The organism is uncultured Bacteroides sp., from assembly GCF_949298305.1.
GTDB lineage: Bacteria > Bacteroidota > Bacteroidia > Bacteroidales > Bacteroidaceae > Bacteroides.
This window is the reverse complement of sequence record NZ_CASFWU010000006.1, coordinates 832-58,502: the sequence shown is the minus strand read 5'-3', so window position 1 is coordinate 58,502 and position 57,671 is coordinate 832. Positions and strand designations below refer to the sequence as shown.

Here is a 57,671-nt window from a genome sequence, read left to right as displayed (position 1 = left end):
CGCTGGACTATGTGAACCCCTTCATCGGGACAACCAATTACGGCACTACCAATCCCGGTGCCGTCTGCCCCAACGGGCTGATGTCTGTGGTGCCTTTCAACGTGATGGGCTCGCCGGACAACAAGTACGACAAGGACAACCGCTGGTGGTCCACTCCTTACGACAACAAGAACTGCTACTTCACCGGATATTCCCACGTCAACCTCAGTGGCGTAGGCTGTCCCGAACTGGGCTCGCTGCTGCTGATGCCGACGGCGGGCAAGCTGTCCGTGGACTTCAAGGAATACGGAAGTCCTTACCGCGACGAGCAGGCCTCGCCGGGCTATTACAGCAACTTCCTGACCCGCTACGGGATAAAGACCGAGGTCACCGCAACCCCGCGGACAGGCCTCTCGCGCTTCACCTTCCCCGAGGGCGAGAGCCACATCCTGCTGAACCTGGGCGAAGGACTGACCAACGAGACGGGAGCCTTCGTGCGGCGGGTGAATGACCGGGAGTTTGAGGGGATGAAGCTGCTGGGTACTTTCTGCTACAACCCGCAGGCTGTCTTTCCCATCTATTTCGTGATGCGCGTCAACAAGCAGCCTGCCGACTGGGGCTACTGGAAGAAGCAGCGCGCCATGTCCGAAGTGAAGGCCCAATGGGATGCGGACAGCGGGAAGTACAAGCTCTATACCCGCTACGGCAAGGAACTGGCGGGTGACGACATCGGTGTCTTTCTTTCTTTCGATACCGCCGAGGGCGAACGGGTGGAAGTGCAGATGGGTGTTTCCTTTGTCAGCATGGAAAACGCGCGCCTGAACCTGGAAGCCGAGCAGAAAGGCAAGACCTTTGCGCAGGTGCTGGACGAAGCCCGCGGACGCTGGAAGGACGACCTGTCGCGCATCCTGGTGGAAGGGGGAACCGAGGAACAGAAGACCATTTTCTATACCGCGCTCTACCACCTGCTGATACATCCCAACCTGTTGCAGGACGTCAACGGCGAATACCCCGCCATGGAGAGCGACCGGATTATGACCACTAAAGGAGACCGCTACACGGTGTTCTCGCTCTGGGATACCTACCGCAACGTACACCAGCTCCTGACACTGGTCTATCCCGAGCGCCAGTTGCAGATGGTGAACTCCATGCTCGGCATGTACAAGGAGTACGGATGGCTGCCCAAGTGGGAACTTTACGGACGCGAGACGCTGACGATGGAGGGCGACCCGGCCGTGCCCGTCATTGTGGACACGTGGCTCAAGGGACTGCGCGACTTTGACGTGGAACTGGCCTACGAAGCCATGTACAAGTCTGCCACCCTGCCGGGTGCGGAGAACGTGCTCCGTCCGGACAACGACGACTACCTGAAGCTGGGTTACGTGCCCTTGCGCGAGAAGTATGACAATTCCGTCTCCCACGCGCTGGAGTATTACGTGGCCGACAACTCCATCTCCCTGCTGGCCGCGGCCCTGGCCAAGGAAGCCTCCGCGCGGGGCGACAAGGACAAGGCGGCCCGGTATCGTGCCGACGCCCGCCTCTTCCGCGACCGCTCGCTGGGCTATAAACACTACTATTGCAAGGAGTTCGGCACGCTGCGTCCCATCCTGCCCGACGGCAGCTTCTATTCGCCTTTCGACCCACGCCAGGGCGAGAACTTCGAGCCGTGTCCCGGCTTCCATGAAGGCAGTTCGTGGAACTACACGTTCTATGTGCCTCACGACGTGAAGGGACTGGCCCGTCTGATGGGCGGCCGGAAGGCTTTTGTCAACAAGTTGCAGTATGTCTTCGACGAGGGCCTTTACGACCCCGCCAACGAACCCGACATCGCCTACGCCCATCTGTTCTCCTACTTCAAGGGTGAGGAGTGGCGTACGCAGAAAGAGGTGAGCCGCCTGCTGGCCAAGCACTTCAAGAACGCCCCTAACGGCATACCGGGCAATGACGACACGGGCACCATGTCCACCTGGGCCATCTTCAACATGCTGGGCTTCTATCCCGACTGTCCGGGCGAGCCGTCCTATACGCTTACCGCTCCGGTGTTTGACCGTGCGGTCATCAAGCTCGACCCCGCGGTGTGGGGGACAGACCAGTTGGTGATTGAGGCGGAGCGTCCGTCGGCCGAAGCCATCTACATCGACCGGATGGAGCTGGGCGGAAAGAAGCTCAACCGCTACCGCATCGGTCACGACGAGCTGGTGAAGGGAGGTACCTTGCGCTTTGTGCTGACGGAGAGATAAGCCATTGCCGGGCCTGGGCAGAGGAGGCGCGTGTGCCGTCCAGCTTTTTTAGCATTCCTCTGTGCGGACTTCAGCCATGCTTTATAACGATTAAAGTGCCACTTTATAGCGACTAAAGCAATACTTTATAACGACTAAAGTAACGCTTTATAGCGACTAAAGTGGCACTTTATAATTGGTAAAGTCCGAATAAAGTGCTTTCTTGTTGTAAACCAAGTGATTGTGCGTCGGCCTCCGTTCCCTTCCCTACGGGTGGCCGATGCGCTTCCTGTTCCCGCAGGGCTTGCGGATGGGGCTGTCTGGAGGGAGGGCTTGTGCCCCGTTGGGTGGATGCTTGCACGGCCCGCGCTCGGTGCTTGCATGGCTTGCGCACGATGCTTGCATGGAGCACGCAGGATGCTTGCATGGCTTAGTCGCTGATTGTCAATGGGGAATAAATGGAGCTGGTTTGTTGTGGGCTTGATGAAGCTGCCCCGTCTGCCTGTTTCTTGCTCCGTTGTTCTTTTCCGCTCAGTTTCCTGCCTTTTTGTCCGTTGCTCAGTATCTTCCTCCCTTTATCCATCGCTCTTCGTAATAGGGTTCGTCCAGGCTGCTGACGATGACTCCCCGGCTGGTGCTGGCGTGGACGAACTTCCCTTCCTTCAGGTAAATGCCAACGTGGCTCACCCGCCGCTTGCGCCGGGTGGTTCCGAAGAAAACCAGGTCGCCTTCACGCAGCTTGCGGCGCGACACCTTGCGGCTTTCTTTCATCTGCTGTTCCGAGCTTCGGGACAGTTCTTTGCCGTACACTTTCCGGTACATCTGCCAGACGAAGCCCGAACAGTCTGTGCCCCGCCGGCTGCTCCCTCCGGCACGGTAGGGCGTGCCTATCCATTGTGCGGCTTCCAGGTAGAGGGCGTGGTTGTCCTTCAGGCCGATGTCTACCCCCAGCCGCACCGAGGCTTGGGCCAGTGCCTGGTAGTCGTATGACGGGGCACTGGTGCGGCAGGAGGACAGGCCGGCCAGCAGGCTTGTGGCCAGCAGAATGAGGAACAGACGGTGTCTCATGGCTTCGGTGTGGCTGGTTCGTTTTCTTCTGCAGTTTCAGAACGGTCGTCGTCGTGCTGTTCTTCGCTGATTTCCTCTTCCACACGGATGTTGAAGTAGGCTTCCAGCTCCTGTTCGGCAGAGTTGTTCTCGTTTTGCAGGTCGCGGATGATGACGCCGTGTTCCAGCAGGGCGATGCGGGGACAGATGTCTACGGTGTGGTTCAGGTTGTGGCTGGAGATGATGACGGTGGCCGCGTGTTCCTCGTTGTAGCGTTTGAGCAGGTGTTTGATGATGGCCTGCGACGAGGGGTCCAGGAAGTTGAACGGCTCGTCCAGTATGAGCAGCTGCGGGTGGTGAAGCATGGCGGAGATGATGCCTATCTTCTGCTTGTTGCCCATGGAGTAGTTGCGGATGAACTTTTTCTGTCCCAGCACCTCGCCGTTCATGAACCGCTCGAAGGGCTTCAGGCGCTCGTCCACCTCTTCCTTTTTCAGTCCGTACATCTTGCCGATGAAGTAGAAGTATTCTTCGGGCGTCAGGTAGTCAATGAGGAACCCGTCGTCGATGAAGGCGCCGGTAAAGTTCTTCCAGTCCTCGCTCTTGGAGACGTCGGTGCCGTTGATGCTGACGGTGCCGCGGTCGGCTTGCAGCAGGTCCAGTATCAGGCGGAAGAGGGTGGTCTTGCCCGCTCCGTTGTTGCCCACCAGTCCCAGCATTTCGCCCGGGGCGATGGTATAGTTCTCTATGTCTACGGCTTTCTTGGTGCCGAAGTTCTTTTGCAGTTGGGTTATCTCTATCATAAGTGGATAAGGGTTAGTGGTAAATGGTTGGTGGTGAATAGATATGTTGAATGACAGCCTTAGTGTTGCCGGCTGTCGCGGAATCCCTCCATGTTTTTGTACCTGCGTCGCATGAAGCGGTGGTAGATGTTCTTCAGCCAGAAGCGGGAGGTGAGGATGAAGCCCGCTCCGATGACTGTCAGCACGATGTTTGTACCCGTTTCGCCCATCAGGACTGTGAGGAGGAGGTTCAGCATCAGGGGCAGACCGAAGGCGGCGAAGGTAATGAGGTTCTGCAGGCCCGTTCCCATGTTCTGGCGGTTGGTCAGCTTGGTGTTCAGGTCGATGGTGCGGTTGTTGTAGACAGCCAGCTGGAACAGGCAGAAGTAGACGGCTCCGGCGGTGAAGATGCCCCAGGCCAGACAACTCAGGACGGTCAGCTTGCCCATCACCATGGCGGGTATCATCAATAGGAATGGGAGCAGTATAGCCAGGCTATAAAGGATGTACTTGGCACGGAGCAGGGCATAGATGGACTCCTTGCGGCTCATCAGGCCGTCGATGTAGTTGCCCTCGTAGCCCATGATGTTGCTGATGAACAGGGTGCCGAAGATGACGTAGTTGTACACCATGATGAAGTTTTTCATGCCCGTGGAGTCGTAGATGTCGGTGAAACCGAGCAGACCGCTGAACGCAAGGACGACGATGATGATGGAACGCAGCGAGGCCTTGCATATCTTGTTGCGGAGCAGCAGCTTCAGTTCCAGACGCATGTATTCGCCAATCTCGCCGTAGCGGTCCAGGAAACGGTATTCGGAAACGTTGCGCACCTTTACGGTGGTGTCTTCCACCTTGTTCAGTTCGCTGTAGACAAGCCCCTGCATCACCTTGCGGTTGACGAGCCAAAGGAGGGCAATGGCCACAATCAGGCCAAGAAAGTAGAGCGGATTGCCTGTGACGAATCCTTCTCCAAATGTGACGGACCAGTCGAAGAGCGGGCTTTCATCGGGGATGAACAGGGCGCAGCCTATGCCGGCATAGAACACGATGGGCAGGAATACCCACCAGATGCGTTCGTTCATCAGCGTACGGCAGAGCAGGAACCAGTAGTTGTTCAGCACCATCAGCAGCCAGATGCCCGCGCAGTAGGTCAGCACGCCGGCTGCACCGTAGTAGCGCGATACGTTGATGACGGCCAAAGGCACGAAAAAAAACAACCAGATGAAGTTGAAGCCTGCCAGCCCCGAACGAAGCAGCAGGAAGTCTATCAGACGGCTGCGTCTGACCGGCAACAGCAGATAGGGCTTGATTTCCTGTGTGGGAGTCTTTTGGAAAGGGAATCTCATGAGGAAGTCGAGTGCCAGGATGATGATGAGTACACCGTTGATGATTTGGTAGGGTTCGCGTGACTCTTCGTCCAATGCAAAAGCAAAGGTGGTGCCGAAGAAAATGAGATAGCCGGCCCAGAATACGGCCATGAAGTACATCCAGAACTTTCCGAATTTGTTCTTTTCGTACATCGGGTGGCGCTTGGCGGCCAGTTTGCCGTGGCGGCGGAGTTCTAAGAATAAGTTCATAGGGAGAAGAAGTGTGGAAATAGGACGAGCTACAAGCCGCACTTGTAGCTTGTAGCCCGTAGCTCGTCACTAAATGTCATATTATTGTTCTTTTGCTTCCGAAATCATGGAGACTTCCACTTCGTTGTTCTGACCCAGGAGGTCGGCCGCAAACTTCTGGATGTCCTTGGGCGTGATGGCGTTCACAGTCTTTTCGTAGTCCTGAACGGGGTTCATGCCCGTATAGAGCAGTTCGTCGATGCTGTTCAGCCAGTAGCCGTTTTCCTTCAGGTCTTCAGCGTGCTTCTTCAGCATGAATTCCTTCACCTTGTTCACGTCTTCCTCTTTGGGACCGTTCTTTACGAGGTTGTCCAGTTCGTCGAAGATAATCTTCATCAGCTTCTCGCGTTTCTCGGGTGCAGTCTCAAAGAATATCTGGATGCCGGCCTTGGGCTGCGGATACTTGTTCAGGTTGCCGCTTGCCGATACGCCGTAGGTTCCGCCTTCGTCCTCACGTACCTTTTCGGTGTAGATAAGGTCGAGTACCTGGCCCAGCATGCTCATCAGAAGGGTGTTCTTCAGGTTGTATTCACAGGTGCCGGTGTAGCATACGAAGTTGGTTGCCTTGGGCGTTTCCTGCTGGCGTTTGAAGATGTTCTTGTATTCGCCTTGGCGGTATTCAATCTTGTTGTCCTTGAAGGTCTCCTTGCGGTTGATGGAAGGCAGGGCGCCCAGATAAGTTTCGATAAGCGGTTTCATGCTGTCCAGGTCCACGTTGCCCACGAGAATGAACGTAAAGTCGCTGGCATCCTTGAAACGGTCGTTGTACATGGACAGAATCTTGTCGTAGTCCATCTGGTCTACCATGTCGGCTTTCAGACGCTGCGTACGCGGGTGTCCCATGTTCAGGGCATAGGTCACACTGTCCATGAAGGCCACCATCGGTTCCATTTCCTGGTTCTTCAAAGCTGCCTTGTTGCGGTTCTTGTAGGAAGCAAAGGCATCGTTGTCGCGGCGCGGTGCGGTGAAGGTCAGGTAAGTGAGCTGCATCATGGTCTCAAAGTCCTTGGGCGAGCAACTGCCGTTCACGGCTTCGGTCTTGTCGCCGATGCCGTATCTGACGGAGGCTTTCTTGCCGGCCAGCACTTTCTCCAGGTCTGTTGCGCTGAAGTTGCCCAGACCGCCTACCGATACGGCGTCCAGTCCGTTGATGTTGATGATTTCCGAGTTGGGGAAGAGGGAGCTTCCGCCCAGGCTTACACCCTTCATCAAGATTTGGTCGGCCTTGAAGTCGGTCTTTTTGATGATGACCTTCACGCCGTTCGAGAGGGTCAGTTGCGTGGTGCCCATGACGGGATCAGTGCTCTCCGATACAATCTTGCCGCCCTTCGGCGCTTCTTTCATCAGAGGTTCGTCAGAAACCTTGTCCACGTAGGCTTCCAGCTTTTCGGCCTTTACGTCGGCCATCATTTTCTTTACGGCAGCTTCATCCGGCAATACCAGTTCTTTCTTTTCGGGTGCCATCATGACCACCATCTTGTTGTCTTCCTTCACCAGTTCCTTCATCAGCATGTTCAGAGCTTCTACGGGGATGGCGGGAGCCAGCTGGTTGTACAGTTGGTATTCGTTTTCAACGCCGGGAATGGGCTCGTTGTCCAGGAAATGGCGTACATATTCGTTGACGTACTGCTCGTTGCGGCGTTTGTCACGTTCCTGGTAGGCCGATTCAATCTGGCGGAGGAACTCGGCGCGGGCACGTACATATTCGCTCTCGGTGAAACCGAACTGGCGTGCACGCTCTATTTCGCGGAATACGGCTTTGAAACCTTCTTCAATGTTGTCTTCCTTGCAGACGGCTATGCCGGTAAAGGCTCCTTTGGTCTTGGTGATGCCCAGAATGCTGGCGTCATAGGCACCGCTGGCAATGAAAGGCGGGTTGGCTGTCTGCGTCAGTTCGTTCAGACGGGCGTTCAGCATGGTGCCGATGAGGCTCTTGGCGTAAACCTCTACCAAATAGGGAATGCTGCCTTTCTGGTCGTCGGGAGTCACGTCGTGCGTGCTCATGATGTAGGCTTGTACGTATGGCATTTCCTTGTCGCGTCCGATGTAGATGAGAGGTTCCTTATTGTCAGCTATGGGATAGTATTCGCGTTTGGCGGCATCGGGCTGTGCGGGTATGTCGGCAAACATGGTCTTGATTTTGGCTTCTACTGCATCCACGTCAATATCACCCACAATGACCAGTCCCTGCAAGTCGGGGCGGTACCACTTTTCGTAATAGTCGCGCAGCGTCTGGTAAGGGAAGTTCATCACTACGTCCATGGTTCCGATGGGGAAGCAGGTAGCGTATTTCGTACCTTTGAACAGAACGGGCAATGCCTTTTCCAGCATACGCTGGCCTGCGCTCATGCGGGTACGCCATTCTTCGTTGATGACACCGCGTTCCTTGTCAATCTCTTTGGGGTCGAGGGTCAGGTCGTTGCTCCAGTCGTGCAGGATGAGCAGGCAGGAGTCAATGGCACCCGGAGTGGTGACAGGTACGTTGGAGATGTTGTACACCGTTTCCTCGATGGAGGTGTAAGCATTCAGGTTTTCACCGAACTTCACGCCGATACGTTCCAGGTATTGTTTCAAGGCATCGCCGGGGAAGTGGGTGGTGCCGTTGAAGCACATGTGTTCCAGAAAGTGGGCCAATCCCAACTGGTTCTGTTCTTCTTGTATGGAGCCTACTTTCTGTGCAATGTAGAAATCTGCACGGTTTTCGGGCAGGTTGTTTTTACGGATGTAATAAGTTAAACCATTGTCCAGCTTGCCAATCCGAACATCCGGATCTACCGGAATCGGTGGCATTTGCTGGGCAAACATGCTTCCCATGCTTGCGCAGATGAATACTGCGGCAAAGAGAATTGTTTTGAAAAAGTGTTTCATAAAGTTTGTTTTTATTGGTTTTTGGTTAATCTGTCGTAGAATGGGGGTATAAATCACAGGGCGGCAGCATTTTTTTAGCGATATATCAGTGGATATTGTTCAATCGCTATTTACCATGTGCGTAGTCCTATTGAATGGCTGCCTGTCGGATACGTACCAGCCGGGTGAGCAGTCCTTCCAGCAGGTCCAGACGCAGCATGTTGGCGCCGTCACTCTTGGCTACGGCCGGGTTCTCGTGGGTTTCGATAAAAAGTCCGTCCACTCCTACGGCAACGCCTGCCCGTGCAATGGTTTCTATCAGTTGGGGCATGCCGCCCGTTACTCCATTGGTTTGGTTGGGCTGCTGCAGTGAATGTGTGGCATCCAGAATGACCGGATAGCCAAATTCCTGCATTTCGGGTATACCGCGGAAGTCTACTACCAGGTCCTGATAACCGAAGGTTGTACCCCGCTCGGTCAGCATCACGTGGGCGTTTCCTGCTTCCACCACCTTCTCGGCAGCAAAACGCATGGCAAGCGGTGAGAGAAACTGACCTTTCTTGATGTTGATGGTCTTGCCCGTTTTGGCGGCAGCTACCAGTAAATCTGTCTGCCGGCAGAGGAAGGCGGGAATCTGCAATATGTCAACAAATTCGGCTGCCATGGCTGCCTCTTCGGCGCTGTGAATGTCTGTTACGGTGGGTACGCCGAAGGTATCGCGAACCTTCTTCAGTATGCGGAGTGCCTTTTCGTCGCCTATTCCCATGAACGAGTCCAGTCGCGAGCGGTTGGCTTTGCGGTAAGACCCCTTAAATACATAAGGTATTTTCAGCTTGTCTGTAATGGCAACAATCTTTTCTGCTATGCGCATGGCCATCTCTTCTCCCTCGATGACGCAAGGGCCTGCCAGCAGGAAGAAATTGCCGGCGGGGTTGTTCTTCAATTCAATCATTTTAATAGCGGTTAGTGGTTAGCGGATAGTGGTTAGCGGATAGTGGTTAGCGGATAGTGGTTAGTGGTTAGCGGTCAGGGGTTAGTGGTTAATGAACCGCCAACTCTTAACTTTTATATCTCAACTCCATCAGTCTGGTATAATCAGCGTGATGGCTTCGTGCATGATGCCTATTTCCAGCGGAAAATGACGGTCCAAGATGCGGCCGTCCAGGTCGACGGAAGCATTTTGTGCCCTCAAAACCTTGACGTGTTGGGTACGGTAGGGTTTCACCACCTTGTGGTTCAGAATGCGTCCTTGTATCAGCATCCACAAGCCCGACCAAAGCTGCAATAGTTCAGGCCGGTAGATGACAGACACGTCCAGCCAGCCGTTGTAGGGTACGGCGCTGGGAGCCTGCCCGTAGCCCCATGCACTGCCAATGCAGACGGTCATGATGCGGCCGCGTATGTGCTCGTCGTTGATTCTGAGGTGCATACGGTAGAGCTTCCGCTCGAAGATGATGGAAATTAGTGCCATGAAGTAGGAGAGGAACTTCACTCCCCAGAAGCGTTTGCACTGGTCGGTGATTTTCACGATGCGCGCTCCCAGTCCGATGTTGATGGCGTTCAGAAAGTAGCGCGAGCGATGGGTCTTTCCGTCATAGTAGTAGCAGGTGCCCACGTCAATTTTGCGGCGGCGGTTGTTGATGATGCAGTCCACCGCTTCTTTATATTCCGAACTGATTTCCCAGTATTTTGCGAAGTCATTGCCGATGCCGTTGGGGATGATACCGATGGCAATGTTTTCTTTGTCTTCCGCATGGGAGAGCATGATGCCGTTGATGGCGTCGTTCAGTGCGCCGTCGCCGCCCACTACCACAATGGTGCGGTAGCCGTTGTTGGCCAGGATGCCAGCCAGACGTTCCACCGATCCGAATCCTTCGGACTGTACGTAGTCGTAGGACACGCCTTTGCTGTCCATATACTCCTTGATTTCTTTCCACCGTTTCTGCACTTTGCGGGTTCCGGCTTTGGGGTTGTATATCACTCCCCACTTTTCGGGTGCTACACTCATGGGTCTTATAGGCAAATTATGCTGTTGCTGTTCGTTAATTTAAAAGTTGTTGTTGGACAAATGCAATCTTTTCTTCCATTGGCAGACGGGCATCTATCCAGTGGATGGTGAATCCGCGCCGCTCCATGCCCCTGAACCACGTCATCTGCCGCTTGGCAAACTGGTGGATGGCCGTTTCCAGCCCTTTGAACATCTCGTCGTAGGTCAGTTCCCCCACGGCGTAGAGTGTCAGGTATTTGTACTCCAGCCCGTAGTAGATGAGGTCTTCGGGCGGAATGCCCCGCTCCAGCAGGCCGCGCACCTCGTCCACCATGCCTTCGTCCAGCCGTTGCTTCAGGCGGCGGGTTATCTTCTCGCGGCGCAGTCCGCGGTCAATGTCCACCCCGATGATGAGGCTGTTCAGTTGGGGGTCGTCTACAGGTGTATGGAGGTAATATTCTTCTATTTCAATGGCACGGATGGCACGTTTGGCTGTATCTACGTCAGTCGTATTGTGCAGTTCCTTGTACGTTTTCAGTATTTCAGTCAGCTCTTCCAATGGCTTGCTCGCCAGACGGTTTCGTAATTCGGCGTTTTCGGGAACGGGCAGCAGGCGATAGCCTTTCAGTACCGATTCCAGATACATGCCCGTACCTCCGCACACAATCGGACACATGCCACGTCGGCGGATGTCTTCGTAAGCCTCCAGAAAGTCGCGCTGATATTCAAAAACATTGTATTTGTAGCCAGGTTCGGCAATGTCAATCAGGTGGTAGGGAATGGCATGCCCCCTTACAGTATAGTCGGCCAAGTCTTTCCCCGTGCCTATATCCATCCCCTTGTAGACCTGCCGGGAGTCGGCACTGATGATTTCCGTGCCCAATTCAGCCGCCAGTGCTGCTGCGAAGGGGGTCTTGCCGGAGGCTGTCGGTCCTAAGATAGCGATTATATCATAGTGTGGCATACGCGTTACAATTTACGGTCGGACAAACTTACGGAATTTCTATGGAATATGCCAATGAATCCCCTCTATTTCCTCTGGTCTGGAAAATATATTTCTCGAACGGGAGAAGCATTGTCACATTAGGACAGGTTCCATGTCTTTTCCAAAAGAAAGATGCCGCTTGGAGTCTTGAATATGTTTTTCCGAATCCGTTTGACGGCTTCGGTCGAGAGGTTGTCTTCGTAGCTGTTTACCAGAAAGTCTGCTTCCACAAGAATCTGGTAATCCACGGCGTTGATGTCTTTGTAAGTATGGTGATGAGCCACCAGCCAGCATACGCGCTCAATTTGTTCCGAGGTGTAGCATCCCAGTTCTGACAACAACTTCCTGGCTTCGGGGCCGCCTTCCTTTTCCTGTAGCTTTCCGTCGCATGAACCGTATTTCTGTTCGCAGATACGGATTCCAATGTCATGTACAAGGGCGGCAGTCTCCAAAATGAATAAGGTCTCTTCATCCAGTTGCTCCAATACGCCTATGGCCGATGCCAGGCTGTGTACTTTAATCAGGTGCTGGATGCGTTTGGGGTCGCCTGCATTATAGGCAGTCATGGCTTGAATCAGTTGGGCATGCTGAGGGTTCATATTGAAAATGTTTGTTAGTTGACTTTTTTCTGTTTGCCGCTGAATTCTTTCAGGTCCAGACAGATGATTTCTGTCCGATGGAAGGACTTCTCGGCATATTTCAGGCCTATGACCAGGTCATTGGGCGAGTACTTTTCCAGCAAAAGTCTCAAAGCATTCATCCTTTCTTCGGCAGACAGCCCGGTTCGGGCTTGACATTTGATGACAACGCTTTCGTAACCGGTGGTAAACTTGTGTGGTACCACGTTGGTTCGTCCTACCACACAGAATGAAACTTCGGCCTGCTGCCCGATACATTGCAACTTCCTGCCTGTCGGAGCACAATGCAGGTAAATGTGGTCGTTCCCGTCCCATACATAATTAATAGGGATGCCGTAGGGGGCGCCTTCGGGGTCGGTCATGGACAGCACACCGTACTCTCCGTGCTTTAGCAAGATTCTTGCATCGCTTTCGTCGAGTAACCGGTCTTGTCTTCTTACTGCTGAGTTGTCGTAAATCATAGGTTCATGGATTGATTATTTTCCGTGACAAATTTAGCCAATATTTGGATTTTATTTGATACTTGGCAGGTAATAACTCTTGTTTGTTTGACGAACTTAAAATATTGCTATCTTTGCATGGCAAAAATGAAGACTACATACACTGATATAACCGATGGACATGGGGCATACAGACATTATAGAAAGGTATGAAAGCCGAATCTGTTATGCGGCACAGACATTCGTGTGCTTGCTGTGCCTGTTTGCGTCCGTTATGCCATCCTTTCCCGTAGAACATTACGTGTTCACTCCCGTTGATGCCACACAAGGGTTGTCCAGCAGCAAGGTGAGAAACATTGTCCAACTTCCTGACGGGCGGATGATGGTGATGACGGAAGGGCAACTGAACCTGTACGACGGAACCCGATTCAGCTATCTTCATTACGATGACCGCCATTTTTGCCCTCTTTCCGAATATTCGGGTTTCCACCATATATATATAGACGCAAAGGGGTATATGTGGATTAAAAATCAGTATTGGCTGATGGCGGTCGACATCGGGCGTGAGCGGTTTGTGGAGCATCCCGAAACGTTACTGGGGCAATGGGGCGTGCATATTCCTTTGAAAGACATGTTTGTAGACAAAAAACAGAACTTGTGGCTGGTGACCGAACAGGACGATTTGTTGCTCATCGGCAGTGATGCGGCTGAAGCAGTCACTTTTCTACACGGTGTCTCCCGCGGAAATGACCAACTTTACGATTTGGGCGTGCTGGACGGAAAGCTTTATTTGTTTTACCGTTCGGGGCTGTTGGTTTGTTACGATTTAGCTTCGGGGCATGAACTCTATCAGCAGAATTATCCGGATGGACTTTCTCCTGACCTGTATGGCATGACTTCGTTTGTTGTGCAGGGTGAACATACCTATTATCAATTGTGTAATGGAAGAAAAGGAGGGGTGATGCTGAATTACGACGTCGCTCAGAAACAGTGGAAGGTGGTGATGAGTACGACATCCCATTTCAATTATCTTTCCATGGACCGTGACGACAGCGTGTGGGTGAGCGGACCCGAAGGCTTGTATCACATGGATGCCAATTGGAAACAGAAACAGCACATTCCGACCTTGCAATTGCTGGACGGACAGAAGATAGATGTTGAAGTCAGTACGCTCTACAACGACTCCCAGGGGGGCATGTGGGTAGGAACGCTGAATCGGGGCATTCTTTATTATCATCCGGACCGGTTCCGGTTCAGGCATATCGGTAGAATCTTGTTTCCGCTGACTGAAAGCCAGAGCATACACATCACCGGCTTTGCCGAAGCCAATGACGGAAGCCTGATGGTGAATACAGACCATGGCTGTTTCCTGTACGATGAGGTTACGGGTGACTTGACTCCTACTCGTCAGGCATTTCCGTCAGTCCGGACCATGAAAGTGCCGGGATTGGAAGCCGTACCGTTGCAAGTGATTGAAATGGGGAAGGATACGCTGGCGGGCATTACGCGTCATGCCTGGTTTATCCACGACAAACGAAGTGGAAAAACAGACGTACATTCTACCTGCCATTCCTGCAACGCCATTGCTGCCAGCCGGGGGCAACTGTGGATTGGTCTGGAAGACGGCTTGTTACAGTGGAATGCCTCTACTGGCGAGGAGCAGATGTTCTATACCGCTGATGGGCTGATAAACAACTCGGTTCGCTCACTCATTTGCGCGTCCGATGGCAGTGTCTGGATTTCCACAGCCAGTGGAATCAGTCGTCTCATTGTGCATACGGAAGAGACTGGGCAGCGTTATTCGTTTGTAAATTACAATCGTTTTGACGGAGTGATAACGGACGAGTTCTGCGAACGCTCGGTCTGCATGACTTCCGACGGTACGTTATATTGGGGGGGGATCAATGGCTTCAATTGTCTGTCTCCTTTGTCGGATGCTGCTGAGCAAGTACGTTATACCCCTCTTTTTGTCGGATTCAGCCTTTTTGGAGAACAAGTGCAAAGCGGGCAGCCCTATCACGGGAATGTGATATTGGAACGTCCCATTACCATGACCCGTGAGATTGTATTGGAACACGATCAGAATTTCTTTACTATTGAATTCTCAGCTCTGAACTATGTCAATCCTACCCAGACATATTACCGCTATCGCATGGAGGGAATGGACAGAACGGAGCGGGAAATCCGTTCTGCTGATGGCAGAGGCAATGCAACCTATACCGACCTGCCGCCGGGCAACTATATTTTCAGAGTGCGTGCAGCGGACAATGGCCGTAGCTGGACAGACCGCTATGCTGAGCTTCACATACGGGTGAAAGCTCCATTCTGGCAGACCGGTTATGCCTATCTGCTCTATGCCTTGTTGGCAGCCGGCTGCGTAGGCCTTTCTTTGTTCTTGTATGTCAGGAGAAAAAAGCGCAATTTGGTTCGTGAACAGAAAGAGAAACTTGACGAGATGAAGGCCACCTTCTTGCAAAATATCAACCGCGAACTTGAGGAACCGGTGGAGCGTATTTTGACCCCGATAGACAATTTGTTGAAGCATACGGACGAAGGTCGTGTCAGGATTCAGCTTCAGGAGATACGTTCGCAGGCTGCTGAGTTGAAGGATTTGGTCGGACAATTTTCGGAGGGAGTATTGTTGCCCTTGTCTTCTGATGAGAATACGCTGGAATTGGATTCTCTGCTTGTCAGTATGCGGAATCTGTTGTCACAGCAGGAAAAACGCAGGAAGGAACAGTCGGACAAAATCCGTGTGAACAATGCTGAAGAGGGATGGCTGTCGGATGCCGACGAGGCTTTCATCCGCAAAGCGCTGGAATATGTGGAGCAGAATCTCGACAATCCGGAGTACTCGGTGGAAGTCTTGAGCAGAGATATGGGGATGGACCGCACCGGGCTTTATCGGAAGTTGGTGGCCGTGGTGGGCAAAACGCCTACCAACTTCATCCGTTCCATCCGTCTGAAGCGGGCGGCACAGTTGTTGGAAGAAGGATATACGGTAGCCGAGGTGGCGGACAGCGTCGGCTTCAGCACATCGAGCTACCTCAGCAAATGTTTTCAGGAAGAGTACGGAATGCGGCCTTCGCAATACGTCTCTCAGCGGAAAAAGCGATGAAAAGGGCACTTTTTCAACGAAAGTGCTGTTTCCTGCAACATTTTTAGCCTGTTCTCAGGTACCTCTGACCTATTTTTGCAACACCATTTAAAAGACGCGATATTATGAAAAATGTAAAATTAAGAATGGCCGGCATGTTGCTTCTGGTGTCCGGCGGGTTGTCTGCACAGAACACGGGCAGTGCACAACCGGAACTGAACATGCCCGTCATACAGACCAAGTACACGGCCGATCCGGCTCCTTTCGTGTTCAACGATACAGTTTACCTTTATACTACACACGACGAGGATAATGCCGAGGGCTTCTTGATGAAGGATTGGCTACTCTATACCTCTACAGATATGGTGAACTGGCAGGACAGGGGAGCCGTGGCTTCACTGAAAGATTTCAAATGGTATAAGGGCGACAACGGAGCGTGGGCCGAATGTGTGGTGGAACGTAACGGTAAATGGTACATGTACTGTCCCATTCACGGACACGGCATCGGCGTGCTGGTAGCAGACTCTCCTTACGGCCCCTTCAAAGATCCGATAGGCAAGCCGCTGGTGTGGCAGAAGGAACATTGGGACGACATAGACCCTTCGGTGTTCATTGACGACGATGGTCAGGCATATATGTATTGGGGTAATCCGAACCTTTACTACGTGAAGCTTAATGAAGACATGATTTCCTATTCGGGCGAGATTGTAAAGACTCCGCATATTGAAGACTACCAGGAAGGACCGTGGTTCTATAAACGCAACGGTCACTACTATCTGGCCTTTGCTTCAACCTGCTGTCCTGAAGGCATCGGTTATGCCATGAGCGACAGCCCCACCGGCCCCTGGGTACACAAGGGACACATCATGGACCATACACCCCGTACACGTGGCAATCATCCGGGTATCATCGACTACAAAGGCAAGTCCTATTGCTTTGGGTTGAACTATGACATTTTCCGTCTCGAAACCAGCCGTCATGCCGAACGCCGTTCGGTATCCATTGCCGAGATGGAATACAATGCCGACGGAACCATCAAGGAACTTCCTTATTTTCAGGATTGCAAGCTGGAGCAGATTGAAAATTTCAATCCTTACCGCAAGGTAGAAGCCGAAACCATGGCGTGGGGGTATGGCCTGAAGACCACTCCTAAAAACGAGTGGGCAAAGGACCGTTGGAACCAACTGGTTACGGACATTGACGACGGTGAATATCTAATGGTGAAAGGAGTGGATTTCGGCAAAGGCGCCTCTTCGTTCAAGGTTTCAGCTTCCTGCCATCTTTATGGCGGCACTATGGAAATCCGTCTGGATTCTGCCGAAGGAACCTGCATCGGCACCGTCGCTATTGGCAACACCAAAAGCGCTCTTCAGGAGTTTGAGACAGCCGTACAGAAGGTCGGTGGCGTTCACGACCTTTACTTTGTGTTCAAAGGCGGCAAGCGTCAGCAACGCAACCTGTTCATGCTGGATTGGTGGGAATTCAAAAAGTGACAGCAAATCCGTATATCCTATTAAATAACTTATGTTTTGGATTTAATATTTCTCTGGTAGTTAAGTGGTTAAGAAGTTAAGGAGTTAAGCCGATACATTGTGAGCTGTTTGTTTTTCTATTGGCCTTTAACTCCTAAGCCCGCCCAAGACGGGCGATAACTCCTTCTAACTCCTCTAACTCCTGCAAGTTTCGGTAAAAACGAAACTTAAATTAAATAATCGACAGTGAAGATGAAGAAAAGTATTGCATTTGTAGCGTGCTGTCTGCTTTCGGCTTTAGTCTGGGCGCAGGACTACCAGCAGACGGCAACGGGCATCAAGGCAACCATTGCCGGCAAAAAGACCGATGTGGAGGTGCAATGGTACGGCCCGAACAGCCTCCGAGTATTGAAAACACCGCAAGGCAAGGCTATAGAGAAAAAGAGCCTGTCTGTTGTGGCAGCTCCTCAGAATCCCGGCATCAAAGTGAGCGAACAGGGAGAGGGCGAAGTAGTGATGAAAAGCCGCTCGCTGACCGTAACGCTCAATACCCGTACGGGAGTCATCTCTTACGCCAAGGCCGACGGCACTCCGTTGCTGAAGGAACAGGAGAACAACAAGGCTTTTACGCCGTTCAATGATGCCGGAAGGGCTACTTACACCGTCTATCAGGGCTTTGATGTAGACAAGAACGAGGGACTTTACGGACTTGGACAGCTGCAGAACGGCCAGATGATGCAGCGCAACATGAGCAAGGTGCTGGTACAGGGCAACGTGGAAGACGTGTCGCCCATCTTCCAGTCGACCAAGGGCTATGGCGTATTCTGGGACAACTATTCTGCTACCACTTATACAGATAACGAGAAGGAGACTTCCTTCAGCTCTGAGGTGGGCGACTGCATCGACTACTACTTCATGTACGGCGGTTCGGCCGACGGTGTCATTGCCGAGGTTCGTGCGTTGACAGGCGAAGTGCCCATGATGCCGTTGTGGAGCTACGGATTCATGCAGAGCAAGGAACGTTACAAGAGCCAGGAAGAAACCGAAGGTGTCGTGAAGAAGTATCGCGAACTGGGCATTCCTTTGGACTGCATCATTCAGGACTGGCAGTATTGGGGGCACAACTACCTGTGGAACGCCATGGACTTCCAGAACCCCACTTTCAGCCGTCCGAAGGAGATGATTGACAACATTCATGCCATGAATGCCCACATGATGATTTCCATCTGGTCCTCGTTCGGTCCGGCCACGAAGCCCTACCGCGCTTTAGACAAGGAAGGTCTGCTTTTCGACATCGAAACCTGGCCGCAGTCGGGTGTGGAAGGCTGGCCGCCCAACATGGAATATCCTTCCGGTGTGCGTGTGTACGACTGCTACAGCCCCAAGGCACGCGACATCTATTGGGAATATTTGAACAAAGGAATCTTCCAACTGGGTATGGACGGCTGGTGGATGGATTCTACCGAACCCGACCACTTCAATCACAGACCGGAAGACTTTGACCGTCAGACGGCTTTGGGCTCCTATCGTAGCGTGCGCAATGCCTTTCCCCTCATGACGGTGGGCGGCGTCTATGACCACCAGCGTGCCGAAACCAGTGACAAGCGCGTCATCATTCTGACCCGTTCGGGCTTCCTGGGACAGCAGCGCTATGCTTCCAACGTATGGTCGGGCGATGTGCAGTCGTCTTGGGACTCGTTCCGCAAGCAGGTGACGGCCGGACTGAACTATTCTCTTACCGGCATGCCTCACTGGAACTCAGACCTGGGCGGTTTCTTTGCCGGTTCCTATAACAAGAGTTGGGCGGACAACAGCGCTACCAAGAACCCGATGTATCAGGAACTTTATGTACGCTGGCTTCAGTTCGGTACATTCTGCCCCATGATGCGCAGCCACGGAACCGATGTACCCCGCGAATTCTACTGGTATGGCAAGCCGGGTGAACCTGTCTACGACGCGCTTGTCGATGCCGTTAAGTTGCGTTACGCGCTGATTCCTTATATTTATTCCACTTCGTGGGATGTATCTCACAATCAGTCTACCTTCATGCGTGCACTGTTTATGGATTTTGTGGACGACAAGCAGGCTTGGGACGTGACGGATGAATACATGTTCGGTAAAGCCTTCCTGGTGGCTCCTGTCGTGCGTGCCCAATATACGCCCGAACTGGCGCAGAAGAACCTGAAGGAGAACGAAGGGTGGGGAAGCGACAGCAAGACCACTGCCGGCGGAGCCGTTTCTGCTGACTTTACTCAAGGTAAGACGATGGAAGTTTACCTGCCTGCCGGAACCAGCTGGTACAACTATTGGACCAACGAGGTGCTGGACGGCGGACAGAGAACGACCGTGGCCACAACCTTCAACCGCATTCCGCTCTTTGTGCGTGCCGGCAGCGTAGTGCCTGTGGGTCCCGATGTACAATATACTACCGAGAAAGCCTGGGATAACCTGACCGTATGCGTTTATCCCGGTGCGGACGGTAGCTTCACGCTCTATGAAGACGAGTTCGACAACTACAACTACGAGAAGGGTGCCTATACGGAAATTCCGATGACGTGGAACAACGCCAAGCGTACACTCACCATCGGTGCCCGCAAGGGAGCCTATGAAGGTATGTTGCAGACGCGTCAGTTCACGGTGAAGACTGTCGACGGAAAAGAAAAGGTAGTGACATATAAAGGTAAGAAGATTCAGGTAAAGCTCTAGGCGCGGAACAAAAAGATATGCCCGTCTTGCGCGGGCTGTCTGTCCGGTAGGGTTCTGCTTGGAGAAAATAATGTGGCTGGAAAGAGCTTTGAAAAAAGCTTTTTCCAGCACACCTTTTGTATGCCTAAGTTCATTTCTTAACTAACGCAGTGCAAGCATTCACCGCAGACGGTGCAAGCATTCACCGCGGACGATGCAGGCATTCACCGCGGACGATGCAAGCATTTAATATACGGGGTGACGGAAGCGTTCGCTGCCCTTGATTTGATTATTCTCTTTTATGTATGTTTGGCAGGTTGTTTAAAAAAATAACTGATGTGGCCAAGCCGATGCCTTTGTGAAAAGGACATCTGGCATCCATCGTTTTGTCGTCTTTTCTCATGTACCCGTCCCGATGGGCGATTTTTTTTTCGCAGTTTCCGTAAGTTCCGTCTCGTGTTTACATCTTCGGGCTGGGCTGAAGAATTGAAATTTATGTGAAAGATATCTGTTGATGCCGACTGCCAAACAAAGAAACAGTCCTATTCCGATGCCTTCACGCTTTCATTCTGTCGGAATCTGCTGATATATAGTGTGGTATGGTGAAACATGACACCTCCTGGTGAAATCGGGCTGCACATTTTTCGTGTGTCGACTCATTTTTTGCCTGTAAACGATGCTTTTTCCGGTGACAGAGCTTTGGATTGAGGCCGATTATGCCTGATTTTGTGTTTTAACTCTAGAGTTACATCTTTTTTTCGCTACGTTACAACACTTTTTTTAGAAGTGTTTTTGGAATTTTAATGTGGAAATTTTAGTGTGTTCCAGGGGCGATTTTATCCGCTGATGTAACTTTTGTATGTACTTTCTGTGCATTTTTAGCATATTGATTATCAGTTTATTATATGCTCCTGTGTAACATGGGCAGAGGTTTATGTAACATTCGAAAGAATGATGTAATGCCAACAAAAGAATATGTATCACATTCCTGTTAATAAGATGAAATATTTCAATACTTTTGCAATGAAAAGCGGCCTGGTCTAATGCTGGAGAAACAAGGCGGAAAAATGATGCTTCTTCCTTCCATCTGATTGTGGCGCAAGTGACATTATATTTTTTAAATCAAAATAACTGTATAATTATGAAACAAAAGTATGACGACGGTTAGGACTGTTCTTCGTTGTGACAGTTTGTAAAAAAGAGAAAATGTTTAATTAACATCTTAAACTAATGGTAATGAAAAATGTAAGAAAGAAAATTCAGAAAATTCCTTGCCTATTCCTTTTGATGCTATTCAGTTGCTTTTCGGCAATGGCACAAAAGAGTATAACAGTCAGGGGAACCGTTTTCGACAGCACAGGTGAAACGGTCATTGGGGCATCGGTCGTAGTGAAGGGCAATACATCAATAGGTACGATTTCAGATATAGACGGTAATTTTATGTTGACCGTGCCCAGTGAAAATACGATTCTTGTGATATCATTCGTTGGTATGAAGTCGCAGGAAGTGAAAGCAACTTCCAACAAATTGATTAAGGTTACTTTGGAAGATGATTCACAGCAGTTGCAGGAGGTCGTAGTAGTTGGTTATGGCCAGCAGAAGAAAGCATCGGTAGTTGGTGCTATCACGCAGACTACAGGTAAAGTTTTGGAGCGTGCGGCTGGTGTAAGTGATATCGGTGCAGCCTTGACCGGTAATCTTCCGGGTGTGGTAACTACTACGGGCACAGGTATGCCGGGCGAGGAAGACCCGAAAATTACTATCCGTGGTGCAAGTTCTTGGAACAATAATGAAGATCCGTTGGTGTTGGTTGATGGTATCGAACGTCCGATGAGTTCGGTTGACATTACTTCCGTTCAGTCCATTTCAGTATTGAAGGATGCATCGGCTACGGCTGTATACGGTGTGAAAGGTGCAAACGGTGTTATCTTGATTACCACCAAACGCGGTACCGAAGGTAGTGCCAAGATTGATGTAGGTTTTAATGCTACTTTGAAATCTCCTTCTAAATTGCCTAATAAATATGATTCTTACGATGCTTTGATGTTTCGTAATGTGGCTATTGAACATGAATTGGCATTGGCTCCTCAGTCGTGGGCTGATATTCGTCCTCAAGCTTTCATTGAGAATTATCGAAATCAGACAACTGTGGAACAGCGCGAACGCTATCCGAATGTAGACTGGCAGAAGGCTTTGTTCAAAGATAACACAATGTCTTACAACGCTAACATCAATATCAGTGGTGGAACCAAGTTTGTTAAATATTTCGCTTCGGCTGATTATGTGCATGAAGGTGACCTTTTCCGCGTTTATGATAACGGACGTGGTTACAATTCTGGATATGGTTACGATCGTATAAACGTACGAAGCAACCTTGACTTCAATATCACAAAGACTACTGTATTGAAGATTAATTTAGCTGGTTCAAATGGCATTCGTAAGGCTCCTTGGAGCAATTCGGTCAATAGTGAATGGCAGATAGGTCAGCAATGGTCGGGTGTTTATAATATTCCCCCCGATGTGTTTTTGCCACAGTATTCTGATGGTAGCTGGGGTATGTATCCGAAAGTGTCTAATACTACTAATTCTGTTCAGAATATTTCAATTGGTGGTACAATGCAGACTACGTCAACCCGTATTAATACAGACTTTACACTGGAGCAGGATTTATCATTTATTACGAAAGGTCTTATGGCGCGTGCCACTATTTCGTGGGATAACGAGTTTGTAGAAAACAATCGTGGTATTAACGACTTGTATAATGATTCTCAGTCTAAATGGATTGATCCTGAAACAGGTCAGGTCGTATGGAAGAACTCGTATGATACCAATCAGGGATTTGATTGGACTCAAGGTGTCAACTGGTCTACACAATCTGGTTCTGTAGACAATGGGCAGACAGTGCGCAATCTTTATTATCAGGCTCAGTTAAGTTGGGCACGCAGTTTCGGTAAGCATAATTTATCTGCTATGGGATTGTTCAGCCGGCAGGAGAATGCTCGAGGCAGTGTGATGCCTACTTATCGTGAAGACTGGGCTTTCCGTGTAACCTATAACTGGGCAGACCGTTATTTTATTGAGTATAACGGTGCTTACAATGGCTCTGAGAAGTTCAGTCCTGAAAACCGTTTTGCATTCTTTAATTCCGGTGCTGTGGGCTGGATGATTAGTGAAGAGCCGTTTATGCGTTTCTTACGTGAGAAACGGATTCTTGACATGATGAAGATACGTGCTTCATACGGTGAAATCGGTTCAGACCAATTGGGTGATCCGTTCGATGAATCTCGCCGTTGGTTGTATATGGATTCATGGAAATACGGTGGCCATACTCGTCTGGACTTGAATCATGCCGAGAGTATCTATACATGGTGGTATGAATCTGCTATCGGAAACGAAGATATCCAGTGGGAAGTGGTGAAGAAACTGAATCTTGGTATCGATTACTCGTTCCTTGATGGATTGTTGGCCGGTAGTTTGGAATTCTTCCGCGATACACGTTCTAATATTTTTGTTTTTGGACCTGATCGCTCAATGCCTTCCTATTTCGGTGGAACACCTCCTTCTATTAATAAAGGTAAAATCCGTACAACCGGTTATGAATTGGAATTGCGTGTGAACAAAATACTTGCTAATGGCTTGCGTCTTTGGGGTAACTTCAATATGACTCATGCGCGCAATAAGGTTCTCGTTAAGGATGATCAGGCTTTGCGTCCTGCCTATCAGAAAGCTGCAGGTCATAGCGTGAATCAGTATTATTCTTATATTGATGCAGGTTTTATTCAGAACTACGACCAGTTATATGGTAGTCCTGCTCACGATTCCAGCGATTCGCAGAAGCTGGTCGGTGATTACTATATTGTGGATTACAACGGCGATGGTGTGATTGACAGTAAAGACTCTGTTCCTTGGGGCTATACGAGTTCGCCTGAGAATACGTTCAATGCTACGGTGGGATTTGAATGGAAAGGCTTCAGCGCATTTGCACAGTTCTATGGTGTGACTAATGTAACCCGTGACGTGGGACTTACCAGCTTGGCAAGTAATTTGAATACGGTGTACGATACGGGTACATGGTGGTCGAAGAATACACCGAATGCGGATGTCGTGGTTCCTCGTTGGAACTCCAAACCTACTTACTATGACGGTACACAATATTTGTATGACGGATCCTATATTCGTTTGAAGAATGTGGAGGTGGCCTATACTTGGACAAAAGGCTGGGTAAAGAAGTTGGGCATTGATAATTTGAAGATTTACCTCAATGGTAACAATTTGTGGTTGTGGACTCGTATGCCTGACGACCGTGAAGCTAACCTTTCCGGTGCAGGTTATTTAGGTGCTTATCCTACCGTGAAACGTTATAACTTGGGTATCAAATTCACATTATAAGAAAGTATAAAATGAAAAGAAAATATACATATATATATACTGCGCTCCTTTCGCTTGCTTTGGGATGCGGCATGACTGCGTGTGAGGACTATTTGGACAAAAGCCCTGAAGCTACCGTCAATAAGGAGGACGCATTTAAGGATTTTCGTAATTTCCAGGGATTTGTAGAGGAAATCTATAATTGTATTCCCGATAAAGAAAAATGTAATTATTGTACTTCCTGGAATTGGGGAGATGATGAACTTTTCAATTCGTTGGGTAATGCTCACATGACTAATCAGGTTGATTTGGGTAATTTCCGTTCTTGGGAGACCAATGGGCAGTCTTGGCTAATGACCGGTACCAATAATCCGACTTCTAACGATAGTTTTCATCATTCTCTTTGGGGACATGCGTGGTATTGCATTCGTAAGTGTAATATCGGCCTTGCCAATTTGGATAAGATGGTTGGTACGGACGAAGAACGTGACCTGATTGCAGGTCAACTTTATTTCTTTCGTGCTTGGTGGCATTTTGAAATGATGGAATACTGGGGCGGTCTGCCTTACGTTGATCAGGTGCTTGATGCCACACAAGATTTGACTTTGCCGCGATTAAGCTATCAAGAGTGTGCGGACAAGGCGGCTGCCGATTTTCAACGTGCCGCTGAGCTGCTTCCTATAGATTGGGACAGTACTAATGCCGGTCAGGCAACGGTTGGTAAAAACCAGCTGCGTATCAACAAAATTATGGCTTTAGGTTATTTGGGCAAAAATTATCTGTGGGCTGGTAGTCCTTTGATGAAGAATGGTGCGCAGTTAGGTGGAACCCAAACTTATAATTACGATGAGGCTTATTGTCAGAAAGCTGCTGAAGCTTTCGGTGAATTGCTGAGCTTGGTGGAAAGCGGACAGACACAGTATGCGTTGGCCGAGTATAATTATTCCAATATTTACGACCATGAGAAAGCTAGTGGCGCTTCAACCTGTTTCTCGGACATATTCTATACTCGCCGCCAGAACTGGCAGATGCCAGGTTCGGTAGAGGCTATATTCCGCGGCCCGTCAGGAAGTTCCGGTTCATCTGATGGTAATAATACGAACTGGAACATGTCTAAGCTGTGGGGACCCAAAGTGGCAGGTTTGGTAGAGCATGATGTAATCATTCATCTCCCGACCGCAAATTTGGTAGCAATGTATGGTATGGCCAATGGTCTGCCTTTGGATGATCCTAATTCCGGTTTCGATCCTACCCATCCTTTTAAGGATCGTGATCCGCGTTTCTATCATGATATCGTGTTCGATGGTTTTCACTATGTGCTGGCTGAAGATAAACTGAATGATGCACAGAAGCCTTATGCTTATCTCAACCTTTCAAGTAGTGGCGGTGACATGCGTTCCGATGACATGGGTAGCCGTACCGGTTATTTTTTCCAAAAGCTGATTCCTCATACTTGTAATGTTGGCGATAAGGAATATGATTGGGGTAGTGCCTTGCATTCATATCTCCCTTATATGCGTTTGGCTGACATTTATTTGATGTATGCAGAATCTTGTGCTGCTTTCGGTGGTGCTTCGGGCAAGAGTTCTAACTTCTCCAAGACTGCCCTTGAAGCGGTAAATACCATTCGTGAGCGTTGCGGAGCCGGTTTGGTTGCTGATTCTTATGCGGCCGATAAAAATAAGTTTATGGACGAAATCCGTCGTGAACGTGCTGTCGAACTTTCGATGGAAGGCTTCCGTTTCAATGACTTGCAACGCTGGTTATTGCTCAGCGAGTCACCTTATACGGAAAAATATGCAGTGGAGTTTGATCGTGTGGAAAGTGAAGACTTCTACAAGAATAACGATCCTGCTGATGCCGAAGTGGCCAATTTCCGCCATGTATTACTGGTGAAGCGTGTATTCGGAACAAAACATTATTGGTTCCCATTCCCCGATGATGATGTTTATCTCTATCCTGAGTTTAACCAAAATCCGGGTTGGTAATGTGAAATGGATTTGAAAAACACTTATGTATAATCATAAACGAGTAAACAATGAAATATATACAGACAAGATTCATTCTCTGTGCCATGCTGGCCGCTTCTCCGCTTTTGGCCGGCGCGCAAGCAACAATGGGGAATGAAACCGACTCATTGGCAATCGAAGATGACCAAATGGTTCAGGTTGCTTTCCGAAAGGTGGCTCAGAAAGACCTGTTGGGTGGTGTTTCTGTGGTCAATATGGAGGATTTGACGGAGAAAAACTATAATACTTATAGCTTGGATAATATGCAAGGCTATGTAGGTGGTTGGAATGGCAATTCGCTTTGGGGCATGGATGGTGACAATGCCGGTTACTTGGTGCTTGTTGACGGCGTTCCCCGTGCTGCTGATAACGTGATGCCTTCTGAAATTGCTCAAATCACTTTCTTGAAAGGAGCACAAGCAGTAGTGCTCTATGGCAGTAAAGCTGCTAAGGGAGCTATTGTTATTACCACAAAACGTGGTAAGACAGAAGGACTCAACGTTTCTGTCCGTGCTAATACGGGTTTTAATGTGGCAAAAAGTTTTCCTGAATATTTGGGAGCAGCAGAGTATATGACGCTTTATAATGAGGCTCGTGTCAATGATGGTTTGGATCCGTTGTATTCAGAGACTGAAATTTATAATCACGCTTCTGGTTTGAATCCCTACCGTTATCCGGATATTAACTATTATTCGTCCGATTATGTAAAGAAAGTGTATAATCGTTCGGAGGTAACAGCTGAAATTTCGGGTGGTGGTTCACGTGCTCATTTTTATAGTAATGTCAGCTATTATCGCAATGGCGATTATTTGAATTTTGGTGAGGCCGAGAATAACATGACCGACCGTTTCAATGTTCGTGGTAACGTAGATGTTAACATTAATGATTTTATTAATGCTTATATCAATGCGAATGCTACCTTCTATAATTCCAAAAGCGCCAAAGGTGACTATTGGAATGTAGCTTCGACTGCACGTCCCAATTTCCCGCAACATGCTGCTCCGTTGATCCCGCTGGATATGATTGATCCCAATGCGACTGCTGCTTGGGAATTGTTGAGCACATCGGGTAATATCATTGATGGAAAGTATTTCCTCGCTGGTACGCAGGCAAATCCGACCAATGCTTTTGCCGATGTTTATGCAGCTGGAAGCAGTAAGTGGACAAGTCGTCAATTCCAGTTTGATACGGGTGTTGATATTGACCTTAACAAACTACTGAAAGGTCTTTCATTCAAGGCAATGTTTGCTGTAGACTATGCTACCTCATACACGACTTCGTTTGATAACAATTATGCTATCTTCGTTCCTACATGGTCTAACTACAATGGTAAAGATGTTATTGTGGCTTTGACAAAAGAAGGTCTGGATGAACGTCCTGCCACACAGAATATTAGTGGAAGTTCAGATAAGCAGACAATCGCTTTCACAGGGCAGTTCAACTATCAGAACACATTCCAGAAAGATCACAATGTGTCTGCAATGTTCATAGTTAACGGTTATCAACAAACTATTTCGGCGCAGTATCATCGCATTAGCAATGCTAACTTGGCTTTGCAGGCTGGTTATAATTACAAGCAGCGCTACTATGCAGACTTTGGTGCAGCATTGATTCATTCAGCCAAATTGGCTCCTGGACACCGTAATGCCTTTTCTCCTTCGTTGACTTTAGGATGGCGCCTGAGTGAAGAAAGTTTCCTGAAAGATTCACCAATCGTGGATGATATGATGCTGAGCGTATCAGGTAGTATTTTGAATCAGGATATTGATTTGGTGGTTGATGGAAATGAGTTCTATCTTTATGAAGGTGTTTGGACTCAGGCTGATGGTTATGGTTGGTATGACGGTTCTGCTGGGAAATATACTTTTTCTACCAAAGGTCAGAATGATGACTTGGGTTTCATCAAGCGTAAGGAATTGTCTGTAAATCTTCGTACTTCTTTGTGGAACAAGCTGGTTACAGCCGATGCTTCATTCTTTATTAATTCTACTGAGGGGTATCCGATTAAGAGTCCGACATTCTATCCGTCGTATTTGAGTACATATTATCCTGCTGCTTCATTCTTGCCGATATTAAACTATAACAATAATCGTCGTATCGGATTCGATTTTAGTGTAAATTTGAACCAACGTATCGGTGAAGTAGATTGGTCGCTGGGTGTATCTGGTACTTATTACGATACCAAAGCTACCAGACGTGATGAAATCTATGATGATGCTTACCGCTATCGTGAAGGAAAACCCATTGATGGTATATGGGGTTACCAAAGTGCCGGGCTCTTCCAAGATCAAAATGATATTGACAATTGGGCCGATCAATCCAAACTGGGACAAATCCGTCCGGGAGATATCAAGTACATTGACCAGAACGGTGATGGTATTATCGATGATAAGGACGAAGTTTATCTGGGTAAAGGTGGGTGGTATGGTTCCCCCTTTACATTGGGCATCAACCTTACTGCCAAGTGGAAAGACTTTACTTTCTTTGCATTGGCTACTGGTGGCTTCGGAAGTTATGGTGTAAAGAATAGTTCTTACTATTGGGTAGATGGGGAAGACAAATACTCGGCTGTAGTGCGTGACCGCTGGACAGAAGAAACGGCCGCTACTGCCACTTATCCCCGTTTGTCTACACTGAATGCTAGCAACAACTTCTGTACATCGGACTTTTGGATGTATAAAGCCAACCGATTTGACTTGGCTAAGATTCAGGTTACTTATGATTTGCCTAAACGTTTGTTACGCGGTTCCTTTGTTAAGGAGCTTTCGGCTTACGTTAGTGGAGCTAACCTGCTCACTATTTCTAAAGAACGTGAACACATGGAATTGAATGTGGGCAGCGCTCCTCAGAGCAGATATTATAATATTGGTGTGAAAGCAGTATTTTAACCTAAAAAAAGATTGAAATGAAATTAAAAAATATTTTGTTGTCTACGGCGCTTTTGGCTACCCTTTCGGCTTGTGAAGACATGTTCGAACCTGCCCAGGAGAATAACCGTGGTGTTGAAGAAATGTTTTCTGACCCTAACTATGCTTCGGGTTTGTTGGGGTATGGTTACGCAATGCTCCCTTACGATAACTCCAGCGTGAGTGATGTAGCAACGGATGATGCTGTAACGAATGACTTGACCAGCAACTATTCAAAAATGGCACTTGGTTCTTGGTCTTCAAGCAATAATCCGATGGAACAATGGCAGGCTCGCCGGGCAACCATTCAGTATATTAATACTTTCTTGGGCATTGTGGATCAAGTACATTGGTCGGCTACTGAATCTACCAACCAGATGTATATTGATAAACTCCGTGGAGAGGCTTATGCCTTGCGTGCTTTGAACTATTTTTATTTGATACAGGCACATGGTGGTTGGACTGCCGATGGTCAGTTGTTGGGTGTACCGATGGTATTTGAACCGGAAGATAAGGATTCTGAATTCAATTTGCCACGTAATACTTTCAGCGAGTGTGTGAACTACATCTTTGATGATTTGGATAAGGCTATCGAACTGTTGCCGCTTGACTATGAGAATATCAGCAGCAATGCCGAACTCCCTGTCAAGTACCAGCAGATTGGTGCTGAGATGGGTGGCTACAACTTGGTATTCGGAACCTATCAACGCGGTCGTATTACGAAGCGCATTGCTGAAGCCTTCAAAGCTCAGGTAGCTTTGCTGGCTGCCAGCCCTGCTTATCGTGACGGTTCCGGAGTTACTGCTGAAACGGCAGCCAATTATGCTGCTACTGTACTCAACCGTATTGGAGGTATAAGTGGCATTGATCCGAGAGGAAACACTTGGTATATGAATACAGACGAACTGGATAACATGGGTTCGGGCGAAGTAACTGCCGAAATTTTATGGCGTGGAAACCGTAACAATGGTACTGCAGATTATGATATGGGTATTACGCAGGAAAAGAACAACTTTCCGCCTACACTTTATGGAAGTGGGCGTATTAATCCTACACAAAATCTGGTAGATGCTTTCCCTATGGCTAATGGATATCCTATTACTGATGTCAACAGTGGCTATTCGGCTAGTAATCCTTATGCCAATCGTGACCCGCGTTTGACGGAGTACATTCTCTATAACGAGAGCGAGTATAAGGGAAAGAAGATTATTACCGGATTGTACGCCGACAGCGATAATAAAACCGACGATGGCCTGAACCGCATCGGTACATCTACCCGTACAGGTTACTATTTGCGTAAACTCTTGCGTGAAGACTGTAGTCCCAATCCGAGTTCAATTAATAACAAGTATCACTTCCCGGTACGTATCCGTTATACAGAAATATTCTTGGCTTATGCTGAGGCTGCCAACGATGCTTGGGGGCCTACTGGCAACGGTGGCAATACTTATAGTGCTTATGATGTCATTAAGGCTTTGCGTGCTCGTGGTGGCGTTGGGACTGACAATGGTGATGCCTATCTGGAAAGCATTAAAAACGACAAGGATAAGATGACTGAAATGATTCGCAACGAACGCCGCATTGAATTGTGCTTTGAAAACAAGCGTTTCTGGGATATTCGCCGCTGGAACTTGCCACTTGACGAAACGGCTAAGGGGGTACGTATCGAACAGGGAACCAATGGCTTGAACTACACGATGATTGATGTGGAGATTCGTAACTATCAGGACTATATGCACTACGGACCTATACCGTACACTGAAGTATTGAAATGGAGCAATCTTCAGCAGAATAAGGGTTGGTAAAGATGTTGAATTATAAAATGCAGATAATGAAAATGAAAACAAATAAAGTTATATCATTGATGATGTCGGGTGCTTTGGCGTTTGCCTTTTCTGCCTGCGAGAATGCGGACAGAACGTTTCCTGACTATGAAGGAGGAACAAGCGTCTATTTCGCCTATCAATATCCTGTGCGCACGATTGTGTTGGGTAACGATGAGATAGTTGACAATACGCTTGACAATCAGCATAAGTGTGCCATTTATGCCACTATGGGAGGTGCTTACGGTGGACGAGATATTACTGTTGACATTGCTGTGGATAACACACTTTGCGATAACCTTACTTTCGAGGACGGCTCACCCGTATTGCCTATGCCGGACAATTATTATCAACTGGGTGGAAACCAGATTAAGTATAATGGCGACCACTGGGGATACGTTGAAGTACAGCTTACCGATGCTTTTTTTGCTGACGAGAAGTCTTTGAGTGCAAATTATGTCATTCCAGTGGTGATGAAAGGACAGACTGGGGCTGACCGTATCTTGACTGGTACACCGTTGATTGAAGGTGATCAGCCGGCACGTACCAATTCTGCTTATTGGAGCGTTAAACCAATGGACTATGTTCTTTACTGTGTGAAGTATATGAATCCTTGGCACGGCTCTTATCTGCGTCGGGGAGTAGATCAAATTAAAGTTGATGGTGTGACGAGTACGAATATTCGCCACGAGCAATATGTGGAAAAGGATGAAGTGTGCAGTATCACTACCCAATCGCTTACTACTGCGGTTTTTCCCGTTACTACACAGGATAATAATGGGGTTGCAGTAATATGCAATTTGCTGCTGACCTTCAATGGTAATGAATGTACAATTGCTTCTGGTACTGATGGAATTACGGCTTCCGGTACCGGTAAGTTTGTGGAAGATGGAGAAAAGAAAGCGTGGGGAAACAAGGATCGTGATGCCATTTATCTGGACTATCAGCTGGATTATGGCTTCAAGCAGGTGGCTACCAAAGATACGTTGGTGTTGCAGACCCGTGGCACTAATAAATTGGAGGTATTTACTCCTACCTATAATGCTAACTAGTTGTCTCTTTGATAAAAGGAGGTTTTTATATTTAATTGTATACTAGTATGAAAAACAAATCTTTATTTATAAGTTCATTGGCAATCTTGTCTTTATTCGCTGCTTGTGCCGACGACGCAATCGTTGATTTTCGCACTGAAAAGCCTGCAAGTATTGCTCAATATGAATACCTGAATGTTTACGATGCTTTGAAAACGTATGTAGACCGTTCCGCAAATCCCAACTTTAAGTTGGGAATTGCGTTGGGGGCTAACGATTTCATTGCCGGTACACAAGTGCGCAGCTTAGCAGCATCTAATTTTGATGAAATGACTGCAGGCAATGAAATGAAATATGCTTCTTGCGTCTCCGACGATGGCTCGATGAATTTTTCTACAGTATCGAATTTTGTAACTGCTGCTCAAGCAGCCGGTATGACTATTTACGGACATACATTGGCATGGCATTCACAGCAGAATAACAAGTATCTGAATTCGTTGCTTGCGGATAAAGAAGTTGAAGGAGATGGAAGTGTTACTAATAAATATGCTTATCAGTCTGACTTTGAGGATGGTAATCCAATAGGTGGTTGGGGAAATAATTCTACACGTGAAGTGGTAGATGAAGGACCTGATGGATCGAAATGCTTGAAAATGACTAACCCAAGTGCGGTTAATCCTTGGGAAGCCCAAGCTGCAATTGATGTACCTTTTGAAGGTGGCCAGGTCTATTTCCTGAGCTTTAAAGTTAAAGGTAGTATTGAAGGTTCTATTAGTGCAGCTTTTCAACATAGTGCTGATTATGGTGGTAGAGGAGATTTCCCTTCTATGAATATTACAACAGATTGGACTGAAGTTTTAGTTTCTGCTACTGCACAGGATGGTGCTGACCGCTTCCTTTTTAATTATGGAGCTTATGCTGGTTCTATTTATATAGATGATTTGTCAATTTATTACGAAAGCAGTAGTGGTGAGGTTTCCATTCCTGTTCCTGTTATTGAGGATGATTATTCTAGCGGCAATCCAATAGGCGGATGGGGAGCTGGATTGACTATGTCCGTGGTTGATGGGGTTTGTGTCGTTGAAAATGCTTCTGCTGCACAATCTTGGGAAAAACAATTGTGTTATGAGGTAACTACACCTTTTACCAATGGAACGGTTTATTTTTTACGTCTTAAGATTAAGGGCTCACAGGCAAGTAGCATCGGAGTTAGTTTCCAAAATCCTGATGGATATATTGGCTGTGGTGACTTTCCTGCTTTGAATGTAACTACTGATTGGCAAGAATTAACCGTTTCTACGGCTTGTACAGGAGATGGTGCAACACGGTTATTGTTCAATGTAGGTGCTTATGCGGGAACTTTGTATTTGGACGATGTATGTCTGTACTATGAGAAATCTGCGAATGCTATCCCTCTTACTCCTGAAGAAAAGAAAGACACTCTTACTTGGGCCATGGACAACTGGATTAAGGGTATGATGGAAGCCACCGGCGGTTATGTAACGGCATGGGATGCTGTCAACGAGGCTATTTCCGGTACAGATGGCGACGGCGACGGCTATTATGATCTTCAGTCGGCAGAAAATGGTGATCCCGCTACAAACTTCTATTGGCAGGATTACCTGGGCAGCGAGGATTATGTACGTATCGTAGTGGCAAAAGCCCGTCAATACTTCCAGGAATACGGTGGCAATCCTTCCGACTTGAAACTCTTCATCAACGATTACAATCTGGAATCTTGGTGGGATGGTAATAAGAAGTTGAAGAGTTTGATTCACTGGATTGAAACCTGGGAATCTGATGGCGTGACGAAGATTGATGGTATCGCTACACAGATGCATGTCAGCTACATTCTGAACGAGAATGATCAGAAGGCTCAGGAAGATGCCATTGTCAACATGTTCCAGTTGATGGCTGCTACCGGCAAGCTGATTAAGATTTCCGAGCTGGATATGGGAATTGTAGAGAAGGCGTTCGGTACAGGTATTAAGACAGAGCTTGTTACTTTCGAGCAACAGCAGAAGATGGCTGAGTTCTACAAGTTCATTATCAGCAAATACTTTGAGATTATCCCGGTAGCACAACAATATGGCATCACTCAGTGGTGTGCAACTGACAGTCCTGCCGACTCAGGATGGAGAGGTGGCGAACCTGTTGGTTTGTGGGATATCAACTATAACCGTAAACCTGCTTATGCCGGCTTCGTAGAAGGCTTGCAAAGCGGCAGTGCAAATTAAGTCAGACTTAGGGTTAGCTTAAATAGATGAGAGAAAGCCGTTTCATACGGCTTTGAATTAGGAGTCGCCCCCGTTGCAATTGGTTTTGTAGCGGGGGCGTTTTTTTGTTTGCCATTTTGTTTTCTATACAATATCTGTGTTTAATGATGCTCAATTTGAGTTTCAACGTTTTACTGAACGATGATTGTTGGATTTTCTATGCTGAAAATAAGGGGAAACAGCATTTTGTAACACAGACAAAGGTTTCTGTAACATAAATATGCTGTATGTATAGCATGGGAGCACTACTTTTGCTTCAAACTATTAAACCATGAGAAACGTATACAAATTACTTTTGTTTTTGATGTTTTGTGGGGTCTGGGCTTGTTCTGATGACCAGATGCCTGCTGAAGAGGGTACACCGGATACTCCGGAAGTGCCTGGTGAACCGGATACGCCCGTTGAGAATATTCTGCCTGTTTTGCGTGTGGAAGGGCGTTATCTGAAGAATGAACAGGGAGAGATTGTCAATCTTCATGGCTTTACCCAGACATATAGTCCGTTTTTTAACAACAACGCTTGGGACAATTATGACGTACAGGCCTGTTTGGACTATAACCAGTCGATGGTGGATGGCATTCTGGATGCGGGCTGGCGGTTTAACTTTGTCCGTATGCACTTGGATCCCTATTGGAGTGATGATACAGCGTTGCCTTATGTCCGGTACGAAGGACATGAGCGCTTTTCGGAACTTCGCTTCCGTAAATATCTGGATGAGCTTTTTGTGCCGATGGCCGAATATTTCATTTCGAAAGGGATGTATGTGGTGATGCGTCCGCCCGGTGTGTGTCCTAATGGAGATGGATATCAGGGTATCGAGTTGGGTGACACTTACCAGGAATTTCTGTTGAAGGTGTGGGACATCGTGTCTCAGCACAGTAAAATAAAAAACAATTCGGGCATTATGTTTGAATTGGCCAATGAGCCTGTCAATATCAAGGGAACTGACGGTAATTGGGGAAGTACCGGCGATGCCTGTTTTGCTAATATGAAATTGTATTTCCAGGCTATTGTGGATAAGATACGTGGAAATGGCAGCCAAAATATCATTTGGGTGCCAGGGTTGGCTTATCAGTCTTCCTATGCCGGTTATGCCACTCATCGCATTGAAGGCGAGAATATCGGTTTCGCCGTGCATTGCTATCCTGGCTGGTACGGAAGTGATGCCGAAGAAGATAGCGGCGAGGGCATAGGAACCATGTCGGGCGGCGGTTACGAGGCTTTCCAGCGTGGATGGGATGCACAGGTGGGTCCTGTTGCGGCTTTCGCTCCCATCATGGTGACCGAGATTGACTGGGCTCCCAAGAAATATACCGATATGACTTGGGGCAAGAGCATTACCGGTGTGGCCGGTGGCGCTGGCTTTGGTGCCAACTTCAAGTATATAGCCGATAATTCGGGCAATGTGTCGTGGCTGTTTTTCACAACCCGTTCCGATTTGTTGGCCGCATTTCAGGATGTGCCGGGCGAACCGGGTAACTATACTTTCTTGAACGATCCGGAGGCTTGTCCTTGGGCTATGTACCATTGGTTTAAAGAATATGCCGAGGGAGTCGTCATCAATGGTGAACTCGAACGGTTGGAACTGATGGATTTGGCTGGAGATTTAAGTATGCAGATGGGCGACGTGAATTATCTCAAAGTGAAGGCCGGATTCTCAGATGGTTCTGAGCGGATGGTGACGGCCGATGCTGTCATTGCCAGTTCGGACGAAAGTGTAGTGAAGGTGGAACAGACTGGAAAACTGGTGGCCGTGTCAGAAGGCGAAGCGGTTGTCACTGTGGCTTACACGTCGCCTTCCGGTGGCAGTAAAGAACTCACTCTGAATGTTACGGTACTCTCTCCCTTCACATTGACTGCGGATGCATTTAATCCTTCCATTTGGGAAGAAGGTACTTTCGATGAAGAAACGCGCACGCTGGTGACAGGAATGTATGGCTTTGGAGGTTGGGAGTATGCCAACGGTCTGGATTTGTCTGCTTTCCAGACGCTGACCGTAGAGTTGGGCAATGATAATGAATGCGGCGTTTCTTTCCGCCTGTTCGACAAGACCAGCTATTGGACAGAACCTGCCATATATGATTTCGGCTCTTCCCGAAAGGTCGTAGTGAATTTACACCAGATGAAAGATGCCAATGGAGAGAGCATCAGTCCCGAGCATCTGTACATTATCGGCTTCTGGTCTACTGGTGGGAAACCTATTGTGATTAAACAAATTACTTTACAATAACAAATAACAACATCGTTTATTTTAAGCCATGAAAAGCAAAACATTGTTATGGGCGTTGCTGGCGGGAAGTGTCATGAGCGCTTGTGCTACCAAACCGGTGGCTAAAGAGGAGCCGACTTTGAAGTCGGTATTGGGTGATAAATTCTTAATTGGAGTTGCTGTCAATGTGTGGCAATCTTCAGAGCGCGATACGAATGCTGTCAAGATAGTGAAGAAGCATTTCAACTCTGTTGTTGCGGAAAACTGTATGAAGTGTCAGACCATTCATCCGGAGGAGAACCGTTACGATTTCAAGCAAGCCGATGAATTTGTAAACTTTGGTGAGAAGAATGGCATGGCTGTGATGGGTCACTGCCTGATATGGCATTCGCAGCTGGCTCCTTGGTTTTGTGTGGATAAGGATGGAAAGGATGTTTCTCCCGAAGTGTTGAAGCAGCGGATGAAAGACCACATTACGACCATTGTCAGCCGTTACAAGGGACGTGTGAAAGGTTGGGATGTGGTGAACGAGGCCATCATGGAAGACGGCTCCTACCGTAAGAGCAAGTTCTATCAGATTCTGGGCGAAGAGTTCATCCCGTTGGCATTCCAGTACGCACACGAAGCAGACCCGGATGCCGAGTTGTACTACAACGACTACAACATGCACGCTGAAGGCAAGCGGAACGCTGTTGTGAAACTGGTGAACGACATGAAGGCCAAGGGCCTGCGCGTGGATGCCATCGGCATGCAGGGACATGTCGGCCTGAACTATCCCGACCTGGCAGAGTTTGAAAAGAGCATTGTGGCATTTGCAGGTACAGGTGCCAAGGTGATGATTACCGAATGGGACATGAGCGCCCTGCCGGAAGTGAACCGTACTGCCAACATTGCCGATACGGTTGCTTTCCGCAAAGCCCTGAATCCTTATCCCGATGCTTTGCCCGACAGCGTTTCGCAGCGTTGGAATGCCCGCATGGCCGATTTTATGAACCTCTTCATTAAACATTCCGATGTCATCAGCCGTGTGACTGCATGGGGCGTGAGTGACGGCGATTCCTGGAAGAACGGCTTCCCGGTGAGAGGACGCAAGGATTATCCTCTGCTCTTCGACCGCGAATACCAGCCGAAGCCTTTTGTCGTTGATTTGTTGAAAGAAAACTGATTCTAAGAGATACCGGATTCTTTTTTTCTCTTGTAGGATTCGGTAGTTTGTGCATTTTATAATAATTGAGTCCTGCATGTTCTGTGAAGAACGTGCAGGATGCACAAATAGCTATCCCTATTTCCCGGTCGTTGAACCGATCAGTCTGATGAAAATCCGATGTGTCCTGTTTCCTGTTTTAGTCTGTTTCCGATGATGGGGGCTGGGACTGTCGGACTGTTTCTTGTTTCGGCGTTTTTGTTGTTGGGGCGGGTTCCGGTGTGGTATGGCGTTTCCTCCATGCGGTCTACAGGCTTGTTCCCTGCCTTGTTTTAGTGTGGAGAGGGCAGCACGGAGGCTTATGGGTATAGGGGCAAGAAATATGATTAAGGAATAAACCAATAGTTGAAATACTGATGAACAGAAAAACATTATTAGCGGCAGCCTTTTGTGCGGCGCTCTTTGCTGGAGGCGCTTCGGCACAGGACCGGCTGTACACCAACACTTTTCCTTTGGGACAGGTGAAACTGCTGGACGGCCCTTTCAAGCGGGCGTGTGATTTGAATGTGAATGTATTGCTGCAATACGACGTAGACCGTTTGCTGGCGCCTTTCTTGAAGGAAGCCGGGCTGACTCCCAAAGGCGAAAGCTTTTCAAACTGGGCCGACCTGGACGGACATGTGGGCGGACATTATCTTTCGGCACTGGCCATCCACTACGCGGCTACGGGAAACGAGGAGTGCAAGCGGCGCATGGACTACATGATTGCGGAACTGAAACGCTGCCAACAGAAGCATGGCAACGGATACGTAGGTGGTGTGCCCAACGGCATGACCGCCTGGAACGAAATCAAGAAGGGGAACGTAGGCATTGTCTGGAAGTACTGGGTGCCCTGGTATAACATGCACAAGACATACGCCGGCCTTCGCGACGCCTGGTCGTACGGCGGCAGCGAAGAGGCCCGCCAGATGTTCCTCGACCTGTGCGACTGGGGACTGACCATCATTGCACCGCTCTCCGACCAGCAAATGGAAGAAATGCTGGGCAACGAGTTCGGCGGCATGGACGAAGTTTATGCCGATGCCTACCAGATGACGGGCGACCTGAAGTATCTGGATGCCGCCAAGCGGTTCTCGCACCACTGGCTGCTGGACAGCATGGCGGCCGGTGTGGACAACCTGGACAACAAGCACGCCAATACGCAGGTGCCCAAGGTGGTGGGCTACCAGCGCATTGCCGAACTCAGCAGACTGGCCGGACAGGAGGCTGATGCCAAGACCTATCAGACCGCTGCGGAATTCTTCTGGACGACGGTGGTTAACAACCGCTCTCTGGCCATCGGCGGAAACAGCCGCCGCGAGCATTTTGCCGCCGCCGCCGACTGCAAGAGCTACGTGGAAGACCGCGAGGGACCTGAATCCTGCAATACCAACAACATGCTGAAACTGACCGAAGGACTCTTCCGCATGACGCCCGAAGCCCGCTATGCCGACTTCTACGAGCGTGCCATGTTCAACCATATCCTCTCCACCCAACACCCCGAACACGGAGGCTACGTCTACTTCACCTCCGCCCGTCCGGCCCATTACCGTGTCTACTCCGCGCCCAACAGCGCCATGTGGTGCTGCGTGGGTACCGGCATGGAGAACCACGGCAAGTACGGCGAGTTCATCTACAGTTACGACGGAGACAACCTCTACATCAACTTGTTTGTGGCTTCCGAGCTGCAATGGAAGGAGAAGGGACTGACCCTGACGCAGGAAACCTCCTTTCCCGATGCCGAGACCGTCCGCCTGACCGTCCACGTGAAGAAACCCGTGAAAGCCCGCCTGCTGATACGCCATCCCTGGTGGAGCGAAACAGGAAAGATGAAAGTGGAGTGCAAGGGCACCGACTATGCTGCCGGCACGCAGCCTTCCAGCTACGTGGCTGTGGAGCGCAAGTGGAAGGACGGCGACGTCATTGACATCACCCTCCCCATGAAGGTGACGGTGGAGGAACTGCCCAATGTGCCCAACTACATTGCCATCATGCGCGGTCCCATTTTGCTGGGAGCCAACATGGGTACCGACCATCTGGACGGACTGATTGCCGACGACGGACGCTGGGCACACATTGCCCACGGTCCGCTGGTGTCCATCTTCGATACGCCGTTCATCATCGGCGACCGTCAGACCATACAGGCCAAGCTGGAGGCCATGCAGCCCGTAGAGGGCAAACCGCTCTGCTATACGGTGCCGGGACTCTTTACCGAACGCTACAAGGACTTGCAGCTGGAGCCTTTCTTCCGCCTGCACGACTGCCGCTACATGATGTACTGGCTCTCCATGACCGACCAGGAGTATGCCGACTACCAGCAGGCTGCCCGTGAGGCCGAAGAACGCAAGCTGGATTTGGACCGCCGCACGGTAGACGCTGTGGCCACGGCCGAGCAGCAGCCCGAGGTAGACCATCAGCTGAAGTACGAAAAGTCGAATACCGGAGTCTTCGAAGGCGAGCCCTGGCGCGATGCCCGCGACGGCGGATATTTCCAGTACAACATGCTGACCGGAGGCGAGAAGCAGCTCACCCTGATGGTGCGCTATTGGGGCAACGAGACGGCCGACCGCACTTTCGACATCCTGATAGACGGCCGCCAGCTGGCCGAGGAGAACCTGGTAGGCAAGTGGAACAAGCAGGAACTGGTGAATGTAGAGTATCCCATTCCGGCCGATATGCTGGAAGGCAAGCAGTCTGTCACCGTCACCTTCCGCAGCCGGCCGGGTACGGTTGCCGGTGGCGTCTTCTACATCCGCCTGGTAAAGCCCGCCGCGAAGTAACAGACCGCTGGCTGTGGACAACGGGCTGCAAGCTGCCAAGACCGGTGCCTCTCCCTGAGGGGGGCAGGCACCGCCTGCAGCCTGCAGCCCGTTTCTTTTTCCGGTCGCCTGCCTGTGTGTGCAATCGGGGGGAAAGCCCTGTCGCGAAGCAGACGGACCCACCGTTGATGGAGACCTGCCCGAGGGGGCAGCTTGAGCCGTCATCCTCTCCTGGACCGTCTGAGTCAGGCCGGGGGCCGCAGTGGCATTTCCTGTACTCCTTGCTCCACTTTCTGCTATTCTGGAAAAGTCGTATAAAGCGCCCTCGCCTGTGCGGCATGACCCTCGTACGGAAGATGCTTGCATGGCTTCTGAAGGATGCTTGCATGGTCCGTCGGCAATGCAAGCACGGTCTGCGGACCATGCAAGCACGGTGCAAACACCATGCAAGCATCCGCCAAACGAAATGCGGATGCCTCGGATACAGGGGGCTGGAGGCCCCAGTATCACCTGTTTATAGGGTGGTGTAACGTCAGCAAATATATTTGTAACATACTTTTTGGGCAGATTGGCAGAAGATGTTTTCCTTTGTAGGAGTTTATGTAAATTGGGAAATATATGAGAACACTCCTGTCCGCCTTTCTTTTTCTTCTGAGCTGTGCGGCCTTGCTTGCACAGAGTGCCGCAACCCCGTCCGCCGCTTCCTGGACGGCCGACAACGGCAACGGCACCTACACCAATCCGCTGTTTTACGACGAGTTTTCCGACCCGGACATGATTCGTGTGGGCGAGGACTTCTACCTGGCGGGGACAACCATGCACGCCATGCCGGGACTGGTGGTGCTCCACTCCAAGGACCTGGTGAACTGGCGCTTCCTCAGCTACTGTTTCGACAAGCTGGACATGGGCGACGAGTTCCGCCTGGAAAACGGACAGGAGGCCTACGGACAGGGCATCTGGGCCCCCTGCATCCGCTATCACGAGGGCAAGTTCTACATTTTCTCAAACATCAACGGCCACGGCATGCAGGTCTTCATAGCCGAAAATCCGGCCGGGCCGTGGAAGCACATCAATATGGGGGGCAACATCTACGACCTCTCCGTGCTGTTTGACGACAACGGCAAGATTTATGCCGTCTACAAGTACGACGAGGTTCATCTGATAGAAATCAAGCCCGACTTCAGCGGCTATGTCGAGGGCAGCGAACGCCTCATCATCCCCGCCGGCAACGCCATGGGCGAGGGGCATCACTTCTATAAAATCAATGGTAAGTATTACATCATCAGCGCCAACTATTCGCCCGTGGGCCGCATGCAGTGCGCGCGTGCCGACCGTCCCGAAGGCCCTTACGAGACGGTGACCATCAGTGCCAAGGAAACCTTCGGCACCATGCGCTCCCACTCGGTGAACAATGTGGGTCTGGGCCGGCCGGTGCCCGAAGACGGGTTCCGGTTCGACATCTCCCATCCCGAAGGAAACTACCTGGCTGCCGTCCCCCTGCACCAGGGCGGCATCGTAGACCTGCCCAACGGCGAGTGGTGGGGCTTTTCCATGACCGACTTCCGCTCGGTGGGCCGCACCACCTGCCTGTCGCCCGTCACGTGGGTGGACGGATGGCCCTACTTCGGCCTGCCCGGCAACCTGGGACGCTCGCCCCGCACGTGGGTGAAGCCCAATGTGGCTGCCAAGGTGGAGCCTCACGCGCCCTATCAGCGCAGCGACGGCTTCGACGGCAAGGAACTGCTGCCCGTGTGGCAGTGGAACCACGAACCCGTGGCCGGCAAGTGGGCGCTGGCCAAGGGCAGGCTGCGCTTGCATACGTTGCCCGCCAAGGACTTCCTCTGGGCCCGGAATACGTTGACCCAGCGGGGCATCGGGCCGGTGTCCGTGGCTACGGTGGAGCTGGACTGCTCCCGCCTGAAGGACGGTGACGCCGCCGGCCTGGGCCTGCTGAACATGCCGTATGCCTGGCTGGGCATGGTCTGCGACGGCAAGAATCTGGCTCTGCGCTTCCGCATGCAGGAAGGGGACAAGACCGAGGACGTCTCCCTGGAGGGCGGCGCATGGTCCGGCAAGGCGAAGAAAGTCTATCTGCGCATCCGTGGCGACTTTGACGCCGACTCTGCCCGTTTCAGCTACAGCCTGGACGGCAAGGAGTTTACCGAAATAGGCGGTGACGTCCTGATGCCCTATCAGCTGAAGACTTTCCAGGGTACACGCTATGCGCTGTTTGCCTACAATACGAAAGGGAAGAAAGGCGGCTATGCCGAGTTTGACAACTTCAGCGTGGAAGAGCCTATGGCCGACCGTTCGGGCAACCTCCCGTTGGGGAAGGTCATCACGCTGACCAATCTGGGCAACGGAAACCGCGCCTGGGCCAATCCGCACGGCATGTTGCATGCCGCCGGAAAGGGTAGCCGCGACTATGATGGCGATGGTTGCCGCTTCCGCGTTCACGACCGCGGTCAGGGACGGGTGGCGCTGGAAGCCCTGAACGGCACCGGCTTCGTGACGGTGGTGGGCGCCGGGCTTTCGGCCGATGTCCGCCTGACCAGAAACGAAACGGAAGGCAGTCTCTTCCAGTGGCAGGACATGCTCTACGGCCAGTGTATGCTGCTCTCGCTGAAAACCCAGCGCTACGTGGGAGCTGCCCCCGACACGGGCGAACCTTATTCGGCCGACTGGCCGGGCACCGTGCCCGACCGCAAGGACGGCACCGTGTTCCGTTGGGAAGTGGCCGTCCCCTAATGCGTTCCGGTGTGCCGGTGGATGGGGCTTCTTCGGAGTCATCGTCATTGCCCTGTCTGTCATTTGCATCAAAACTTAGTTGAAAATTGAAATAAACTTGAAAACCATGAAACATCCACTTACTCTGGCAGCTTGCCTGCTGACCTCTGCGCTGAGTTTCAACCTGAATGCGCAGAACCCCATTGTACAAACCTGGTTTACGACCGACCCGGCTCCCATGGAGCACGACGGTACGCTTTACGTCTATACCGGCCACGACGAGGACAAGGCCGACTTCTTCTGGATGCAGGAGTGGCGCGTCTATTCTACCCGCGACATGGTGAACTGGACCGACCACGGCTCTCCGCTCGCTATCGAGTCGTTTGAGTGGGCCGACGACCGCGCCTGGGCCGCACAGTGCATCGAGCGCAACGGCAAGTTCTATTGGTACGTCTGCCTGCATTCCAAACTGTCCAACGCCATGGCCATCGGTGTGGCAGTGGGCGATTCGCCGCTCGGCCCGTTCAAGGATGCCATCGGCAAACCCCTCTGCGACGGCAGCTGGGACTACATCGACCCCACGGTGTTCATTGATGACGACGGGCAAGCCTATCTCTACTGGGGCAACCCCAACATCTATTATGCCAAGCTGAACGATGACATGATTTCGCTGAAGGGCGAAGTGGGCAAGCTGGAACAGACCGAGGAGAGCTTCGGCGCTCCCAACCCCGAAAAACGTGTGAAGGGCACGAAGTACAAGGACGTGTACACAGAAGGTCCGTGGTTCTACAAGCGCGGCGGCAAGTATTACCTGCTCTACGCGGCAGGCGGAGTGCCCGAACACATTGCCTACTCCATGAGCGACGGCCCGCTCGGCCCCTGGAAGTACATGGGCGAGATTATGCCCCTGCAGGACACCGGTTCGTTCACCAATCACTGCGGTGTGATTGACTACAAGGGCAATTCCTACTTCTTCTATCATACGGGCAAGCTGCCGGGCGGCGGCGGTTTCGGCCGCAGCGTGGCGGTAGAGCAGTTCGCCTACAATCCGGACGGAACGTTTCCCGTCATCAATGCCACGAAGGAGGGCGTGAAGCCGATTGGCACTTTGAATCCTTACCGGCGGGTGGAAGCCGAGACCATCGCCTTCTGCGAGGGGCTGAAGTCGGAGCCGAACGCCAAAACCGGCATCTATATCTCTGACGCCCACGACGGAGACTACATCAAGGTGCGCGAAGTGGACTTCGGACAGCAGTCTCCCGCAGGATTCGGCGCCACGGTGGCCAGTGCCCTGCGCGGTGGCACGTTGGAGGTGCATACGGACAGCATTGGCGGTCCGTTGGTGGCCGAGCTGAAAGTGCCCCATACCGGAGGTTGGGAAGAATGGAAGACGTTGGAAACCAAAGTGACAGCCCCCGTTACGGGTATTCACGATGTTTTCTTCGTTTTCAAAGGCCGGAAGGGCTGCCAGTTGTTCAACTTCGATTGGTGGGAGTTCAAGAAATAACAGACAGTATTTCACCTGACATAATGGGGTGGGGCGGGCTTGCTTGAACCCTTGATTCCTGCTATCTTTGTGGGTAAGTTCTGAAAAGCCTGCTGACACATCTAAAATTTATGATACAATCATGAGAAAATTACTATTTTTATTCGCAGTTTTGGGTGCCTTCCTGAAGGTCGGCGCCGAGGAACAACCCTTGAAAAGTCCTGATGGACGTCTGGCCGTTTCGGTATCGGCCGAAAACGGTATTCCCACTTATTCGGTAACTTATGACGGAGTGGTCTTTCTGGAGCCCTCGGCGTTGGGTCTGAAAACCAACATCGGCGACTTTACCCGCCAGATGGTGTTGGAGGAACGTTCTTCTGTTTCGCCCATTGATGAGTCCTATCAGCTGGCCACTGTGAAGGAAAGCCACATTCGCTATCAGGCCAATGCGCAGACTTTTACCTTTTTCCAGAACGGAAAGAAAATCTATGACGTAGTGTTTCAGGTGAGCGACAATGACATCGCTTTCAAGTACCGGATGTATCCGCAGGGGGCTACCCTCTGTTGCGTGGTGGAAGAGGAAGCTACGGGCTTTGTACTGCCCCAGGGCAGCACTTCTTTCCTCTGTCCGCAGGTGGAGCCGATGGGCGGCTTTGCACGCACTTATCCCAGCTATGAGACCCCGTATACGGTAGACGAACCCGTAGGCAAGAACGGCTGGGGACAGGGATACACGTTCCCCTGTCTGTTCCGCAACGGCGACAAGGGTTGGGTCCTGATTTCCGAGACGGGCGTCAGCAGCGACTATTGCGCCAGCCGTCTGCTGGGCAAGGAAGGCGGGCACTACGCCATCGGCTATCCCGACCAGCGGGAATTTAACGGCAACGGTACGGCCGCTCCGGGCATCGCTCTGCCGGGCGAGACGCCGTGGCGTACCATTACGCTGGGAACCACGCTGGCTCCTATCGTGGAGACCACGGTGGCCTTCGACGTGGTGAAGCCGCTTTACGAACCTTCGCAGACCTATCAGTACGGTGCAGGTACCTGGAGCTGGATTATCGGCGGAGATGCCAGCATGAACTATGACGAGCAGAAACGTTACATTGACTTCAGCGCCGCCATGGGCTACCAGTCGGTATTGGTCGATGCCCTGTGGGATACACAGGTGGGGCGTGACAAGATTGCCGAACTGGCCCGTTACGCAGCCGGCAAGGGCGTGGCCCTTTATCTCTGGTACAACTCCAACGGCTATTGGAACGATGCTCCGCAGAGTCCGCGCGGCATCATGCACAACACCATCAGCCGCCGCAAGGAGATGAAGTGGATGAAGAGCATCGGCATCCGCGGCATCAAGGTGGATTTCATCGGCAGCGACAAGCAGCTGGGCATGAAGTTCTATGAAGACGTACTGGCCGACGCCAACGACTACGGACTGCTGGTCATCTTCCACGGCTGTACGCTGCCGCGTGGCTGGGAACGCATGTATCCCAACTTCGTCGCTTGCGAGGCGGTGCTGGCCAGTGAGAACATGAACTTCTCGCAGAAGAGTTGCGATGCCGAGGCTTTCAACGCTTGTCTGCATCCGTTCATCCGCAACACGGTGGGTAGCATGGACTTCGGTGGCAGTACGCTGAACCATTACTATAACCTGAAGAACGAACCGCGGGGCAGCCACCGTGTCACTTCCGATGTGTTTGCCTTGGCTACGGCTGTCCTGTTCCAGAGCCCCGTGCAGCACTTTGCCATGGCTCCCAACAACCTGACGGATGCTCCGCAGTGGGCTGTTGAGTTCATGAAGCAGGTGCCCACTACCTGGGACGAGGTGAAGTTCATCGACGGCTATCCGGGACGTTATGTCATCCTGGCCCGCCGTCACGCCGACAAATGGTACGTGGCTGCTGTCAATGCCCAAGCCGAGACGCTGAAGGTGAAGGTGAAGCTGCCCATGTTGGCCCCCGACAGGGAAGTCAGCTTATACAGCGATGACAAGAACCTGGAAGGTGGTGTGAAGACGGTTCGTATCAACAAGAAACAGGAAGTACAGTTGGTGATTCCCAACAATGGCGGAGCTGTGATAATGGAGAATTGAAAACATTGGAAGTTAAAAGCTGACAATTGGAAGTGGGAGGAGAACGGAGAACTTTCAGAAACGGAGTATGGAAGACACAGAACGTTAATCTCCTCTTCTTTTAGCCTTTGACTTTTAACTTTTAATTTTTAATTGATAAGACCTATGAAGAAATTATTGATTTTGTTTTTGGGAGTTTTCTGTGCGGCGTGTCAGCTTGCTGCACAGGGATTTCCGCAAAGTCGTGTCCTGACAGACACCATTGAGAGTAAGGTGCTGAATGCCAAACGCGCCTATACTATTTTTCTGCCGCAGAGTTTTGATGTGGACAAAAACCGGCAATATCCGATACTCTATCTGCTGCATGGCATGTGGGAGAACAATTCCGTGTGGACTTCGCGCGGACACGTGAAAGACGTGATGGACCGTCTGACGGCCAGCGGTGAGGCTTGCGAAATGATTATTGTCAGTCCCGATGCCGGCGGTGGCGACCCGAACGTTTACCAGAACGGTTACTTCGACATGCCCGGCTGGAAGTACGAGACTTTTTTCTATACCGAGTTCCTGCCCTTTATCGAGAAGAAATACCGCGTGATAGGCGACAAGCAGCATCGTGCCGTAGCCGGACTGTCAATGGGCGGCGGTGGCGCAACGTGCTACGGACAGCGTCACACGGACATGTTCTGTGCCGTTTACGCCATGAGTGCCCTGATGAGCATCCCCGAACAGGGAGCTGCCCGCTTTGACGACCCCAACGGCAAGCTGGCCATCCTGACACGTTCTGTCATCGAGAACAGTTGTGTGGACTATGTAGCCCAGGCCGACGAGGCCCGCAAGGCGCAGCTGCGTACAGTAGCCTGGTATGTGGACTGCGGCGACGATGATTTCCTGCTGGACCGTAATATCGAATTTTTCCAGGCCATGCGCCGTGCCGGCATTCCCTGCCAGTTCCGTGTGCGCGACGGTGGCCATGATTGGGAGTATTGGCACTCGGCGCTCTACCAGTGCCTGCCGTTTGTGACGAGAATGTTTAAACAGAATTGATAACTGAAAATGAGGAATGGAGAGTTAATGCTCCGTTCTTCATTTTCCTTTTATGAAGTATGCCATGAAAAAGAGTTTTTTATTGGCATGCCTGCTGCTGGTGGGCATTGCCATGTCTGCACAAGACAAAGACTTCCATATCTACCTCTGCTTGGGGCAGTCCAACATGGAAGGTAACGCGAAAATAGAACCGCAGGACACTTGCAATGTTGACAGCCGTTTCCTGATGATGGCGGCTGTTGATTGTCCTGAAAAGGGTAGGGTCAAGGGTCAATGGTACACAGCTGTTCCGCCGTTGGCGCGTTGCAATACCGGCCTGACACCTGCCGACTACTTTGGCCGTACGATGGTGGCCAATCTGCCTTCCCGCATCCGGGTCGGAGTCATCAATGTGGCTGTGGGCGGTTGTCGGATAGAACTGTTCGACAAGGAGAATTACAAGGAACACATCGCTTCCCAGCCAGACTGGTTGAAGAATACCGTCAAGGCTTACGATAACAATCCTTACGGCTGGTTGGTGGACCTGGCGCGTCAGGCACAGAAGCAGGGAGTCATCAAGGGTATCCTGCTGCATCAGGGAGAGTCGAACACGGGCGATAAGGAATGGCCGCAGAAGGTGAAAGGCGTGTATGAGAACCTGCTGGCAGACCTGAACCTGAAGGCCGAAGACGTTCCTCTGCTATCGGGCGAGGTGGTAAATGCCGATCAGAAAGGCGTATGTGCAAGCATGAATGAAATTATCAACACGCTTCCCCAGGTCATTCCCACGGCACACGTCATTCCTTCGTCTGGCTGTCCGGCCGGACAGGACAACTTGCATTTCACGGCCGAAGGCTACCGCATTTTGGGTGCAAGATATGCCGCCAAAATGTTGGAACTGTTGGGCTATGACATGTTGCGCGACGAGCAGGCCGTGCAGCGGATGAAGTTGTGGTACACCCACCCTGCACAAAGTTGGACGGAAGCTCTTCCGTTGGGAAACTCCCGTCTGGGTGCTATGGTGTATGGGGGTACCGGCCGTGAGGAACTGCAACTGAACGAAGAGACTTTTTGGGCAGGAGGCCCCTATAACAATAACAATCCCAACGGACTCAAGGCGTTGCCTCAAATCCGTGAACTTATCTTTCAGAACAAGTATCGTGAAGCCCAGAAACTGATAGACGAAAACTTCAATACTCCCCAGAATGGAATGCGCTACCTGACTTTGGGCAGTCTGTTCCTGAACTTCCCGGGGCATGAACAGCCGGTTAACTACTACCGCGACCTCAATCTGGAGAACGCCACCGCTACGGTGCGTTATGAAGTGGATGGCGTGACTTACAAGCGCACGGCTTTCTCTTCATTTGCGGACAATGTCATCATCCTGCACGTGGAGGCCGACCAAGAGAAGGCTTTGAACTTCTCGTTGGGCTATCAATGTCCGTTGGAATCGGATGTGGCGGTCAAGGGAAACAAGCTGGTGATGCGTTGCAAAGGGGTGGAACAGGAAGGTATTCCGGCGGCTCTGAATGCCGAATGCCAGATTCAGGTGAAGACCGACGGTAAACTGAAGAAGGAAGGAGAGCAACTGGCTGTACAGAATGCCACGGAGGCTACCTTGTATATTTCGGCAGCTACCAACTTCGTCAATTTCCGGGATGTGAGCGGCAATGCTTCCAAGCGGGCTGCGGATGCTTTGAAGAAAGCGGTCAAAGTGCCGTATGCCAATGCGTTGGCAACTCATGAGGCTGCTTATCAGGAGCAGTTTGGCCGTGTGTCTCTTTCGTTGCCGGCAACGGCTGCTTCGAAGGCCGAAACCGATGAACGTGTCCGCAACTTCAACAATAGTGACGACCAGAATCTGGTGGCATTGCTTTTCCAATATGGCCGCTATCTGCTGATTTCTTCTTCCCAGCCGGGTGGACAGCCGGCCAATCTGCAGGGCATCTGGAACCAGAGCATGAATGCACCCTGGGACAGCAAGTATACGGTCAATATCAATGCGGAAATGAATTATTGGCCGGCTGAGGTGACCAATCTGAGCGAAACCCACGAACCGCTCTTCCGTATGTTGACCGAACTGGCTGTGAGCGGGCAGGAAACAGCCAAGACACTCTATGGTGCCAAGGGCTGGGTGACGCATCACAATACCGACATCTGGCGGGCTTGCGGTCCGGTGGACGGTGCCTTTTACGGCATGTGGCCCAATGGCGGTGCCTGGTTGGCTCAGCACATCTGGCAGCATTATCTCTTCACAGGTGACCGTGATTTCCTGCAACAATACTATCCCGTGCTGAAGGGAACGGCCGATTTCTATCTCAGCCATCTGGTGAAGCATCCCAAGTTCGGCTGGCTGGTGACAGTACCTTCCATGTCGCCCGAGCACGGCTATTTTGGCACAGGAACCACCATTACGGCCGGTTGTACCATGGACAACCAGATTGCCTTCGATGCCTTGTACAATACCATGCTGGCCACCCGTGTGCTGAATCCCGGCACGGACGGCAAAGCCTATTCCGATTCGCTGGAACAGGCGCTCGTCAAGCTGCCCCCCATGCAGATAGGACGGTACAACCAGTTGCAGGAATGGCTGGTGGATGCTGACGACCCCAAAGACGAACATCGCCACATTTCCCACCTCTACGGCCTTTATCCCAGCAATCAGATAACCCCGTCGCAGACTCCGCTACTGTTCCAGGCTGCCCGCAATACGTTGTTGCAGCGTGGTGACATGGCTACGGGTTGGAGCATTGGCTGGAAGATTAATTTCTGGGCACGTATGCTCGATGGCAATCACGCATACAACATCATCCGCAACATGCTCCGCCTGCTGCCGGGTGATGACCGTGTGCGGGAATATCCCGATGGACGCACTTATCCGAACTTGTTCGATGCCCATCCGCCTTTCCAGATTGACGGTAACTTCGGCTATACAGCCGGTGTGGCCGAAATGTTGCTGCAAAGCCATGACGGAGCAGTGCACTTGCTGCCTGCCCTGCCTGAAGCCTGGGCAAAGGGAGAGGTGAAAGGCCTGGTGGCCCGTGGCGGTTTCGTGGTGGACATGAAGTGGGATGGTGCACAGTTGAATCACGCCAGCATCACTTCGCGTATTGGCGGCGTGCTGCGCATCCGTTCGTATGTGCCGCTGGAAGGTGAAGGCTTGAAGCCTGCCGAAGGACCCTGTCCTAACATGCTTTATGCTCCGGCTGTTTTGACGAGTGGACCGGTAGTTTCCAAAGAACTTCAATCTCCGCAGCAGCCTGTATTGTATCGTACGTATGAGTACGACATACAGACCGAAGCTGGAAAAGTTTATGAGGTAAGACGCGCAAATCAATAAGAGTAAAAGAAGGGTGTGCTTTCATTAGGCTACTTTCTTTTATACTGGGCTACAAGTTGCGGGCCATTGAAGAAAAGACAGTCTTCTGCTGTATCTCAGGGCCCTCAGTTTGTAGCCCATTTATAAATGTCATTTTGCGGATATCTATGGATGAATGATGGTTTTTAAAGTTGAGGAAGAAATGAAGAAAAATGTGTATTGTTGTTTGCGGTTGCTATTCATGTTTGGAATGATGATATTGCTGCTGGAACCTTTGGCAGCCAAGGTCCGTCTTCCCCGATTGATTAGTGACCGTATGGTATTGCAGCGTGATACGGAATTGAAAATTTGGGGCTGGTCCTCTCCGGACGAAAAGGTCACTGTGCGTTTTCGTGGCGCTTACTACGAGACGGAAGCCGGTCAGGACGGTAAATGGTCGGTGCTCTTGCCTGCGCAGAAGGCGGGTGGACCTTTTATAATGGAGGTCAATGAAATCGTGATAAGAGATATTTTGGTAGGAGATGTCTGGCTTTGTTCCGGGCAATCCAATCAAGAGACTCCTATCAGCCGGCTGACTGATATGTTTCCAGAGATTAATGTGTCAAACAATCACATGATCCGCCATTACAAGGTTCCGACACAAAATTCTGTGGAGGAAGTGAAGGATGAAATCGCAGGATCGGCCGGGTGGCATTCCGGCATAGCATCTGATGTGATGAACTGGACGGCTTTGGCTTATTTCTTTGCACAGGAGGCATACAATAAATATCAAGTCCCGGTAGGTATGCTGGTCTCCAGTCTGGGCGGTTCGGCCATAGAAAGCTGGATTAGTCAGGAACATTTGAAGTCGTTCCCGGATTTGTTGTTGGATAAGAATGCTTTGGACAGCATGGCCTTGGCAAAACGTGACAAAGGTGTCGGCCAATGGAACTTGAAGGATTGGGATGACTCCGACTGGCAAACGACGGTGGTTCCGGGGCAATGGAGAGAAAATAGCATCCGTGCCCGTGGGGTTGTCTGGTATCGAAAAGACTTTGTACTGCCGGATGCAATGGTGGGAAGACATGCCAAACTTTACATGGGAACTCTGATAGACAGCGATTCAGTCTTTGTAAACGGAACTTTTGTCGGTACGACTTCCTATACTTATCCGCCGCGAAAGTATCAGATACCGGCAGGAGTGCTGTGTAAGGGAAAGAATACGATTGCCGTAAAATTAACTTCCAATGGAGGTAACGGCGGTTTTGTGGCGGACAAGCCGTATAAGATTGTGGGTGACGCTGCGGAAGTAAACCTGACGGGTGAATGGAAATACAAAGTCGGTTTGGACTTGAACGATGTGCGGAAATATACCGAACGGCTGAAAAACCTGCGAAGTGCGGGATCGGGACTCTATAATGGCATGATTTATCCTCTTCGTGACTATCGGGTGAAAGGAGCAATCTGGTATCAGGGAGAGAGTAATGCCGGACAACCCCAGCGGTATGAATTTTATTTGAAGGCGCTTATTGAGAATTGGAGAGAGTTGTGGAACAAACCGGAGCTTCCGTTCTTGTTGGTGCAATTGCCTAATTTTATGGAGAAAAGCGCGAAGCCTTCTGACAGTGGTTGGGCGCGGATTCGTGAAGCCCAGTTCAAGGTGGCTAAAGAAGTACCGCATACAGCTTTGGCTGTGACGTATGATGTAGGTGAGTGGAATGACATCCATCCTTTGAACAAGAAAGCTGTGGCCCAACGGTTGTTCTTGGGAGCCAGAGATATTGTGTATGGCGAGAAAGTCGTAAGTTCGGGACCGCGGTATGAGAGTATGAAAATAGAAGGCAACCGGATTATTTTGACTTTTACGGAAAAAGGTGGCGGACTTGTCTGCAAAGGAAAGAAGTTGGCTCACTTTGCCATTGCCGGTGAAGACCGGAAGTTTGTATGGGCCGATGCTGTCATCAGAAACGGTAAAGTGGTTGTAAGCAGCAAGGAGGTTGCCCATCCGGTGGCCGTCAGATATGCTTGGAGTAATAATCCGGAGGATGCCAATCTGTGTAATAAAGAAGGGCTGTTGGCTTCTCCTTTCAGGACAGATGACTGGTAACCGGGATTGCGGGTGTTGACAATATCTTAAATTCAGGCACGGAACTTTCACAGATAATCCAATGGAGTACATTGGCATATTCATGAAAATTCCGTGCCTGATGATTAACCGTGAATCTGTCTGCGTTCTTTATCCTTTCTTACGTAAAGGTGTGAAGTGTGAGTTTCCCATCTTCTTTTCATTTCGGTCCGGCTCCTGTCGTCTTTTCAGACTCTGAATTCGAACCTAAATTTTGTTCCATGTATGCTGTAGGCGATATGCCGTACAAGTCCTTGAAAGCAGTTGAGAAGTAGGCTGTGTTGGCGAATCCTGTCAGTGAGGCTACTTCTGTAATGCTGTGGTGCTTGCCGGCTAACAAGGAGGCTGCTTGCTTCAGACGTACGTTCCGTATCAGGTCGCGGGTGGACTGGTTGGTCAGTTCTTTCAGCTTCCGATGGAGGTGTACCCGACTGATGCCCACTTCTGCTGCAATCATTTCCACATTCAGGTTGACGTTGCCTATGTTGTCGTTGATGACTTTCATCACCCGGTTCAGTAATCTTTCGTCCGGAGATTCGGCTTCCAGTTTCTGTACCCTTTCTTCCTGTTCCTGATTGCCGCTGTATGTGTTTTTCAGCATGTCGCGGCTCTTGATAAGGTTTATGGCCGTCTTGCGCAATATCTCGATGCTGAAAGGCTTGACGATGTAGGCGTCGGCTCCCATGTTGAGTCCTTCCAGATTGTCCTCTTCCCGGCTCTTGGCTGTTAGCAGGATGATGGGGATGTGGTTGATGGTGATGTTTTGCTTGACTTTCTGGCAGAGGGTGAGACCATCCATTTCCGGCATCATGATGTCACTGATAATCAAATCGGGCGCTTTTTGCAGAATGATGGCTAATGCTTCCTTGCCGTTGGCACATTCCTGGATATAGAAGTCTCTGCCCAGTTCGTGACTGATATAACGGCGTATTTCTTCATCGTCTTCCACAATCAGGATGCGTCGCCTGGTTTTGGCACGTATTTTTTCTTCCTCTTCTGCCATCGGTTGTTCTGGAATGACTGTGGCAATATGCACCGGAGCTTTCGTTTCGGTGGCCTTTTCCTCGATTTCGTCTGCAGTCAGATGTCCTTTGCCAAGTGGCAGGCGTATCGTGAAATGACATCCTGAACCCTGTAGATTGTTTGCGGCTTTTATGGTGCCATAGTGCAGTTTTACCAGCGAACGGCTTAGATGCAGTCCGATGCCTGTGCCTGTATTGATATTGTTCTGGCTGTTTCTTATTTGGTAAAAACGGTCAAAGATACGTTCCATTTCCTTTTCGTCAATGCCGATTCCATCATCTGCAATCACTATTTCTACATATTTGCGTAAGGCCTTTTCCGAGGCTTCCGGATTATTTCCTGTACTCAGGCTGATTTGGATATGTCCATTTTCCGGAGTGAATTTAAAGGCATTGGACAGAAGATTCATGATTACCTTGTCAAAGTTTTTAGGGTCTATCCATACCATCAGTTCTTTCATCTCCGGCTCAAATTTCAATTCGATGTGTTTGGTGTTGGCCTGGTATTCGAAGGTATAGCACAAATCGCGTATGAATGCCACCATGTCCATCTCCTGAAACTTCAGACGCATTTGTCCCTTGTCAATCTTGCGGATGTCCATAAGCTGGTTTACTAAATCCAAAATACGTTCGGCATTGCGGTAGATAGTGGCGTACGTATGCTGGCGTTCGCTGTTGGTATCTGTAGACATCAGTTTTTGTAGGGGACTGATGATGAGCGACATCGGGGTGCGTATCTCGTGAGAGATGTTGATAAAGAACTGAAGTTTGGCTTCGTTCATCTGTTCGGCATGGATGTGCTCAAGCATTTTTTGCCGTGCCCGGTAGCGTTGGCGGATTTGTTGCAGTATCAGTCCGATGATGATGCCGGCTATCAGGATGTATCCTATTTTTGCCCACCAGGAAGCATACCAAGGTGGTGAGATAAGAATTGTCAGTTCCTTGATTTCGGAGTAGGAGTTATAATCTTTGGCCCTTACGCGGAAGCGGTATGTTCCGGGAGCCAGGTCGCTGAAAGATACCCGGTTGACTCCTGGTTGCAGGTTAATCCAATTGTTGTTGTTGAAGGCATAGGAATAGGTGATACGTTCTGGGCTGCAGAACTCCATGGCTGAGAATTCAATGCTGAGCGAATTGTCCTTATAAGAAAGGTGGAACTTACGTGCATTTTGCACAGAGGTGGTAACAATCTCTTTTCCGCCAGACTTCATCCCCAGACGTACTTGTTTGCCATGTATGTAAAAGCCGGCAATCCGAATTTCAGGGTTCTTGTTAAAGCTGAAGATTCGTTGGGGGTTGAAATAAGTCACTCCCCCTGTACCTCCGAAGATTATCTCTCCGTTGGCTTCGGCAAAGGCGGCTCCTTTACTGAATTCGTTGCCTTGCAGTCCGTCGCCTGCGTAGAAGTTGACGAAGGTTTGCGTCTGCTTGTTGAAGCGGGAGAGACCGAAGTTTGTACTGATCCACAAGTTGCCGTTGGCATCACCTTTGATGGCGGAGATGGAATTGTTGGGCAGCCCTTCTGTCATGGTATAGCTGCGTATGTCACCGGTGGTTGGATTCAGGCTTTTCAGGCCTTGTGTGGTTCCCACCCAGATTTCACCGTCTGCGTCTTCATAAAGTGCATAGACGACTTCTCCGGGCAGCAGGCGGTTGATGTTGTAAGTAGAAACAAAGTTCATGGTCGGAATGTCCAGGCATCCCAGTCCGTCGTATGTTCCGATGTATAGTTTCTCATTGCGTGTACACAGTAGACAGTTAATCCAGCGGTTGTGGAGGATATTCCCTTGTGTCCGATATTCAAGTCCGCTTTTGGGAGTGGGCATACTGGTAATTTTTCCTGTTCGTATATCCATGAAGTAAAGTCCGGACCCCATGACACCTATCCACAGCCGTTTGTGCCGGTCTTCCGTTATGCTGTAAATGCTTTGTGCATTTTCGCTGTCCGAGGCGGGTAGCGGGATGTATTCACAACGGCCGTTCTGCGGGTCTAATTTGGCCAGTCCGTCACGGTAGGAACCAATCCACAAGTTGTGGTCTGTATCCTCATAGATGCTCATGATGGTAGAGGAAACGGTGTGTGCCACGTCTTTGCCTTGTGTGAAGTGTTTTTTAAGAGTCTTGTTGGGTGCGATGCCGTATAGTCCGTCGTTGTCTGTACCTACCCATAAGGTTCCGTCGTGTGTCTTATGTACAGACATGATACAGCTCGGACCTATTACGTTGTGGTTGGATGATTTGTATCCGATATATCCGAATCCATTGGTGACGGCCGGGATTATCATCACTCCTTTCTGGAACAGGCCTAACCAAGTGTTACCCTGCCGGTCTTTCAGAATGGAATGTACCTTGGCCTTGTCAAAGTTGAAGTTGTTGACGTTGATGTCGCCCTCTCCGATGTGTTGTGTGTCTATATGGAAGATTTTCATTCCATTCCCGTCTGTTCCTATATAGATTTCGTTTTTGGGGGTCGGCAACAAGGTCTTTATGGGCATGTCCGGCAGGGGCGGGTAGACAATCCGAATGAATTTGTCATGGGCATTGTCATATCTGTACAAACCGTTTTTCATGCTTCCTATGTAGATGTTGCCTTTGTTGTCTTCGCAGATGCACGAGGGCCAGATTACGTCGTCAGGGTAATTCTTGACCCGGTGGTCGGTATCTATGCGATAAATGCCTTTGTCTGTGGTAATAGCCCAAAGCGTACCGTCCGTATCTTCGTACAGCTGTGCAATGAGGAAACTCGGAAGAAGGTCCGGCAGTTGTCTGGCCAGGCAGGAATCTCCTTCCATGTGCAGGGAGAAGATGCCATGTCCGGACGTCCCGATGAGTATTTCTCCGCTTTTACGCTTGATGATGGAGGATACATTGGCACCCATGGTATTGCCGTTGCTCAGTATCATCGGTATGTTTGTAAAGATACCGGTGTCGCGGTCGTAGTTCTGCATTCCGCTCAATGTGCCGATGAGGAAGTGCTCCTGACCGTCTTCAAACAGAGTGCGTGTGTAGTTGTTCAATAAGGAGTGTTCTTCGCCGGGTACATGCTTGAATACGGTAAATTTGGCTCCGTCGTATCTGTTCAGTCCGTCTTCGGTTGCTATCCAGATGATTCCTTCATTATCCTGGTAGACACTGTTTATCATGCTGCTCGACAGCTCCTTGTCCACCGTCAGCAGTCTGCCTTCTTGTGCGTGGCACAAGTGGCTGGTCAGTAATAAAAGAAGAATATAGGATACAACAAATAGGATTCTCATAGTCTTTTGAATGATTATGGGGACAAATATAAATAAACTCGCCCGATTTTGGATGGATTTAGGAAGAATAATGTAAACTATTGGGCTTTCAGGGAGATACGTAGCATTATTCCGCATTCGTAAATGTGTGCCTTGAAGCCGTTTTTTGAATAGTTAAGCAGAAAAATTGCTACCTATCCGTTGCCCATTCCTGTTGTATGGAGTTGTTTGGAAATCCTTTCTGCTCCGACCGTAAAGAACGCAGTTTCATCATTTTGGCTTAGCGAAGGTACTTATTTTTTTTGAGATATGAAAAATATAGGTTCCGGAA

General features: G+C 50.2%; 29 protein-coding genes (1 of these 29 running past the window's edge). 19 read left to right on the top strand and 10 right to left on the bottom strand.

The annotated features are described in order from the left end of the window. On the top strand, positions 1 to 2,219 hold the 3' portion of the coding sequence (locus Q1Y74_RS01470; protein WP_300811924.1) for a GH92 family glycosyl hydrolase. The gene continues 85 nt to the left of window position 1, outside the view; only the last 2,219 of its 2,304 coding nucleotides appear in the window; its start codon lies off the left edge, out of view; the stop codon is at positions 2,217 to 2,219. A gap of 537 nt (positions 2,220 to 2,756) precedes the next feature. Here the strand turns inward: Q1Y74_RS01470 and Q1Y74_RS01465 are convergent. The 9 genes from Q1Y74_RS01465 to Q1Y74_RS01425 form a co-directional block, all read right to left on the bottom strand. Then, positions 2,757 to 3,266, bottom strand: a complete 510-nt coding sequence (locus Q1Y74_RS01465) for an NlpC/P60 family protein (protein ID WP_300811923.1) — start codon at positions 3,264 to 3,266, stop codon at positions 2,757 to 2,759. After that, on the bottom strand, positions 3,263 to 4,048 hold the full coding sequence (locus Q1Y74_RS01460; RefSeq protein WP_300811922.1) for an ABC transporter ATP-binding protein: 786 nt from the start codon (positions 4,046 to 4,048) through the stop codon (positions 3,263 to 3,265). The genes Q1Y74_RS01465 and Q1Y74_RS01460 overlap by 4 nt, the downstream gene beginning before the upstream one ends. A gap of 59 nt (positions 4,049 to 4,107) precedes the next feature. Beyond that, the gene (locus Q1Y74_RS01455) at positions 4,108 to 5,604 is read right to left on the bottom strand and encodes a DUF5687 family protein (protein ID WP_300811921.1); all 1,497 of its coding nucleotides are present in this window, start codon (positions 5,602 to 5,604) and stop codon (positions 4,108 to 4,110) included. Between the two features lie 81 nt (positions 5,605 to 5,685). Then, complete coding sequence (locus Q1Y74_RS01450; RefSeq protein ID WP_300811920.1) at positions 5,686 to 8,511, bottom strand: pitrilysin family protein; 2,826 nt, start codon at positions 8,509 to 8,511, stop codon at positions 5,686 to 5,688. Positions 8,512 to 8,638: 127 nt separating this feature from the next. Further along, positions 8,639 to 9,442, bottom strand: a complete 804-nt coding sequence (gene kdsA, locus Q1Y74_RS01445; RefSeq protein ID WP_300811919.1) for a 3-deoxy-8-phosphooctulonate synthase — start codon at positions 9,440 to 9,442, stop codon at positions 8,639 to 8,641. Between the two features lie 129 nt (positions 9,443 to 9,571). Then, complete coding sequence (locus tag Q1Y74_RS01440) at positions 9,572 to 10,498, bottom strand: YegS/Rv2252/BmrU family lipid kinase (protein ID WP_300811918.1); 927 nt, start codon at positions 10,496 to 10,498, stop codon at positions 9,572 to 9,574. Positions 10,499 to 10,532: 34 nt separating this feature from the next. Beyond that, entirely contained in the window at positions 10,533 to 11,441 is a 909-nt protein-coding gene (gene miaA / locus Q1Y74_RS01435) for a tRNA (adenosine(37)-N6)-dimethylallyltransferase MiaA (protein WP_300811917.1), read from the bottom strand. Between the two features lie 119 nt (positions 11,442 to 11,560). Then, on the bottom strand, positions 11,561 to 12,061 hold the full coding sequence (locus tag Q1Y74_RS01430; RefSeq protein WP_300811916.1) for an HD domain-containing protein: 501 nt from the start codon (positions 12,059 to 12,061) through the stop codon (positions 11,561 to 11,563). Between the two features lie 14 nt (positions 12,062 to 12,075). Next, entirely contained in the window at positions 12,076 to 12,561 is a 486-nt protein-coding gene (locus tag Q1Y74_RS01425) for a pyridoxamine 5'-phosphate oxidase family protein (protein WP_300811915.1), read from the bottom strand. A gap of 253 nt (positions 12,562 to 12,814) precedes the next feature. On the opposite strand from Q1Y74_RS01425, the gene Q1Y74_RS01420 reads away from it, so the two are divergent. From Q1Y74_RS01420 to Q1Y74_RS01335, 18 genes are all read left to right on the top strand, one after another. Then, positions 12,815 to 15,658 carry a helix-turn-helix domain-containing protein gene (locus Q1Y74_RS01420; RefSeq protein WP_300811914.1) on the top strand — a complete coding sequence of 948 codons (2,844 nt, stop codon included), beginning with the start codon at positions 12,815 to 12,817 and terminating at the stop codon, positions 15,656 to 15,658. A 134-nt stretch (positions 15,659 to 15,792) separates the two neighbouring features. Next, on the top strand, positions 15,793 to 17,130 hold the full coding sequence (locus tag Q1Y74_RS01415; protein ID WP_300811964.1) for a glycoside hydrolase family 43 protein: 1,338 nt from the start codon (positions 15,793 to 15,795) through the stop codon (positions 17,128 to 17,130). Between the two features lie 231 nt (positions 17,131 to 17,361). Then, positions 17,362 to 19,815 (top strand): TIM-barrel domain-containing protein, encoded by a 2,454-nt coding sequence (locus Q1Y74_RS01410; RefSeq protein WP_300811913.1) that lies wholly within the window; start codon positions 17,362 to 17,364, stop codon positions 19,813 to 19,815. A gap of 1,209 nt (positions 19,816 to 21,024) precedes the next feature. Then, a complete protein-coding gene (locus Q1Y74_RS01405; RefSeq protein ID WP_300811912.1) occupies positions 21,025 to 24,183 on the top strand; it encodes a TonB-dependent receptor in 3,159 nt (1,052 codons plus the stop codon). Positions 24,184 to 24,194: 11 nt separating this feature from the next. Beyond that, complete coding sequence (locus Q1Y74_RS01400; RefSeq protein ID WP_300811911.1) at positions 24,195 to 26,150, top strand: RagB/SusD family nutrient uptake outer membrane protein; 1,956 nt, start codon at positions 24,195 to 24,197, stop codon at positions 26,148 to 26,150. 50 nt (positions 26,151 to 26,200) lie between these two features. Further along, positions 26,201 to 29,059, top strand: coding sequence for a SusC/RagA family TonB-linked outer membrane protein (locus tag Q1Y74_RS01395; RefSeq protein ID WP_300811910.1), 2,859 nt, complete (start codon positions 26,201 to 26,203; stop codon positions 29,057 to 29,059). A 17-nt stretch (positions 29,060 to 29,076) separates the two neighbouring features. After that, the gene (locus tag Q1Y74_RS01390; protein ID WP_300811909.1) at positions 29,077 to 30,882 is read left to right on the top strand and encodes a RagB/SusD family nutrient uptake outer membrane protein; all 1,806 of its coding nucleotides are present in this window, start codon (positions 29,077 to 29,079) and stop codon (positions 30,880 to 30,882) included. 32 nt (positions 30,883 to 30,914) lie between these two features. Continuing rightward, positions 30,915 to 31,952: a DUF5627 domain-containing protein gene (locus Q1Y74_RS01385; protein ID WP_300811908.1), complete on the top strand. Its 1,038-nt coding sequence runs from the start codon at positions 30,915 to 30,917 to the stop codon at positions 31,950 to 31,952. Positions 31,953 to 31,999: 47 nt separating this feature from the next. Beyond that, the gene (locus Q1Y74_RS01380) at positions 32,000 to 34,168 is read left to right on the top strand and encodes an endo-1,4-beta-xylanase (RefSeq protein ID WP_300811907.1); all 2,169 of its coding nucleotides are present in this window, start codon (positions 32,000 to 32,002) and stop codon (positions 34,166 to 34,168) included. Positions 34,169 to 34,478: 310 nt separating this feature from the next. Next, positions 34,479 to 36,437 (top strand): cellulase family glycosylhydrolase, encoded by a 1,959-nt coding sequence (locus tag Q1Y74_RS01375; RefSeq protein WP_300811906.1) that lies wholly within the window; start codon positions 34,479 to 34,481, stop codon positions 36,435 to 36,437. Between the two features lie 28 nt (positions 36,438 to 36,465). After that, on the top strand, positions 36,466 to 37,581 hold the full coding sequence (locus Q1Y74_RS01370; protein ID WP_300811905.1) for an endo-1,4-beta-xylanase: 1,116 nt from the start codon (positions 36,466 to 36,468) through the stop codon (positions 37,579 to 37,581). A 395-nt stretch (positions 37,582 to 37,976) separates the two neighbouring features. Beyond that, complete coding sequence (locus Q1Y74_RS01365) at positions 37,977 to 40,379, top strand: beta-L-arabinofuranosidase domain-containing protein (protein WP_300811904.1); 2,403 nt, start codon at positions 37,977 to 37,979, stop codon at positions 40,377 to 40,379. A gap of 597 nt (positions 40,380 to 40,976) precedes the next feature. Further along, complete coding sequence (locus Q1Y74_RS01360) at positions 40,977 to 43,106, top strand: glycoside hydrolase 43 family protein (RefSeq protein ID WP_300811903.1); 2,130 nt, start codon at positions 40,977 to 40,979, stop codon at positions 43,104 to 43,106. A 106-nt stretch (positions 43,107 to 43,212) separates the two neighbouring features. Further along, positions 43,213 to 44,592 carry a glycoside hydrolase family 43 protein gene (locus tag Q1Y74_RS01355; protein ID WP_300811902.1) on the top strand — a complete coding sequence of 460 codons (1,380 nt, stop codon included), beginning with the start codon at positions 43,213 to 43,215 and terminating at the stop codon, positions 44,590 to 44,592. 121 nt (positions 44,593 to 44,713) lie between these two features. Next, the gene (locus Q1Y74_RS01350) at positions 44,714 to 46,660 is read left to right on the top strand and encodes a glycoside hydrolase family 97 protein (RefSeq protein WP_300811901.1); all 1,947 of its coding nucleotides are present in this window, start codon (positions 44,714 to 44,716) and stop codon (positions 46,658 to 46,660) included. Between the two features lie 144 nt (positions 46,661 to 46,804). Continuing rightward, positions 46,805 to 47,683: an alpha/beta hydrolase-fold protein gene (locus Q1Y74_RS01345; RefSeq protein ID WP_300811900.1), complete on the top strand. Its 879-nt coding sequence runs from the start codon at positions 46,805 to 46,807 to the stop codon at positions 47,681 to 47,683. Between the two features lie 64 nt (positions 47,684 to 47,747). Continuing rightward, the gene (locus tag Q1Y74_RS01340) at positions 47,748 to 51,002 is read left to right on the top strand and encodes a glycoside hydrolase N-terminal domain-containing protein (protein WP_300811899.1); all 3,255 of its coding nucleotides are present in this window, start codon (positions 47,748 to 47,750) and stop codon (positions 51,000 to 51,002) included. A gap of 220 nt (positions 51,003 to 51,222) precedes the next feature. Further along, positions 51,223 to 53,067 carry a sialate O-acetylesterase gene (locus Q1Y74_RS01335; RefSeq protein WP_300811963.1) on the top strand — a complete coding sequence of 615 codons (1,845 nt, stop codon included), beginning with the start codon at positions 51,223 to 51,225 and terminating at the stop codon, positions 53,065 to 53,067. A 178-nt stretch (positions 53,068 to 53,245) separates the two neighbouring features. On the opposite strand, the gene Q1Y74_RS01330 is transcribed toward Q1Y74_RS01335, so the two are convergent. Further along, positions 53,246 to 57,361, bottom strand: coding sequence for a two-component regulator propeller domain-containing protein (locus tag Q1Y74_RS01330; RefSeq protein WP_300811898.1), 4,116 nt, complete (start codon positions 57,359 to 57,361; stop codon positions 53,246 to 53,248). Positions 57,362 to 57,671 lie beyond the last annotated feature (310 nt).

Bases quoted from the DNA above. Each gene is read 5' to 3' on its own strand.
- miaA (WP_300811917.1), bottom strand. From the start codon at position 11,441: ATGCCACACTATGATATAATCGCTATCTTAGGACCGACAGCCTCCGGC.
- Q1Y74_RS01385 (WP_300811908.1), top strand. From the start codon at position 30,915: ATGAAAACAAATAAAGTTATATCATTGATGATGTCGGGTGCTTTGGCG.
- Q1Y74_RS01440 (WP_300811918.1), bottom strand. From the start codon at position 10,498: ATGAGTGTAGCACCCGAAAAGTGGGGAGTGATATACAACCCCAAAGCC.
- Q1Y74_RS01410 (WP_300811913.1), top strand. From the start codon at position 17,362: ATGAAGAAAAGTATTGCATTTGTAGCGTGCTGTCTGCTTTCGGCTTTA.
- Q1Y74_RS01460 (WP_300811922.1), bottom strand. From the start codon at position 4,048: ATGATAGAGATAACCCAACTGCAAAAGAACTTCGGCACCAAGAAAGCC.
- Q1Y74_RS01375 (WP_300811906.1), top strand. From the start codon at position 34,479: ATGAGAAACGTATACAAATTACTTTTGTTTTTGATGTTTTGTGGGGTC.
- Q1Y74_RS01355 (WP_300811902.1), top strand. From the start codon at position 43,213: ATGAAACATCCACTTACTCTGGCAGCTTGCCTGCTGACCTCTGCGCTG.
- Q1Y74_RS01370 (WP_300811905.1), top strand. From the start codon at position 36,466: ATGAAAAGCAAAACATTGTTATGGGCGTTGCTGGCGGGAAGTGTCATG.
- Q1Y74_RS01395 (WP_300811910.1), top strand. From the start codon at position 26,201: ATGAAATATATACAGACAAGATTCATTCTCTGTGCCATGCTGGCCGCT.
- Q1Y74_RS01465 (WP_300811923.1), bottom strand. From the start codon at position 3,266: ATGAGACACCGTCTGTTCCTCATTCTGCTGGCCACAAGCCTGCTGGCC.
- Q1Y74_RS01400 (WP_300811911.1), top strand. From the start codon at position 24,195: ATGAAAAGAAAATATACATATATATATACTGCGCTCCTTTCGCTTGCT.
- Q1Y74_RS01390 (WP_300811909.1), top strand. From the start codon at position 29,077: ATGAAATTAAAAAATATTTTGTTGTCTACGGCGCTTTTGGCTACCCTT.
- Q1Y74_RS01455 (WP_300811921.1), bottom strand. From the start codon at position 5,604: ATGAACTTATTCTTAGAACTCCGCCGCCACGGCAAACTGGCCGCCAAG.
- Q1Y74_RS01430 (WP_300811916.1), bottom strand. From the start codon at position 12,061: ATGAACCCTCAGCATGCCCAACTGATTCAAGCCATGACTGCCTATAAT.
- Q1Y74_RS01420 (WP_300811914.1), top strand. From the start codon at position 12,815: ATGCCATCCTTTCCCGTAGAACATTACGTGTTCACTCCCGTTGATGCC.
- Q1Y74_RS01335 (WP_300811963.1), top strand. From the start codon at position 51,223: ATGTTTGGAATGATGATATTGCTGCTGGAACCTTTGGCAGCCAAGGTC.
- Q1Y74_RS01350 (WP_300811901.1), top strand. From the start codon at position 44,714: ATGAGAAAATTACTATTTTTATTCGCAGTTTTGGGTGCCTTCCTGAAG.
- Q1Y74_RS01380 (WP_300811907.1), top strand. From the start codon at position 32,000: ATGAAAAACAAATCTTTATTTATAAGTTCATTGGCAATCTTGTCTTTA.
- Q1Y74_RS01340 (WP_300811899.1), top strand. From the start codon at position 47,748: ATGAAAAAGAGTTTTTTATTGGCATGCCTGCTGCTGGTGGGCATTGCC.
- Q1Y74_RS01425 (WP_300811915.1), bottom strand. From the start codon at position 12,561: ATGATTTACGACAACTCAGCAGTAAGAAGACAAGACCGGTTACTCGAC.
- kdsA (WP_300811919.1), bottom strand. From the start codon at position 9,442: ATGATTGAATTGAAGAACAACCCCGCCGGCAATTTCTTCCTGCTGGCA.
- Q1Y74_RS01330 (WP_300811898.1), bottom strand. From the start codon at position 57,361: ATGAGAATCCTATTTGTTGTATCCTATATTCTTCTTTTATTACTGACC.
- Q1Y74_RS01365 (WP_300811904.1), top strand. From the start codon at position 37,977: ATGAACAGAAAAACATTATTAGCGGCAGCCTTTTGTGCGGCGCTCTTT.
- Q1Y74_RS01415 (WP_300811964.1), top strand. From the start codon at position 15,793: ATGTTGCTTCTGGTGTCCGGCGGGTTGTCTGCACAGAACACGGGCAGT.
- Q1Y74_RS01405 (WP_300811912.1), top strand. From the start codon at position 21,025: ATGGTAATGAAAAATGTAAGAAAGAAAATTCAGAAAATTCCTTGCCTA.
- Q1Y74_RS01345 (WP_300811900.1), top strand. From the start codon at position 46,805: ATGAAGAAATTATTGATTTTGTTTTTGGGAGTTTTCTGTGCGGCGTGT.
- Q1Y74_RS01450 (WP_300811920.1), bottom strand. From the start codon at position 8,511: ATGAAACACTTTTTCAAAACAATTCTCTTTGCCGCAGTATTCATCTGC.
- Q1Y74_RS01360 (WP_300811903.1), top strand. From the start codon at position 40,977: ATGAGAACACTCCTGTCCGCCTTTCTTTTTCTTCTGAGCTGTGCGGCC.